This window comes from Paenibacillus favisporus (assembly GCF_040545415.1).
Taxonomy (GTDB): Bacteria; Bacillota; Bacilli; order Paenibacillales; family Paenibacillaceae; genus Paenibacillus_AQ; species Paenibacillus_AQ favisporus.
On sequence record NZ_JBEPLV010000001.1, the window covers coordinates 516,989 to 572,949 of the forward strand.

Here is a 55,961-nt window from a genome sequence, read left to right on the forward strand (position 1 = left end):
GTCATCAACGATCTGAACTTTACCGTGAAAGAACGCGATTTTGTCGGCATTATCGGCTCCAACGGGGCGGGCAAGACGACGCTGCTGCGGATGATTGTCGGCCTTCTGCCCAGCGGCCAAGGCAGCATCCGGCTGTTCGGCCAGCCGATCCGCAGGTTTAAAGACTGGGAGCGGGTGGGCTATGTCCCGCAGAAAAATTCGTTTAACCCGTTGTTCCCGGCTACGGTTCGCGAGGTGGTCCTTTCCGGGCTGTACAATAACAAAAACCTGTTCCGCCGGGTAAACAGACACATGCAGCAGCAGTGTGACGATGCGCTTGAAGTGATGCGGATTCAAGACATCGCAGGCAAACGGATCGGTGAGCTGTCCGGCGGTCAGCAGCAGCGCGCCTTCCTGGCGCGGGCGCTGATCAACAACCCGGATCTGCTCATACTGGACGAGCCTACGGTGGGCATTGACGCGGAGACGCAGGCCGGATTTTTCGAGCTGATTACCCACATGCACCGGCATCATCATATGACGCTGCTGATGGTGTCGCACGATATGGACATGATCGAGGGATATTTGGGAGAGAAGCCGAAGCAGAAGAACGGCAAGATCGAATTTTTCGTCAGACATTCCCATGAGATTCAGGACTGCGAGGTTCAGGACCTCCAGCACTCATTGTCATAAAAGCACTTTACAACATATTAAAAGCATCCGAAGGAGTCGTTATTGTTGGCTATAGAAATTATCCTCAGTGATTTTTTTCAAAGGGCGCTGGCCGGCGGTCTGCTGATCGGGATCACCGCACCGCTGATCGGCATTTTTCTCGTGCTGCGGCGCCTGTCCATGATCGGGGACACGCTTGCGCATGTCACGATCGCCGGGGTGGCGCTAGGTTTTCTGATTAATCTGTATCCCCTGGGGGCAGGTCTTGTATTTGCGGTTCTGGCTTCCTTTGCGATAGAAAAGCTAAGAAAAGCTTATAAAAGCTATGCCGAGCTGTCGATAGCGATCATTATGTCCGGCGGCGTTGCGCTGGCTTCTTTGTTTTTCACACTCGGGATGGGTTACAATACAGATGTGATGAGCTATTTGTTCGGCAGCATTTATACGCTGGATACCCAGGATCTGTACGTGGTAGGGGCTGTGACGCTGGTCGTTGTGGTCGTTATTACGCTCTTTTTCAAAGAGTTTTTCCTGCTGAGCTTTGAAGAAGACGCCGCAAGCGTAAGCGGTCTGCCTGTGCGCATGATGAACATGCTGATCACCGTCCTGACGGCCCTCGTCATCAGCACGGCCATCAAAATCGTCGGCGCTTTGCTCGTATCGGCACTGCTGACCATTCCTGTCGCTATCAGCCTCCTGATCGCCAGAAGCTTCAAATCTTCCGTCATCCTGTCGGTGGTCATTTCGGAGATTGCGGTTGTGGGGGGACTTGTGATTGCCGGCGTTTGGAACCTGGCTCCGGGAGCAACCATCGTGCTGCTGCTGATTGCGCTGCTGATCTTGACGATGGCGGGCAAGAAGGGATTATCAACGTAGGAGGTACTTGTCCTTGTCAAACTTGAATATATGGCTTGCCTTCTTCGCCGGACTGGCTTCCTTTATTTCTCCGTGCTGCCTGCCGCTGTATCCGTCCTACATTTCCTACATTACCGGGATGTCGGTACAGACGCTGAAGACGGAGCAGAACAAAAAAGAAGTCCGTTACCGGACGATGAGTCATACGCTGGCCTTTATTTTAGGTTTTTCCGCCGTATTCTATACGCTCGGGGTCGGAGCCGGCTTGTTCGGCAGCTTCTTTAACAACAACCGGGATCTGATCCGCCAGCTGTCGGCGCTGTTAATCATTTTGATGGGGCTGTTTCTGATCGGCATCTTTCAGCCGCGCTTTTTGATGCGCGAGTTTAAGATGGATCTGAAGTTCAAGCCCGCAGGCTACATAGGTTCTTTTATTTTCGGGATCGGCTTTTCTGCCGGATGGTCTCCTTGCGTTGGCCCGATCCTGGCGGCGATCATCGCTTTGGCAACGACCGAACCCGGTGCTTGGTTTCCGCTGATTACGGCCTATACCGTCGGATTCGCCATTCCATTTTTTGTACTTGCCTTCTTCATCGGGTCCACCAAGTGGATTGTGAAGTACTCGGGGATGATGATGAAAATCGGCGGGGCGCTCATGCTGTTTATGGGCGTACTGCTGTTCACGAACCAAATGACCAAAATTACGATTTGGCTGCAGGCCATCACGCCCGAATGGCTTAAGTTTTAGGTGAAGTAGTCGATGGTAGCTTCCGGAAAGTGCTCAAAAATCCGCTCTGTGATAAACTCGCGCAGGGCGTTTTGCTGTTCATCCGGGTACACGTATTTGAATTGGCCCCAGCGTCCCCATTTTTGCTTGCGCCTCGCAATATCCATCTCCAGCTTGGTTTTGGGATAGCGCTGCTCAATGACGTTTTTGGCGGTTTTCGTGAAGCGGTGCTGAATCATTTCAAACGTCAAATCCTTCGCTGCCTCGGCCGGGAGCGTATCCGCCAGACGCTTCAGAAGCTCGGCATAGCCGTCCTGCCAGCCGTCATACCAAATGATCGGGGCGATGATAAAACCGAGCGGATAGCCGGCCCTGGCGACCTTTCCCGCGGCCTCGATCCGTTCCTCGAAGTGCGACGTGGATGGCTCGAAGTTGCGGATGACGTAGTCCGAATTGATGCTGAACCGGATGCGGGTATGGCCGTTATGCTTCAGCGAGAGCAGCGGATCGACATGGTGATACTTGGTCACGAACCGGAGTCTGCCGAACTCTTCGCCAGCCATGAAGGTAATCAGCTCCGCGAGGGAGCCCGTAATATGCTCCAGTCCCACCGGGTCAGAAGTACAAGCGGCTTCAAACCGGGTGATTTCCGGCGCGCGTTCCTCGATGTATTGCTTGGCGGCGCCAATGATATCGGGTGTGTTCACATAGACACGGACATAGGGCTTGGCCCCGAGCGTCGTCTGCAGATAGCAGTAATGGCAGTGCCCCATGCACCCGGTTGAGATTGGGATGGCGTATTCAGCCGAAGGCTTGGACTGGTCGAACTTCAGCGTTTTCCGCACGCCGACGACGAGCGTTCGTTTGGCGTTCCTGTATTTTTCCTGATCGGTTTCGCCTGGTAAATTGGTGATCCGGTTATGAGAGCTGGTCATACGGTAAGGGATGTCTTTGGACTTGACCCATTCCATGATGTGCTGGCCTTTGGGATAGTTCAGCGCATCCGGTTCAAAATAAACAAGATCGGGGACAAACGGTTTGGTCGGCCGCAGCGTCCGCCTGGGCTTTTCTTTAACGCCAGTACCCATAGAACGGCTCCTTTCGAGGAAAATATGAGTGCTTCGGTTTAGTATGTGTGCGGGTAGCAGGGGCAACCCGTGGCAATTACTGACCAGGATGGGAAGCGCGGCAGGCGGCAGGACTTGCCAAGTCCTCTTGAGAACATGTATCATTACAAGAGCAGGTAATCGGGCCAGATGATTGACGTTTATTACAGAAAAGAGGGAATATAATGCCAACGCCCAGCATGGAGGATTATTTGGAGCGTATCTATAAATTGATTGACGAGAAGGGATACGCGCGTGTTTCGGACATTGCCGAAGGCTTGGAGGTTCATCCCTCATCCGTTACCAAAATGATCCAGAAATTGGACAAGGACGAATATTTGATTTATGAAAAATACCGAGGCCTTGTTCTGACTAGCAAAGGTAAGAAAATGGGCAAACGCCTGGTTGACCGGCATCAGCTTCTGGAGGAATTCCTGACGATGATCGGGGTTCAGCAGGAAAATATTTATGGAGATGTCGAAGGCATCGAGCATCACTTAAGCTGGGATTCCATAACGCGTATCGAGACGCTGGTGGAGTATTTCCGCCGGGATGTACAGCGTCTGGAGGAGCTGCGGAACATTCATAATGAATTGGTCAGCGATTCGTAAACAAGGCATCTGTCCGCACCCTCAAACGACAGGTGCCTCTTTCATTCCCAGCACGTAATCCGGTAATTTTTCGAGCCAAGACTGGCAAAACCCGGATTACACACGCAGCAAAGGTTACAGCTTTTCTGCCCGATCGGTCGTTTGCGCTTTATTCAGCAGATCATGATTTCAAGGTTGTCTGATGCCGGTTAGTGATCTCTAGATAGAGCGCGAATGACCGATTTTTTTACCCGCAAATCTATCAATAGTGGAGGATTAGTAGAATGGCGTTTCGGAAGTTTCATAGGTGGATCGTGGCATCGCTGCTGTTGGTGCTGCTGATTCCGTTTACGGGGCAGCAGGCGAAGGCTGCAAACAACATCACGATGGTCCTGGACGGGAAGCAGCTGGTCAGCGATATACCCCCGTACATCATGCCAAAAGTGAATGTGACGATGGTTCCGATCCGCGTGATCAGCGAAGGGCTGGGGGCGGCCGTCGCATGGAAACAAAGTGCGAAAACCGCTGATATTTCGGGCGGAGGTCATACGATTACGTTGACCAGCGGCAAAAAGACGGCTTTGGTGGATGGAGCCTCTGTCGCCCTTGATGCCTCCGTGCAGCTTCGGGGTGGCCGCGTGCTGGTCCCTCTCCGTTTTGTCGGCGAACAGCTCGGTCTGCAGGTAGACTGGGACCAGGTGGCAAGAACGATTACCTTAACATCAAGTGCTTACATACCTACCGAGCCGCCTGCTGAGGGCGGGGGAAGCAGCTCCGGCCAGCTCCGGGGAGCCTGGATCTCGACCGTGTACAACCTGGATTGGCCGACAACGTCCTCTTACGGCAAAATCGAGCAGCAGAAGCAGGAATATTCCGCTCTGCTCGACAAGCTGCAGGCCATGGGGCTGAACGCGGTGTTCGTCCAGGTTCGGACGGCCGGCGATGCGCTGTATCCGTCGGATCTGGTTCCGTGGTCGAAGGTGCTTACCGGCACCCAAGGCAAGGATCCGGGATATGATCCGCTCCAGTATATGATCGAAGAGACCCACAAACGTGGGATGCAGTTCCATGCCTGGTTCAATCCGTTCCGGGCGAATCTGGACACGACCACAAGCAAGCTGGCGGCCAATCATGTGGCGGTTCAGCATCCCGACTGGGTCGTATCCGTCAATAACCAGCTGATCATCAACCCGGGTATTCCGGAAGCGAGACAGCATATTATCGACGTCGTGATGGAAGTGGTAAGCAAGTACGATATCGACGGCGTCCATCTGGACGATTATTTCTATCCGTCGAGCGGAACGTTTAACGATGATGCTGCTTTCAAGGCATACAATACGCAGGGCTTGAGCAAAGCGGATTGGCGCCGCGATAACATTAACCAGTTCGTGCAGCAGCTGGGCCAGTCGATTCACGCGTCCAAGCCAGCCGTTCAGTTTGGCATCAGCCCGTTCGGCGTATGGCGCAACCAGTCCACCGATCCGACGGGTTCTGATACCAAAGCGGGCGTTACGGCGTACGACTCCATGTCCGCGGATGTGAGAACCTGGGTGAAGCAGCACTGGATCGATTACGTGGCACCGCAAATTTATTGGAGCATGTCCTTCAAGAACGCCCAGTACGACAAGCTCGTCGACTGGTGGGCGCAAGAAGTGCAGGGCACCGGCGTGGATCTCTATATCGGCCATGCCCCGTACAAGCTGGGAACTGCCGAAGCTGGGTGGCAGTCGGCGCAGGAGATCATCAACCAGCTTCAGTACAATACCAAATACGACGCAGTCAAAGGCAGCATTTTTTACAGCGCCAAGGATTTGATCAAAAATCCGCTTGGCATCGTTCAGGCACTGACCGCCTATTACCAGCAATGATAAATTCATAGAACATTGTCATGAATGAACCCCCGTGCTCATATCTTACTGTGGGATATTGAGACACGGGGGTTTTATTATGATCGTCAACGCGGTGTTCGAGGGCGGCGGAGTGAAAGGAATATCACTGGCGGGGGCCGTCAAGGCTGCGGAGCAAGCCGGCGTTGTGTTTAACCGGGTGGCGGGTACCTCGTCGGGTTCCATTGTGGCGGCGCTGCTGGCGGCAGGGTTTTCGGCCGACGAGATGAGCGAGATCGTGAAGACGACCCCTTTTGAGTCCTTTCTTCACCGTGCGCCCATATTCAATACCAAAGTGATCGGACCCGCCGCGCGTTTGTTTCTGAAGAAAGGGCTGTATTCCGGAGAAGCGCTCGAAGTCTGGATCCACCATATTTTGGCGGCCAAAGGGGTCAAGACGTTTGCGGATATCCCCCAAGGCAAGCTGATGATCATCGCCTCGGATATTACGAACGGGCGCATTCTGGTGCTCCCCGAAGACCTTGGCAAACTGGGCGCCAACCCGTCGAGGTTTGCGGTTTCCAAGGCCATCCGGATGAGTACGAGCATTCCGTACTTTTTTGATCCGGTCATGCTGAGAATGACAGGCGAAGCGGCCAGGGGAAAATCGTTCGTCGACCAGTTTGTCTATATTGTAGACGGAGGGCTGCTCAGCAACTTCCCGCTGTGGCTCTTTGACGACGCTGCGGAAGGGGCCGGGCAGAAGCCGGTTCCGACGATCGGATTTCAAATGGTCGGCAGGACGACAAACAAGCCGCATCTGATCCGCGGGCCGATCAGCATGCTGCAGGCGATGTTTGAAACGATGCTGTCCGCTCATGATGAACGGTACATCGAGCAGGAAAACCGTTTCCGGACGATCAAAATTCCGACTCTCGGCGTCGGAACGACGCAGTTTCATATTACACCGGAAGAAAGTCAGCAGCTGTATGAGTCCGGCATACAGGCAGGGAAAAAGTTTTTTGCGGGCTGGAAGCCGTGACATCGAAGAAAAATAAAAGGCATTCGCTGGTCCTCCTTTAGAAGGAGGGGCGAATGCCTTGTTTTTGATATGTTCAAACTGCGCTTAGTGGTATTTCGGTTGTTGATCGTCATTCTTACCCTTTGAGCCTTCAATCACCTGGAAAGGGTAATTTTTGCGCTTGGCTGAAGATTGACCGCGTTTGGACGCATTGTATTTCTCCATCGTCCGCTGGGACGGCTTAACCTTGGGCCGCTTGTTGTAACGGGCAGGCGGGAATTTGTACAGCAGGAAAACCACACCGAACACGATCAAGGGAACAAGCAAATTCATAAGCGATCCTGCACCGCCAAACAAAATGTTGCCGAGCAGTCCGATGGCTGCCAGTACAATGGCGATCCAGAAAATTACAGCCTGCCTTTTCATGTCATCTCATCCTTTCAGGGGATCCAAGACTCCGTTTCTCACAGGTTGTTCCGCCCCGGGAGCTTTCTCCATCTGGGCGTCAAGCTCAAGCATGCGGTTGAAGGAGGCGATGGACACCTCAACCTGGTCATCCTTCGGTTCCTTCGTCGTCAACAGCTGAAGCCAAAGGCCCGGGTAACCGAGATACCGCAGCACCGGTACGTCGCGAAGCGCGTTGGTCAGTTTCAGAAACTCAAACGAAATGGCGATGACGACCGGAAGCAGAATGATCCGCTGCAGCACCCGCTGCGTCATATTATCCCACGGAACGAGCGAATAAATCAGTACGCCCAGTACGATCGTCAGCATCATGAAGCTGCTGCCGCAGCGGTAATGCAGACGGCTGTGCTTTTGCACGTTGGCTACCGTCAGCTCTTCACCTGCTTCATAGGTGCTGATCACCTTATGCTCCGCACCATGGTACTGGAACAACCGCTTGATGACCGGGGTCTGGGAAATGCCCCATAGGTAAACGAGCAGCAGCAGCAGTTTAATGCCGCCTTCTATAAGGTTATGCAGGATATAGTTGTCAAACATCTTGCCGAAGATGAAATCCTCTAAAAATACAGGCACCAGCGTCAGCACCAGCTTGCCCACGAGAAACGAAAGTACGCCGACCGCGGCAACGCCGATAATCATCCCTAAGCTCCAGCCGGATTCTTCTTTCTGCTTTTGCTTGGCGCGCTCCTCCGGCTCCACTTCGTCATCCGCGTAGGATTCCGCCGAGTAATTCAGGTGCTTCGTACCTTTGGCGCTTGCATCTATAATACTGACAATACCGCGAAGGAAAGGGATTTTGCGCAATTTGCCGACCCAAGGCTTATCCTCGCGCGGCACCTCCAAAAATGTAATTTCCTGATTCTTCCGCCGCACAGCGGTGACATTGACGTGCTTACCGCCAAACATAACGCCTTCAATGACGGCTTGGCCACCGTAGCTGACCGTTTTGGATTGCTCCGACAAACAATTCACCTTCCCCGAATGATTAGTTGTGATGCCTTTATTGTAACGAATTTCCCGTGCGATTTCTAGTTGGATTAGCCCCGGCCCCAAATGAACATACTAAGAAAAACAAAAAGGGTGATATTCAAAGTGAGTTCACAGGGAGCTGCCATCCGGCAGCATACGAATACTGGCCATACGAATCCGCTCAGCTTCTCGCTGGAGCTCGGCTTTTTTGCCGGGTTGCTCTGGGGGGCGGTCCACTGGGTTTTCCATTGGCTGCGTTTCACGATCGTCATCCCGGCCTTTTTGGCCGAGCCTTTCTTCAAGCATTCTTTTTTGAAAAGCGGGTCAGGAGATCTGCTTGGCTGGCTCTTTTTTATTGCGTTTTCCATGGTCGCGGCGGTCATCTATACGCTGCTGTTCCGGAAGCTGGCCGGTCCGTGGCCGGGTATCGTATACGGTATCTGCTGGTGGGCCGTCCTGTTTGTGGCGGGTCCCCCACTCGGTATGATGAATCGTCTCAACCATTTGACCTGGAACACAATCATCACCGAATTTTGCTTGTACCTGCTGTGGGGACTGTTCATCGGATACACGGCGGCCTTTGAATTTACGGATGAGCGCAAACGGGAACCCGGCAGGGCAAAGGCGCACTAGAGCAAAAAAACTTCTCAAGAAGACATCCCCTATGTTAAAATAGCAGATGGTTATTTGACGACAAAGGGTGGGAATACCATTTTGAGAACCATTTGGGTGATCAACGGACCGAACCTGAATCTGCTCGGACTCCGGGAGCCTGGCGTGTACGGCTCTCAAAGTCTTGCGTCGATTGAAGAAGGCCTGCTTGAGAAAGCGGAGGCCCTGGGCGTGTCCGTCACATTTTATCAGTCCAATCATGAGGGAGATATCATTGACAGGATCCACGCCGCGCTGGGTCATGCCGACGGCATCGTTCTTAATCCGGGCGCGCTGACTCATTACAGCTATGCCGTCCGGGACGCTATCAGTTCCGTTAAAATTCCGACGGTGGAAGTTCATTTGTCGAACATTCACGCAAGGGAGACGTTCCGCCATACTTCCGTGATTGCTCCCGTGGCCGTAGGTCAAATTGCCGGATTCGGCGCTGTCAGCTATGAACTCGGCATGTTGGCACTGCTGCGCCACTTGGAAAGTCAGGGACAGTAGTCGCTGCCTCTTTCCCCGGGGAAAGCTGTACATGAGAGAGGAGTGTAACGATGAGCATCAATCGAGTGAACAAGCTGCGTGAAGCGATGCAGCAATCCAATGTGGAAGCCATGTTTGTAACCAGTTCCATTAACCGCCGTTATTTGACGGGATTTACCGGTTCATCGGGATACGTCCTCATCACTTTGCATGATGCGTACCTGCTGACCGACTTTCGTTATATGACCCAAGCACCGCAGCAAGCGAAGGGATTTACGATCGTCGAGCACGGGCCGAAGGTAACGGAAACGGTAAAGGAGCTGCTGATTTCCGCAAACATCGGCAAGCTTGGCTTCGAGCAGGATGACGTATCTTTTGCCGGATACACCGCTTACGCGGAGCAGCTTAAGCCAATCCAGCTCGTGCCGGTTTCCGGCCTTGTGGAGAAGCTTCGCATCTTCAAGGATGAAGAAGAGCTGAAGGTGATGCAGAGAGCGGCGGACTTGGCCGACGATACGTTCAAGCATATTCTCGGGTTTATCAAGACGGGAATGACGGAGCGGGAAGTCGACCTGGAGATGGAGTTTTATATGCGCCGCCACGGTGCCACTTCATCCTCCTTCGATACGATCGTCGCATCCGGAGAGCGTTCCGCCATGCCGCACGGCGTTGCCAGTGAACGGGTGATTGCCGGAAACGAGCTCATCACGTTCGATTTCGGCGCCTTGCTTGACGGATACTGCTCCGATTTGACGCGGACGATTGCGATCGGGGATCCGGATCCGAAGCTTAAAGAAATTTATGACATTGTGCTGGAAGCCCAGCTCCACACACTTCAGAACATCAAGCCGGGGATGACCGGCCGCGAAGCGGACGCGCTTGCACGCGATATTATCACGAAGTACGGCTACGGCGACAATTTCGGCCACAGCACGGGGCACGGCCTCGGCATGGAGGTTCATGAAATGCCTCGCCTGTCCAAGCTGAGCGACGATGTACTTAAGCCGGGTATGGTCGTGACCGTGGAACCGGGAATTTACCTGCCGGGTCTCGGCGGCGTACGCATTGAAGACGATATTGTGATCACGGAGACGGGAATTGTGATCTTGACGCATTCGTCTAAAGATTTCACCGTATTACCGGCGTGATAAATGCAATATATACTTAAACCTTTAGGAGGGCATTTCAGTGATTTCAGTTAACGATTTTAAAACAGGTCTGACGGTGGAAGTCGATGGCGACATCTTTACCGTTCTCGATTTTCAGCACGTTAAACCGGGTAAAGGGGCAGCCTTCGTACGTTCGAAGCTGAAAAACCTCCGTAACGGCAACACCGTTGAGCGCACATTCCGCGCAGGTGAAACGATCGGCCGTGCCATCATCGAAAACCGCGGCGTTTCTTATCTGTATGCAAGCGGTCAAGAGCATACGTTCATGGACAACGAAACCTACGACCAGTTCACGCTGGACAGCAAGCAGCTGGAGTGGGAACTGAACTTCCTCAAAGAGAACATGAACGTGAACATCGTCAGCTACCAGGGCGAAATTCTCGGGATCAACCTGCCGACCAGCGTCGAGCTGAAGGTTGTTGAAACCGAGCCGGGCATTAAAGGAAATACGGCTACAGGGGCGACGAAGAACGCGAAGCTGGAAACCGGCCTGAACGTTCAGGTGCCTTTGTTCATCAATGAAGGCGATGTGCTTCTGATCGACACCCGTGAAGGCAAATATATCTCCCGCGCGTAAAGCCGGCGATAGAATTGCTTAACACCCGACAGGGCTAAGCCGATCCTCCTTTCCTTCTGAAAGGAGGATTTTTTGTATAATCCCATGAAAAAACATTAACAATCGGGCGTACTTTCGTATTATACTAGTTTAAAGCGTAAAATTAGACAGTTGTCAGCATTTTGCAACATGAGATCCTGCTTTTTTCACCATGGCCAGTCTATTGGCGAAAAGGGTGCTGATCGCATATAGAAATAGGATCGGGCGGTTTTACCGGCGTGGGAAATGATTGCATAATGCCCAGTTGTACAATGAGTGGGGAGTGAATCGAAGTTGTCACTGTACGTCATGAAATTCGGAGGCAGTTCCGTCGGAGATATTGAGCGCATGCAGCGCGTGGCCCGGCGTATCGTCGAGAAACAGGACGAAGGACACCAGTGTGTAGTAGTCGTTTCCGCGATGGGGGATACGACGGATGATTTGATCGATCAGGCGATGCTGCTCAATCCAAATCCGCCTGCACGCGAGATGGATATGCTGATGACCACCGGGGAGCAGATTTCCATGTCGCTTCTGTCGATGGCCATTCATCAGCTCGGCCGCAGCGCCGTTTCGCTGACAGGCTGGCAGGCGGGATTCCGGACAGAGCCGGTGCACGGCAAAGCGAGAATCATGGATATCGTTCCGGACCGGGTGATTGGAGCCCTGCAGGAAGGAAACATCGTGATCGTGGCCGGATTCCAGGGCATGACCGAAGAAGGGGAAATCACGACGCTCGGCCGCGGGGGATCCGATACGACAGCCGTTGCGCTGGCTGCGGCGATTAGCGCCGATGTGTGCGAGATTTATACTGACGTGGACGGCATTTATTCGACCGATCCGCGAATCGTGAAATGCGCCCGCAAGCTTGAGGAAATTTCGTATGACGAAATGCTGGAGCTGGCCAACCTGGGGGCGGCCGTTCTTCATCCGCGCGCGGTGGAGTACGCAAAGCATCACCAGGTGAAGCTCGTCGTCAGATCCAGTTTTAACTATAATGAAGGCACGGTTGTGAAGGAGGAGACCAGCATGGAGCAGGGAGTAGTGGTAAGCGGCATCGCTTATGATAAAAATGTGGCCAGAATCAGTATTTTGGGAGTGGAAGACGTTCCCGGCGTTCTTGCCACGGTGTTCGGAGCGCTCGCCGGCGCTGGTATCAACGTGGACATCATCGTGCAGAGCGGCGTTCAGGACGGCAAGGCGGACTTTTCCTTTACCACCTCTCTGTCGGAGAGCGGCCAGGCACTTCAAGTTATCAAGGATTTGAGATCCACCCTTCCGTACCGTGAAGTCACCTCGGAAGACAATCTGGTCAAAGTATCGATCGTAGGTGCGGGCATGATCAGCCATCCCGGCGTTGCCGCCGAAATGTTCGATGTCATTTCCAAGCAGGGCGTCAGCATTAAAATGGTCAGCACGTCCGAGATTAAAACGTCTTGCGTCATCGAAGGCGGCAACCTGGAGCAGGTCGTCAGAGCGCTTCATACCGCCTACAACCTCGATACCGATGCGCAGGTGTTTGTGGGAGGCCCACAGGACCGCCGCTAGGTCAGGATGCAAATACTCATACAAAAAGCCGTCCCCACAACAGGGGGCGGCTTTGTTTATTTCAGCGCGGCTCGGATTATCCGCGGTTCGCAGCAATTGCGAACAATGGCGTCAGGATCATTTCCGACTTCGCATACGGCACGACAGGGACCGTGTCGATCCCTGTGCAGTATTCGACGTCATGCGTAAATCCCAGCTTGACCAGCTGCTTCGCTGCGCATCCTTCCATTACGGTTTCAAACAGGGATCCCTTGCACTGCCGGTACGCATGCTTCATCGCCAGGCCCAGATCATTCAGCTGAAGCGGCGCTTCCGAAATGGACTCCATCGCATCGATGATCATTCCCGCGCACAGGCCATCCTCCAGCGAAAAATCGTTGCGGCATCCCGAGCACAGCAGGATGGCATCTTTCCCGAACGATAACAGAGCTGACGCACAGGCCGTCCCATTCATAAATGAAGCGGCAAATATTCTGGCGGCTTTATGGGATTTGAGCAGCCCTCGGGTCCCGTTCGATGTGGTCAGCACCACCAGCTTTCCGGCAACCTCAGGGGTCATATAATCATGCGGCGAATTCCCGGCCTGAAACCCGGGGATTTTTTTATAATACCGTTCTCCACCGACAAACGTTTGGTCTCCCCGCATCTGCTGGGCTTGAGGAACCGTCTCCACGGGCATCAGCCCGGTAGCGCCTTGGGCCAGAGCCGTGATCATCGTACTGGTTGCCCGCAGCACGTCAATCACAACGGCGCTCTTGTGCACAAACTCCTCCGATCTTACTTCGTCCACATTGGCAATGACATCCACCCGCATGGATAAATCCTCCTTATGCATCTGTAAATAATACGACACCTCTTTCAGCTGCTTAGCCCTGAAGATGCCGATGGTTGAACGGTCCTCTCTTGGTTGGCCGGATACAGGCAGTTTGTCTGCAGACGGATCCAACCCAGGCAACTGACAAGCGGATAGGTATTTCACCAAACAATATATGCAAGCCCGGAGCATTTTGTTCCGAATATAGGAGTTATTAAATAGAGGCTTTGTCATGACTCTTTTGAGAATCAGTGAGGCAGCTCCATTTTGCCAAGTTATTTTCCGTATCTTTCTTGTAAAAGACAACTAAAAAGAGAGAGTCCCGCATATCTATGAGGTTAGAAGTACAATCTCGCAAAAGGGGGTCATTTTAGTGGACAAGTTCGTGCTCAGCATGGCTACGCTGCGTTTTATCTCCGGAAGTCTGGAAATCGCCGCCGCGCTGCTGATGCTAAAGCTCGCTCAGGTAGATAAGGCGCTGGCGGTCAATTCCCTGCTGGCATTCGTCGGGCCGACGGTGCTCATCCTGACGACTTCCATCGGGCTCATCGGCGTGGCCGATAAGCTCTCCTGGGGAAAGATGGCGTGGATCTTTTTCGGAGTGTCCTGTCTCTTAATCGGCATTCTCAAAAAATGATAGATTACAGTGGTCATAAATTTAGGGGCCAAGCATAGACATAAGTAAGAACACATCTAGTAGTTTATCCATCTGAAGTTGAACAAGCTTACAGGAGAAAGGCAGCACGGGGGTGGTCCTATTACAAATCCAAACTGGCTGGAGTTATTTCCGGAGCCGGTCAAATCGATCCTTCACCAGCTCCCTCACCATATTCTGAGTATCGTGGAGGAGGTACGCATCCGTGAAGGCAGGCCGCTGGAGATCAACGGCGCAGGCTCACACCACTATGTTACGGGACAAAGCACGCTGACGCTGGATGCGGACAAGGCGTACAAGCCGCAGCGGGAGGACAGCCGAAGGCTGCTCGATCTGATCAGCAACCATTCGCTGTACACGATGGAGGAAGAGCTTCGCAAAGGCTTTATCACCATTCCCGGCGGACACCGCATCGGCTTGGCAGGAAGAACGGTGCTTCACGCCGGGCATGTCGAGCATATCCGCGATATCAGCGGATTCAATGTGCGGATTGCCCGGGAAGTGAAGGGTGCCGCTGACGGCATCCTCCCCTTTCTGATCGATAGGGAAGGAAACAGGATTCGGCATACGCTTCTGCTCTCGGCACCGCAGCAGGGCAAGACGACCCTTCTGCGGGATTTGGCGAGACAGATCAGCAGCGGGCTCCCCGGGCAGGGCAAATCCAGCCTACCGGGGATGAAGGTGGGCATCGTCGACGAGCGTTCCGAGATCGCCGGCTGCCTCAAAGGCGTGCCGAGCTTTGACGTCGGACCCCGCACCGACGTGATGGATGCCTGTCCGAAAGCGGAAGGCATGATGATGATGATCCGGTCCATGTCGCCGGACGTTCTCATGGTGGATGAGATCGGACGGGGAGAAGACGCCGAATCGGTGACGGAGGCGCTGCATGCGGGCATTACGGTCGTCGCCACGGCGCATGCCGGCGGCATCGAAGAGCTGAAGCATCGGCCCGCCCTGGCCGGGCTCATGGAAACCGGAATGTTTGAGAGGTACGTTCTTTTAAAAAGGAAGACACAAGGGTTAAGCTGCCGGATCCTCGACCAGCAGCACCGGCCGCTGCAGCTTCAGACGGGCAGCCAGAGAGGGGTGAACTTCCTTGCTTAAGCTTTTTGGCGCCGTGCTGATTCTGCTGTCCGGCACACTGGCCGGATTCCATCAGGCCAGGCAGTTTGCCAGCCGGCCGAAGCAGATCCGGGAACTGATCCTGGCCCTGCAGCGGCTGTCGACCGAAATCACCTATGGATTTACCCCACTTCCGGAAGCACTTCGCAAAATAGCGGATCAAATGCGGGAGCCTCTCCATACCTTTTTTCTGAATGCAGCACGTGAGATGGGGCCGGCCACAGGATTAACCGCCCAGGAGAGCCTCCAGCGTTCTCTCCATGAGAACTGGAAGCGGACCTCCATGAAGGCACCTGAACGCGAGGTGCTGCATCAGCTCAGCTTCACGCTCGGGACAAGCGACCGGCAGGATCAAATCAAGCACATCCAGCTGGCCGTCGAGCAGTTGAAGCATGAAGAAGCAACAGCCAGGGACGACCAGGCCAAATACGAGAAGATCAGTAAAAGTCTCGGGCTGCTCATCGGAGCATTGATCGTTATTTTGATCTTTTAGCGAGGTGCCTAGGAATGAACTTTGAAGTGAACGCAATTTTCCAGATTGCGGGAATCGGCATCATCATTGCCATGATTCACACAGTGCTGAAGCAAATGGGAAAAGAGGATATGGCTCATTGGGTGACGGTCATTGGTTTTGTCGTGGTGCTGTTCATGGTCGTCCGGCTGCTCGATAACCTGCTGCAGGAGATCAAAACCATCTTTTTGTTCCAGTAGGGGTTGCTAACCATGGAAATTATTCAAGTGGTAGGCCTTGGGCTTCTGTCCACGATTCTGATCCTCGTCATCAAGGAGCACAAGCCGATGTTCGCTTTCGTCCTGGCCGCCGCGACCGGCGTGCTGATCTTCATGTTCCTGATCGGCAAAATCGGTATGGTGATCCAGGAGCTCCAGCGGCTTGCCGAGGCGTCGGGAGTCCAGATGATCTACCTGAAAACGATACTGAAAATTATAGGGATCGCTTATATCGCCGAGTTTGGGGCGCAGCTCGTCAGAGACGCCGGGCAGGAAAGCATCGCTTCCAAAATCGAACTCGCGGGCAAGGTGCTGATCATGGTGCTTGCCATCCCCATTATCGGCATTATCATCGAAACGGTGCTTAAGCTGCTGCCAGCCTGAAGAAGAGGGGTGAAGACATGCCGGAACTGCAGAGGCTGCCGGACAAGATGCACATCGTTATTTTGTTTGTCGTGTTCATGGTGGCAGGGATTACCCGGGTCTTTGCGGCTTCACCCACGGATCAGCTGATCCAGAGCCAGGCGGAGAATTTGCCGAAGGATCAGGTGGAGAAGTACTGGGACACCTTGATGAAGGAATACGGGGGATTTTTCCCGGACCAGAAAACACCATCCTTCATGGATATGCTCCTTCCCGGCGGCAGCGGCTTCAGCCTCAAATCGGTGCTGACCGCGGCAGGGACCTTTATGTGGCATGAGGTGCTGTACAACGGCAAGCTGCTCGTCACGATCGTCATCCTGAGCATCATGAGCATGATTCTGGAGACGCTTCAGGCGGCTTTTGAGAGGAAAACGGTGAGCAAAGTCGCATACGCCCTATGCTATATGGTCATCATCGTGCTGGCCATCAACAGCTTCAACGTCGCGATCGGTTATGCCAAAGAGGCGATCGACCGGATGATCGACTTCATGATGGCGATGGTACCGCTGCTGTTCGCGTTGCTGGCTTCGATGGGCAACATCGTCACCGTGTCCGTTACGCATCCGCTGATCATCTTCATGATCAATACGATCGGAACGCTGATCCACGTCATGGTGTTTCCGCTGCTCTTCTTCTCAGCCGTGCTTCATCTGGTCAGCTCGCTGTCGGATAAGTACAAGCTGACGCAGATGGCGAACTTGCTGCGCAACATCAGCGTGGGGCTGCTCGGGGTGCTGCTGACGATTTTTCTCGGCGTTATCTCCGTGCAGGGCATCACGGGATCCATTACCGACGGGGTGACGATCCGGGCCGCCAAATACGTCTCCGGAAGCTTCATTCCGGTCGTCGGCAAAATGTTTGCGGATGCGACGGACACGGTGATCTCGGCATCGCTGCTGGTGAAAAACTCTATCGGTCTGGCAGGCGTCATCATCATCCTGTTCCTTTGCGCCTTTCCGGCCATCAAAATCCTGACGCTTGCGCTGATCTACAAAGTATCGGCAGCCATCATGCAGCCGCTCGGGGATTCCCCGATCACCGCCTGCCTGGACACGATCGGCAAAAGCATGATATACGTCTTTGCCGCCCTGGCGGCGGTCGGACTGATGTTTTTCCTGGCGATCACCATCATGCTGACGGCTGGCAACGTGACCGTCATGATGCGGTGAAGGGAGGGGAAGCCCGTGGAATGGCTTGGAAACTGGCTGAAAGAAGTCATCATGGTTGTGCTGCTCGCCACCTTCGTTGATATGCTGCTGCCAAGCAGATCCATGGAACGCTACGTCAAGCTGGTCCTGAGCCTGCTCGTGCTGGTCACCCTGCTGAATCCCCTGATCCGGATCGTGACCGACGACCCGCTTGACAAGCTGAGCGCAGCGATCGGCCGGATGGACCGGCAGCCGGGAGGTAGCGGCTCCAAAACCAGCCTCGAGCAGATTATGGACGAAGCCGAACAGATCAAGCATCGGCAGCAGAAACAAACACTCCAGTGGGCGGGGGAGCAGGTCGCTTCCACCATGAAGGAACAGATCAAGCAGCAAACCGGCGAGGAACCCGCGAACGTGCAGGTTGTTCTCGGACTGCCGAAGTCTAATGACGATCCGAATGCCGGAGCCGGCCAGTCACAGCCGTACATTAGCGCAGTCACCGTTACAATGAGGAATTCGCAAGGCGATTCGGGCAGTTCGGGCGGCACCCAGGGGGAGAACGGCATCCAGATCGAGCCGGTGAAGCCGGTTCACGTGCAGGTCACGATCGAGCCGGATGAGAAGCAGGCTGGAACAGATCAAATGAATTCTGATCCGGATGAGGATCAAGCGCAGGAGGCCGCAGGCGCTGTGGATGACAAAAGCGCCGGCGAAGTCCGCAAGCTGCTGGCAAGCGAATGGAATATCGATCCGGAAGTGATCACGGTACGAAGCGGATCCGGGCAGGAGTCCCGGTTATGAAGGCGGAGGTGAAACGATGGGGAAGTGGCTGAAGAAGCTTGAGCAATGGCTGGGGGGCGGACAGGGAGGGACGAAGCGGGTACATACGTTCAGGTGGCTGATCATCGTCGGCTTGATCGGGGTGGCAATCGTGCTGTTCAACTCCTTTGTCAATGTGAAGAAACTCGATAACGAAAACATAGGGAGGGAGCCTCCGGCTGGGGCCGAGTCCCAGGAAACGTTCCAGAGCTCGGCAGGTCAGACTTCGGACTTTGCAGCGATTGAGGAAACGGCCGAAGGCAGGATGAAAGACATTTTGGAGAAAATCGTTGGCGTAGGCACGGTGGACGTCATGGTCACGGTGGATTCCACGGAGGAAATCGTCTATCAACGGAATGTGAAAGACTCCCAGCAGCAGTCGGAAGAAAACGACGCGAACGGCGGTCAGCGCCATACGACCCAGTATACCCGGGATGGCGAGATCGTCACCTACGAGCAGTCGGGAACGCAGACGCCGATCATTACGAAAAAGGTAAAGCCGCAAATTCGCGGGGTGCTGATCGTAGCCAAAGGTGCAGAGAACGAAGTGGTTCGCAACTTGATTGTGGACGCGGTGGAAAAAGGCCTGAACGTACCGGATTACCGGATCTCCGTCGTTCCGCGCAAGCAGGGGTAAGCCGATTTCCCCGATATAATCCAGTTGACTTATGAGGAGGATTTAACGAATGAACAGTAAAAGACAAACGATTTGGTTGGTGTCGATGCTCAGTTTGATGGTAGTCCTGTCTGCTTATTATCTGTTTACCGAGGACTCCGGGACGTCGAAGACGCCGGTCGCCGACAGCCAGCAGGTGGACAGCAAAACCGACAAAGACGCCAAGACGACGGCCTCGGCCGGCAGCAAAGACAACGGGGTTGTCGTAGACGAAGTCGTGACATCGGGCCAATCGGGTGACAAGACCGCGGATGCGGGTAAGGCCGACGGTTCCGCCACTAAGGATACAGCCCAGGATACGTCGAAGGAAGACGCGGCTAAGGATGCGACGAAGGATACCGCAGCTGCTGGCAGCACGGCCGATAAGGACGCCGCAGCCAAAGACACAGCCAAGGATACGGCTGACGCCGGACAAAAGAACGCAGCAACAACCGACAAAGCCGCGGACGATAAAACGGCATCCACAAGTAAAACGGACGCCGGCAAGACAACCGCAAGCACGGAAAAAACGGACGATGAGATCCTGAAGGAAGTGGCTTCCCAGGCTTCGACAGGCAGCAGCATGCTCGAATCTCTTCAATGGCAGCGGTCGCAGACGAATGCTCAAAAAACAAACGACCTGATGGCGGCGATCAATGACATGAGCAAGGACAGCGAAGCTTCGGCCAAGGCGAGCCAGGAACTGCAGGCACTCGAAAACAAAGAGACGATCATCGAAAGCATCGAGGAAGAGCTGGAGCAAAAATTCTCCTTTGCTAACGCATTCGTGAAGGAAAATGACGACAAGTACCAAGTGCTCGTCCTGAGCGACAAAATGGATGCCAAGCAGGCAGCGGGCATCGTTCAGCTGGTGATGAAAGAGCTGAAAGTGACCCAGGACAAAGTCAGCGTGAAAGTCGTCTCCGAGTAAAATGGCGGAAAAACAGAAATATCGTCGAAAGAGTCCGGGACAACCCAGGACTCTTTCCATTTCTTCCGATTATGTTATAATACTTATCGTTATGTGTATGAATTGTCCGAAGCCACGGCTTCCATGCAGCTGAAGGAGTGAATTGCGAATGTTTAAATTGAACGAGATAAAAGAATTGATTAAGCTGGTCGATGAGACCTCCGTACATGAACTTGAACTTGAATCAGAAGGAGCACGCCTTTCCATCCGCAAGCCGGGCAAAACCGAAGTGGTTAGCGTTCAGGCTGCGCCTCAATTTGTACAGGCCCCTGCCGCACAGCAGGCTCCGCAATACGTACAGGCACCCGCCGACAATGCGCAGGCCCCTGCAGCAGGACAGGCAGCAGCACCGGATGCGGCTTCTTCCTCACTACATAAAATCGTCTCCCCGATGGTAGGAACGTTCTACAAAGCCTCTTCTCCGGACGCCGCGCCGTTTGTCAGCGTCGGTGACCGCGTTGACGAGAAAACGACGGTTTGCATTATTGAAGCGATGAAGCTGATGAATGAGCTCGAAGCAGAAGTAAAAGGCACCATCGTCGAGATTCTTGCGGAGAACGGACAACTGGTGGAATTCGGGCAGCCTCTGTTTCTGGTGAAGTCGGAATAGGCACCGCACAATGGAGGAGGTTACTTGCATGAAATTTCAAAAAATTCTGATTGCCAACCGCGGTGAAATCGCAGTCCGGATTATCCGGGCCTGCCGCGAGCTCGGCATTTCCACCGTTGCGGTTTATTCGGAGGCCGACAAGGAGGCGCTGCACGTCCGTTTGGCGGACGAGGCATACTGTATCGGCCCTACGCTTTCGAAAGACAGTTACCTGAATTTCACCAACATTATGAGCGTCGCCACGTTGACGGAATGCGACGCCGTTCATCCGGGATACGGATTTCTCGCCGAGAATGCCGATTTCGCGGAAATCTGCGAGTCCTGCAACATTACCTTTATCGGACCTTCGGCCGACGCCATCAACAAGATGGGCGACAAAGCGGTTGCGAAGCAGACGATGAAGAGCGCCGGCGTACCGGTCATTCCGGGTTCTGACGGCCTGGTTGAGGATCTGGATGAGGCGGTAATGATCGGCCGGGACATCGGCTACCCATTGATCATCAAAGCGACGGCCGGCGGCGGCGGAAAAGGAATCCGTATCGCTGAGGACGAGCAGGCGCTGATTAAGCAAATCACGGCGGCACAGCAGGAAGCCCAAAAGGCGTTTGGCAATGCCGGCGTTTATCTGGAGAAATTTTTGACCGGCATGAAGCACGTTGAGATTCAAGTGATTGCCGACAACCACGGCAACGTCGTTCACCTGGGCGAACGCGACTGCTCCGTGCAGCGCCGCCGCCAGAAACTGATCGAAGAAGCGCCTTGTCCGGTGCTGTCCCCCGACATTCGTCAGCGGATGGGTGAAGCCGCAGTCCGCGCCGCCCTTGCCGTTAACTACTCGGGTGCGGGTACGCTCGAGTTTCTGCTCGGCAACGACGGCCAGTTCTACTTCATGGAAATGAATACCCGCATTCAGGTGGAGCATCCGGTTACGGAAATGGTCACCAATGTGGATTTGATCAAAGAAATGATTTCGGTCGCGGAAGGTCACCCATTGTCGTTTACGCAGAAAGACGTTCAAATTAACGGCTGGTCGATCGAATGCCGCGTCAACGCGGAAGATCCGGACCGCAACTTTATGCCGGCTCCGGGCAAAATCCAATTTTACCTGCCACCGGGCGGTCCTGGTGTACGGGTGGACAGCGCGGCCTATCCGGGCTACAGCATTCCTCCGTTCTACGATTCCATGATCGCGAAGCTGATCGTATGGGCGCCGACGCGTCAGGAGGCGATTGCCAAGATGAAGCGGGCACTGTCCGAATTCGTCATCGAGGGCGTGCACACCACCATTCCGTTCCATCAGAAGCTGATGGAGCATCCGGTGTTCAACCGCGGTGATTTTGACATCAAGTTTTTGGAGGAAAACGAAATCTGACGCCTGCTTCGGATTGTTTGTCATAAAGTTCCCCAAATGGTATAGTATGAATGATTAGGGGCAATCCTGCTTTCGTCTGAAGCGGTTTTATATATTATCTGAAAGGTGTGTTGATTCAGGGATGAGCACATTACCGAGTGAATTTGAACGTACGGACATCGGTGAAATTCAAATAGCACCTGAAGTGATTGAAGTGATCGCGGGTCTGGCTACGGTGGAAGTGAAGGGCGTCGCCGGCATGAGCGGCGGATTTGCCGGAGGCATCGCCGAGCTGCTTGGCCGCAAAAATTTGTCCAAAGGCGTGAAGGTGGAAGTCGGCCAGCGCGAAGCGGCTGTGGACGTCTCGGTTATTATCGAGTACGGAAACCGCCTGCCGGAAGTGGCGACGGAAATCCAGCGCAATGTCAAACGCTCCATCGAAATGATGACAGGCCTTACGGTCATTGAAGTCAATGTGCATATCCATGATGTTTACTTCAAAAACGCGGAAAGAGCCGAAGACGTTGATTACAGTCAGCGCGTAAAATAAAGGATTCAATTGGTCACCATAACCCCCGACAACCGAAATGTCGAGGGTTTACTCTAATTTAAGGAGGCTGTGCTGTTCGTGGCTAAGATACTGGACAGACTTCTGCTGTTTATTTACAGCTTGAGTATCGGAGTAATATGTGTATTTGCCATCCTCCTCATGAGTGATTTGGTTCCGTCTCCGGATGAACTGCTGAACACAGCCGAGCTTCAGCTGACGGTCATCGTGGCGGCGGTGATCCTCTTTTTACTCAGTATCCGCTTCTTCTATATCTCGATTCGCCCGGACAGAACGCATGTCCACTCCATTGATCAGAGGACCGAATTCGGCGACATTCAGATCTCGGTGGAGACGATCGAGAACCTGTGCCTCAAGGCGGCTTCGCGGGTGCGGGGCGTCAAGGACCTGAAGGCCAGGATCCATGTGACGGAAGCGGGCCTTGAAATCATGATTCGCGCCGTCGTTGACGGCGATGTGTCCATCCCGGCCATGACCACCGACGTGCAGAAGCAGGTTCATGATCACCTTCAGGAAACGACAGGCATTCCGGTCTCTAACGTGGCGGTATATATAGCGAATGTGGCCCATGCACCAGTGATCAAGAGTAGAGTGGAATAGAGGTGAATTCTCCGAGTGATCTGGAAAGAAATTTGGGAGAGTCACAAAGGACGGATTACCGGTATTGCCGGCGGTATTTTTTTCGGTTTTATTTATTTGTTTGCGGGTTTTTGGGATATGTTGTTCTTTGCATTGGTAGTGTTCATAGGATATTCTGCCGGCAAAAGGAAGGATCTTCGGATGGATTCCTTTTTCCGCTGGCGGGAAATGGGTCAGTGGCTCTCCGAGCGCTGGCGCCCGTTCAAATGAACCCGTGATATGCCTTTCTCCGGAAAAAGAGCTGCAGCTTCTTGAAGCCCATATTCTGGAGATTGACATGCTCACGGTTTTTTTTGTGTAAATTACGATGTTTTTATTCCCGCGGTGACCCATAATAAGGACAAGAGGAAATTTCAAGGTTCTAGGAGGAACATGATGAAAAGACGTGTAGCCAGGGAGCTGGTCGTTCAGTGCCTGTATCAGATGGAAATGAACGAAGCAACAAGCGAAGAAGCGCTGGAAATGCTGCTGGAGGATGCCGCCGAGGAAAATGATACCGAGCGGACCATCACCGATGAAGCGGAATTGAAGGAATTTGTGCTGGGGCTCGTAAACGGCATTTGGGGCAGCAAAAAAGCGGTGGACGACCTGCTGGAAAATTATTTGAAGGGCTGGCAAATGAGCCGCCTCTCCAAGGTGGACCGCCAAATCCTCCGCCTCGCCGCCTATGAAATGCTGTATCGCGACGATGTGCCGGCCAAGGTTGCCGTCAATGAGGCGATCGAGCTGGCCAAGCATTTCGGAACCGAGGATTCGGGCAAGTTTGTCAACGGAGTTCTGGGGAACATGATCCGCGAGCTGGATCAATTGAAGTCATAGTCTTGCATAAGGACGCTTCGCCGTCCGCTTTGCCAATCTAAAACATAGGGGAGAGAGAGCGACATGACAGCATCTATTATCAATGGAAAACAGGTTTCTGAGGATATCCGGACCGGAATTGCCGACGAAGTCAAGGAGCTGGCCGCCAAAGGCGTCACTCCAGGGCTTGCCGTCGTGCTGGTAGGAGAAGACCCGGCTTCCCAGGTTTATGTGCGAAACAAGGAAAAAGCGTGCCACGACCTTGGATACTATTCGGAGGTTCATCGGCTTCCGGCCTCGACGACTCAGGAAGATTTGCTTGCATTGGTGGACAAGCTGAACAAGCAGGACACCATTGACGGCATCCTCGTCCAGCTGCCGCTTCCCGGACATATTGACGAGAAGGCGGTCATTAACGCAATCGCGGTAGACAAGGACGTTGACGGATTCCATCCGGTAAACGTCGGCAACCTGGTCATCGGAGATGACAGCCTTCTTCCATGCACGCCGGCAGGCGTCATCGCGCTGATCAAGCGTGCGGGTGTAGAGCTGGCCGGTAAGCATGCCGTCGTCATCGGCCGCAGCAATATCGTAGGCAAGCCGGTTTCGCTGCTGCTTCAGCGCGAGAACGCGACCGTGACGATGTGCCACTCCCGGACGATCGGCATGGCGGACATTGCGCGTCAGGCCGACATCCTGGTCGTTGCGATCGGTCGGGCCAATTTCATCGATGCGAGCTTCGTCAAACCGGGTGCGGTCGTCATCGACGTGGGCATGAACCGGCTGGAGAACGGCAAGCTGGCCGGCGACGTGGATTTCGAAAGCGTTAAGGAAGTATCGGGCCCGATCACGCCAGTGCCTGGCGGCGTAGGACCGATGACGATTACGATGCTGATGCAGAACACCCTGATCGCGGCCAAACGCCACCACGGATTGGCATAACGGAGCGGATGCCATGGAGCCGCAGCGTATTTTTTCAATCAAGGACTTGAACCGTTATATCCGGATGAAGATGGACTCGGACAGCCTGCTGTCCGACGTCTGGATCCGGGGTGAAATATCGAATTTTACCCACCATTCCAGCGGGCATATGTATTTCACGCTCAAGGATGAAGGGAGCCGCATCAAAGCGATTATGTTTGCCTCCCACAACCAGCGGCTGCCGTTTCGACCTAAGGAAGGCTCAAGGGTCATCGCTAGAGGGAATGTTACGGTATACGAGCGGGATGGGCAGTACCAATTTTATGCCACCCAAATGCAGCCCGACGGGATCGGCAGCCTGTATTTGGCTTACGAGCAGCTTAAGGAAAAGCTGGAGAACGAAGGGCTGTTTGCTGCAGACCGCAAGCGGCCGATTCCGGAGTTTCCGGAGACGATCGGCGTCATCACGTCGCCGACCGGTGCGGCCGTACGCGATATTATGACGACGCTTGAGCGGCGTTACCCGCGGGCGCGGATCATTCTCGCCCCTGTCCTGGTCCAGGGAAAAGGGGCCGCTCCCTCGATCGTGAAGGCCATTCGCACGATGAACGAGCTGGATGAAGCGGACGTGCTGATCGTCGGCCGCGGCGGCGGCTCACTGGAGGAGCTGTGGGCCTTTAACGAAGAAATGGTCGCGCGGGCGATCCGCGCCTCGCATATTCCGGTCATTTCGGCCGTCGGGCATGAAACCGACTTTACGATCGCAGACTTCGCCGCAGACCTGAGAGCGGCGACTCCGACCGCGGCCGCGGAACTGGCCGTGCCGCATGCAGGCGAGCTGAAGGCGCGGCTGCAGCAGCGGGAACGGCTGCTGCTCCAGCTGCTTCAGCAGCGGGTGAAGCGCAGCCGCCAGCAGCTGGCGTCCCTGCAGCGCTCGCCCGTGCTGCTGCATCCGCGGCGCTACATGCTGCAGCATGCGGAGCGCCTGGACATGCTGCGCCAGCGGCTGAGCGGCAACCTGCGTTCCCGGGTTCAGCTGAACCGGGAAAAGAGAAGCCGCATGTACCATGCGCTGATGCGGTACAATCCGCAGGAGCAGCTGACAGGGGCCCGGAGCCGCAACGATGCGGCGCGCCGGCAGCTGCTTCAGTCGATGCAGAACATACTGAAAGACAAGAAATCCCAGCTTACTTCCGGCGTGCGCCATCTGGACGCCCTCAGTCCGCTGAAGGTTATGGCCCGCGGCTACAGCCTCGTTTATGACGAGCAGGAAAAGCGTTTAATTAAATCGATTCATGAGGTACAGCCTGGCGACGTGGTCCAGATCAAAGTGAACGACGGCCAGTTATCCTGCCAGGTATGGGAACTGAAGGAGGATGCACAGGAACATGGGGAATGAAAAAGAGCTCAGCTTTGAGGACGCAATGATTCAGCTTGAGGATATCGTCGGAGAACTGGAGCACGGCGACGTTCCGCTCGAAAAGGCGATCGAGCTGTTCCAGCAGGGAATGAAGCTCTCCCAGCTGTGCGGGCAGAAGCTCGAACAGGTGGAACGGAAAATCGAGATGATCGTTGAAGAGGATGGGGAGCTTCGCAAGAAGCCGTTCGGCGGCGGACAGCTCGATCAGAGCGGCGGTGAAGTTTTTGAGTGACCGGGTTTCGTTCCAGGAATACATGCAGCAGATTTCCGAGAAAGTAACCGCCTCGTTGGAGGACAGCCTGCCTCATCATTGGCAGGTTCCTTCTTCATTAAAGGAATCCATGACGTATTCCTTGATGGCCGGAGGAAAGCGGCTCCGTCCGCTGCTGGTGATTGCGGCCTGCGAAGCGCTCGGAGGCAATGGGGAGGCGGCCCTTGATGCGGCATGCGCCGTTGAAATGGTGCATACCTACTCGCTCATTCATGATGATTTGCCGGCTATGGATAATGATGACTACCGCCGGGGCAAACTGACCAATCATAAAGTATATGGCGAAGCTACCGCCATTCTGGCCGGAGACGCCCTGCTGACGCATGCCTTTTATACGATCGCCCGAATCTCGGCGAAGCATGGCATTGATGCGGCCCCGATTCTGGCCATTGTGCAGGACCTTGCGGAGATGGCCGGTCCAAGAGGCATGGTTGGCGGACAGGCGGCCGATATGGAAGGGGAGCAGGGAGTCACGGATCTGGAGCATCTTCAGTATATCCACCAGCACAAGACGGGCGATCTGATTATTTTTTCCCTCCTTGCCGGCGGACGGATTGCCGGAGGCTCAGAGCGCGAGCTGGAAGCGCTGCGTACGTTTGGCAGCCGCCTGGGGCTCGCCTTTCAAATTCAGGACGATATCCTGGACCTGGTTGGAGACGAGGCAAAACTGGGTAAGAAGACACAGAGCGACATCAAGCAGGAGAAGGTGACATATCCTTATTTTATCGGTCTGGAAGCTTCGCAGCAGCAGGTCGAGTCCTTGACCCGTGAAGCCAAAGCGGCTGTCTTGAACGCCGGTTTTCAGGATCCGGAGCGCCTGCTGGAGATTGCCGATTATTTAATGCACAGAGACCATTAGAGCATGATGCTTTATGTATGATGGGCATTTTATGATATAATGGCGAAAAGAATCTAATCATGGAAGAATGTCATGGATAAACATATCACTAATTACGAAGGAAAGCGGGGAGATTGCCGTGCTGCTTCCACAAATTAACGAGCCAGGACAATTGAAATCACTATCGGTTGACGAGCTCACTTCTCTGGCGGCCGAAATCCGTCAATTTCTGATTGAGAAGCTGTCGGTCACCGGGGGGCATCTCGCATCAAATCTGGGAGTGGTGGAACTCACGCTGGCCCTGCACTATTGCTACAACAGCCCGCGCGATAAATTTATTTTTGATGTAGGACATCAGGCCTACGTTCACAAGATGCTGACGGGCCGTATGGATCAGTTCGACACACTGCGGAAATACAAGGGGATGTGCGGCTTTGTCAAACGCAGCGAAAGCGAGCATGACGTCTGGGAAGCCGGGCACAGCAGCACCTCATTGTCCGCGGCGATCGGCATGGCCGTTGCCCGGGACTTAAAAGGGGAAAACAACAAAGTGATCGCCATGATCGGGGACGGTGCGCTTACCGGCGGCATGGCTTTCGAAGCTTTGAACCATATCGGACATGAACAGAAGGACCTGATGGTCATTCTGAACGACAACGAAATGTCGATTGCGCCGAACGTCGGCGCCATGCATAACTATTTGAGCAAAATCCGCTCGGACCGCCATTATTTGCGTGCAAAAGACGAGCTTGAGATGATGCTGAAGAAGATTCCTGCGATCGGGGGCATGCTGGCCAAGACCGGATCCAGGCTGAAGGAAAGCCTCAAATATATGATGGTACCCGGCGTGCTGTTCGAAGAGCTGGGCTTAACTTATCTCGGACCGGTGGACGGCCATGATATCCACAAGCTGATCGAAACGTTCAAGCAGGCCGACAACGTGCGCGGACCGGTATTCGTGCATGTGCTTACCACCAAAGGCAAAGGATATAAACCCGCAGAAGCGGATTCATATAAATGGCATGGGGCATCTCCATACAAAATCGAAACGGGCCAGGTGCTTAAATCGGTAGGAAATCCGATGTACACCGACGTATTCGGCAAGACGCTGATCGAGCTTGGCGAGCAGGATCCGCGTCTGATTGCGGTAACTCCTGCAATGCCAAGCGGTTCCGGTCTCATTCCGTTCAGCGAACGGTTTCCGGACCGCATGATCGACGTCGGCATTGCGGAGCAGCACGCGGCGACGATGTGCGCCGCGTTGGCGATGGAGGGCATGAAGCCGGTGTTCGCCGTCTATTCCACGTTCATGCAGCGTGCGTATGACCAGATCGTTCACGATATTTGCCGCCACAACGCCAACGTCATGTTCGCCATCGACCGGGCAGGTTTCGTTGGAGCCGACGGCGAGACGCATCAGGGTGTGTTTGACATCGCGTTTATGCGCCACATTCCGAACATGGTCATGATGATGCCGAAGGATGAAAACGAGCTGAGACATATGATGAAAACCGCCCTGGAGTATAACGACGGACCGATTGCTTACCGCTACCCGCGGATCAACGGCCTGGGGGTTCATCTGGACGAGGAGCTTGTGCCGATTCCGATCGGCAAATGGGAAACCGTCCGTGAAGGCGAAGGATACGCCGTGTTGGCCTGCGGCCCGATGGTTCAGGTTGCGCTTGAGGCAGCAGACCAGCTGAAACGGGAAGGCATTCACCTGCAGGTGGTCAACGCCCGGTTCATGAAGCCGCTGGATGAAGAAATGCTGCTGGAGCTTGCCGAGAATGGCACGAATATGGTGGTGCTCGAGGAAGCCAGCGAAGCGGGCAGCTTGGGCAGCGCCGTACTGGAGTTTTATGCTTCGAAGCATATATTTGACACGAAAGTGTCCTTGATGGGTGTACCCGACCGCTTTATCGAGCATGGCAGCGTGAAGGAGCAGCGGGAGGAGACCGGTCTTACGGCAGCAGGAGTAGTCGGCGAGATCAAGAAGCTGATGTCCCTGCATCCTTACGAGATCGGCAAAACCCAGTTTCCTTCCTAATGGACGCCGAAATCGCCGTGCAGTCAGGAGATAACGATGAATTTGCCTAAAGAACGAATCGATGTCCTGCTCGTTGAGCAGGGCTTTTACGAGAGCCGGGAAAAAGCCAAGGCGGCGATTATGGCCGGGCTGGTCTTAGCTGCAGACGAACCGGTCGAAAAGGCGGGGACGAAAATTCCGCGCGATACGCCGCTTAGGGTCAAGGGAGCGGTGCATCCGTATGTCAGCCGCGGCGGTTTGAAGCTGGAGAAGGCGCTCCGCACCTTCGGGATCGATCTGACCGGCAGAACGATGCTGGATATCGGGTCTTCGACCGGCGGCTTTACCGATTGCGCGCTTCAGAACGGAGCCGGCTATGTGTACGCCATTGATGTCGGGTACAATCAGCTGGATTGGTCGCTGCGAAACGACGAGCGGGTGTGCGTGATGGAACGGACCAACTTCCGTTACATGACGCCCGAGGATCTGAAAGGCCCTTCCCCGGATTTTGCCAGCATCGATGTATCCTTCATTTCGCTGCGCATCATCCTGCCCCCGCTGATGGCGCTCCTGAACAAACCGGCCGACGTGGCTGCGCTGATTAAGCCGCAGTTTGAAGCCGGCAGGGAGAAGGTCGGGAAGTCCGGCGTCGTCCGGGAACCTGAAGTTCACCGCGAGGTGCTGATGAACGTGCTGTCTTTTGCCGCGGAGTTAGGCTTCATTCTAAAAGGACTAACGTTTTCGCCGATCACCGGCGGTGAAGGAAATATCGAATTTCTCGCTCATTGGCATGTGCCCGCGAGCCCATCGGATACAGCGGGACAACCTGTAGCCGAAGAAGAACTGCAGGCTTTGGTTTCTGATGTAGTTGCGCAGGCACGCCATACGTTTACAGGGAACTCATCCAAGGGATGAGTTCTTTTTGTAGGGACGGTCATCATTCTGCTGAAACAAAAACTTTGGAATAACGATTGATGAGAACGTTTGTTTGGGTTATAATGAGCTTGTTTATATGCGTTTATACATTCGAAAAACGGATTTTTATACATTTAAAAAAGGGATTCTTCCGCATTTCCGCGAATACCAAGGCGAGGTGATGAGGATGGAGGGACGTGCAGACTTGCTGGTCATGGTGCTGATCGGCGTGCTCTTGATCATTTGGATCGCGTACGGTCTGAGATCATGGCTGTTTAACCCTCTGCCTGCCCGCGTACCGGAAATGCCGATTAACGAACAGATACATGACCATCCCGCGGTAGATCTGCTGGAGGAGGCAGGCTATGAAGTGATCGGCGGCAAAATCAAGATCCCGCTGCTGTTTGAGGCGGACGGGGAGGAATATCACAGCCGCCTGTTTATCGATTATGTCGTGAAGGACGATGACGAGGTATTGTACCTTGTAAAAGTCGCCAGAAGGCGTCTGCCCCTGGAATGGACCGGATCCGGTCTGCGCGACCGTCTGCTGCCCTATTTTTTGCTGTATCCGGGCTCAGGCGGCGTGCTCTTCGTCGATGCCGACGAAGGGGAAATCCGGCGTATTCATTTTGATTGGGATGAAGAGGACTGGAATGGTTATGATGATTAAATATGAGCAACTAACATTTGGGAGGCCACTATGAAAGGACAACGCCATATCAAAATACGCGAGATTATCACCCAGCAGGAGATCGAGACACAGGACGAGCTGGTGGAGGCTCTGCGTGAAGCGGGTTTTCAGGTGACACAGGCAACCGTGTCCAGGGACATCAAAGAACTGCTGCTGATCAAGGTGCCGATGGATGACGGCAGGTATAAATATTCACTGCCGACGGATCAGCGCTACAATCCGGTTCAGAAGCTTAAGCGCGCGCTGGTGGACAATTTCGTGCACATCGATTACACGAACAACCTGGTCGTCATGAAGTGCCTGCCGGGAACGGCCAATGCCGTTGCCGTCTTACTGGATAACATGGAATGGAACGAAATCATGGGAACGATCTGCGGCGATGACACGGCGCTGATCATTTGCCGGACGAATGAGGACAGCGAGCGGCTGGTCCAGATGATCAACAGCTTTATTTCATAGTATAAATTATAGATTTGCCTTAGCGGAGGTGCGCTTTTTATCATGCTTTTAACATTGAGTATCCGAAACTTGGCGGTCGTCGAATCCGTCGACGTCCATTTTCATCCCGGCTTTCACGTGCTGACCGGGGAGACTGGTGCCGGGAAATCCATCATTATCGATGCTTTGGGGCTGATTGCCGGAGGAAGAGGCTCGGCGGACTTGATCCGCTACGGCTGCGACAAGGCGGAGATTGAAGCGATGTTCGAGCTGCAGGAAGGCCATCCCGTGTGGGAAGCCTTGGCCAAGATCGGTGTCGGAGGAAGTCATGAAGAGCATTTAATCATCCGCAGGGAGCTGACGTCCCAGGGCAAGAGCACGTCAAGAATCAACGGGCAGCTCGTTAATTTGACGATGCTGCGGGAAGTCGGCGAGCAGCTGGTCAACATACATGGCCAGCATGAGCATCAGAACCTGTTGCGCGCAGACAGGCATCTCAACTTGCTGGATACTTACGGGGATACGCTAATCGGACCGATCAAACGGGAATATCAGGAACGGTATACGGCGTTCTCCAAAGTGGAGAAGGAGCTCCGGGAGCTGATGGAGTCCAGCCAGAAAGCGTATCAGATGCTCGATCTCTATCGTTTCCAGCTGGAAGAAATCTCAGCCGCTTCATTAAAATCCGGAGAAGATGAATGGCTGGGCGAAGAAAGGGTCAAGCTATCCCATAGCGAGAAAATGATGGATGCGGTATCGGGATCCTATGAGCTGCTGAACGGGCATCAGGGAATCAGTGTGATCAGCACGGCTATTTCCCGTCTGGAAGACGTTATGAAGTATGATGAGAAGGGTCTGAGGCCGGTCATCGAGCAGCTGCAGTCCGCCTTTTATCAGCTGGAGGACGCTGCCTTTCAGCTCCGGGATTACCGGGATCAGGTGGAGTTTAACCCTGAGCGGCTCGAAGAGGTGGAGCAGCGTTTGGATCTCATCTCCACACTCCGCCGTAAATACGGGGACAGCGTGGAGCAGATTCTGGCCTATTACGAGTCGATCCTGCAGGAAACGAGCCTGCTGGAGAACAAGGATGAGCGTCTGGAGCAGCTGAAATCCCAAAGGGAAGGACTGCTGAACGGACTGGTTGAATCCGCGCTGGAGCTAAGCGAAGCAAGGCAGCAGTGTGCTGCAGATCTCGCCCGACAGGTCGAGGCCGAGCTCAAGGACCTTCACATGGAACGAACGTCGCTGGAAGTCCGTCTGGAGCGGCTTGATGATCCGCGGGGGATCGAGGTCGACGGCCGGAAAATCCGGCTCACCAGACAGGGGCTTGATACCGCTGAGTTTATGATATCCCCGAATCCGGGCGAGCCGCTGCGGCCGCTCAGTAAGATCGCGTCAGGCGGTGAGTTATCCCGGATGATGCTGGCGATGAAGAGCATCTTTGCCCGCCATGACCGCATTCCGGTCCTGATCTTTGACGAAGTGGACACGGGGGTCAGCGGAAGAGCGGCACAATCCATCGCCGAGAAGCTGAACAAGCTGGCTGAGACCTGCCAGGTGTTTTCGATTACCCATCTTCCGCAAGTGGCCTGCATGGCGGATCATCAGTATTTAATCGAAAAGAATGTGGATGAAGGACGTACAATGACGCGTGTGGAAGAGCTCTCGACGAAGGGCCGGGTTGAAGAACTGGCCCGGATGCTCGGCGGGGTGGAAATTACGAAGAAAACGCTCCATCATGCCCAAGAAATGCTGAAGCTGGCGGACGAGCGGAAAGCCGTCAAATCCGCACCAGAGTAATGATTGACAGTAATAAAAGCCTAGGGGCGGGGTAATCTTAAAGGTACGCAATTGGCGACCACCTTTCGTCAAGCGAAAGAAGCAAAAGGGAGCGTGACAGCCATTGAACTCCAGCCTCAGGAATAAAATGCTCGGTCTTTTCATTGTCTTCTTTCTTTGTTTTTTAGGAACAACAGAGCCGGTACAAAGCCTGGCCGCCATCCCGAATGAAATCAGGATGTTTGCGGGAACGGCACAAGCGCTCTCCATGCCGGTGACGGCCCAAGCTACCGTCGACCGTCCGGGCGTTCTGCATCTCAACGGTTCCGCCGTCACCGCCAAGGTGACTCCAGGACGTCCATTGCAGCTGACGCCGCAGCACAGCGGAATGGCGAAAGTAACCTTGAAATTATTCGGAACCATCCCTTTTAAAACCGTTCAGATCCATGTCGTACCCGGACTCAAGGTTATACCGGGAGGACAAACCATTGGAGTGAAGGTGAAATCGGCGGGCATTTTGGTCGTTGGGCATCACCTGGTCAGCGTAGATGCCGATACAAAGGTGTCCCCTGGTGAGAATGCCGGAATCCAGCTGGGTGATTTAATGACCCACATGAACGGGATTCCGATGGACGATGTCGCAAAAGTTGCCAAAGTAGTCGAAGAGGCGGGCAAAAGCAAGCGACCGGTCGAAATCAAATTCAAACGCGGAAACAAAGAGATGAGCACGAAGCTGTCCCCCGCCTATGACCTGGAAGACAGGGTGTGGCGATTAGGACTGTATATTCGCGACTCAGCCGCAGGCGTCGGAACGTTAACCTTCTATGCTCCCGATCAAGGCGTTTATGGGGCACTGGGCCATGTTATTACGGATATGAACACGCAAACGCCGATTTCCGTCGGCAGCGGTGAAATTTTGCAGTCCAGCGTAACCTCGATATCCAAGAGCCAAGATGGCGAACCTGGCGAGAAGAGAGCGCATTTTCTCAAGGAAAGTAAAATCCTCGGTAATATTGAGCGCAACACGCATTTCGGAATCTTCGGCAAGATGAATCAGAATCCGGATCACAGCTTGTATAAAGAAGGCATCCCGGTAGCATTCGCCCAGGAGGTTAAAGAAGGCCCGGCCGAAATTTTGACTGTGGTGGATGGGCAGCAGGTCGAACGGTTCAAGGTCAATATTGTCCATGTGGCGAAGCAGGAATCACCGGCCACCAAAGGGCTGGTCATCCGAATTACCGATCCGCGGCTGCTGGAGAAGACCGGGGGCATCGTCCAAGGGATGAGTGGAAGCCCAATCGTGCAGGACGGCAAATTGGTCGGAGCGGTGACCCACGTGTTCGTTAACGATCCGCGGTCAGGTTACGGTTGCTTCATCGAGTGGATGCTTCAGGATTCCGGAGTTCTCCCTCAATCGAAAAGTACTCAAAAAAGTCTTAAGGCCGTGTAGCCTTAAGACTTTTTGTCGTTTCATCGCGAAATAGTTAGAATAATGGATGAAAATATTAATTATAATTCAACAAGGTAAAAAAATAAACAAAAATAATTTTCGACAGAAGGAATTTAATGTTGGGTGTCGAAAACTTATCTCTGCAGAAAAATAAGGGAAAACGATTCTAAGGAGGAAGCAGCCAGTGCAAAAAATAGAGGTATTGTTGGCGGATGACAACCGGGAATTCACGAATTTGCTTGCGGAATATATTACCGAGCAAGACGATATGATGGTTACGGGAATCGCCTATAATGGCGAGGAAGTGCTAAATATGATCAGTGAATCGAGAAAAATACCGGACGTACTGATTTTGGACATTATTATGCCGCACCTGGACGGATTGGGCGTTCTCGAAAGACTACGCGAGATGAATCTGTCCTCGCAGCCTAAAATCATTATGCTGACTGCTTTCGGCCAGGAGAACATCACCCAAAGAGCGGTACAACTCGGTGCTTCATACTACATTCTTAAGCCGTTTGACATGGAGGTTCTAGCCAGCCGTATTCGTCAGCTCGTGGGGCAGCAGCATATCACGACAGGCAATATGACGGTATCAACGACCAAGTCCAATGTGGTTCCGATGGCGAAAGGGAAAAACCTTGACGCCAATATTACGTCCATCATTCATGAGATCGGCGTTCCGGCCCATATCAAAGGTTACCAATATTTGCGCGAAGCGATCACGATGGTGTACAACAACATCGAAATCCTCGGTGCCATTACCAAAACGCTGTATCCGGCGATCGCCGAAAAATTCAAAACGACGCCATCCCGGGTCGAGCGGGCGATCCGTCATGCGATCGAAGTGGCCTGGACGCGCGGCAACATCGATTCGATCAGCCATCTGTTCGGTTACACCATCAACATCAGCAAATCGAAGCCGACCAACAGCGAGTTTATCGCGATGGTGGCCGACAAGCTGCGCATTGAGCATAAGGTGTCTTGAAAGGAATAGCATGACCCTAAAGAATACGCCATACTATGACGATGATCATAGTATGGCGTTTTTTTATTTGATGTAGATCCATCTTTTCCTGAAAAATCCGATATCCATTATTTTCATGGTGAAAAGGGTAATAATATATGGATTGAACTAAAACTATGCAGTTTCTTCGTTCATTCCATATAGTTACAAAGTTTTATCTGGATATCAAGCCTGATTAAATTTACACTTATATTATTATCAAAAATTGGAAACCTTGTTGGGCGAATACGGGAAGGAGTTTAACATTGAAAGTAAAAGGATGGATCATTGCCACCACGGCTGCGATGGTGTTGTCGGCAACGTCAATTATGGTCATGGCGAAACCGGACCCCATCAAAGTGATGCTCAACGGAACCGAGTGGGTGACTGAAGCGGCACCCGTTCACATAGATGATGAAATTATGATACCTTTGCAAACCTTCGGAAAGCTTTTTGGCAAACAAGTCACCTATGACAGCCAAAGCAACACGGTTCGTATTGATGACAAGAAACAGGTCCCCTTCGCACAATCCGACGACCAGACGATACAGATCAGCGGAGATGCCAGCGAATCGGGAACCTATGAACACTTAACGCTGAAGACTCAGACTTTCAGCCGTCACATCCCTGGGTACAATGTGGACAATCCAAGCTATGCTCCAATCATCGATAGGGCCGATTTGACGGGTGACGGCAAGAAGGATATTGTTATCATTTTAACGACAGGATATGGAACCGGCGTTTATACATCCAATCCGCTCGTGTATGCCGAAACAGCGGAACCCATACCTGTAGAGGATGCATATACGGCATTTTTAAAACAGTTCGACAGTAAAGTGACGGACAAGCAAATCGAGCTGAATATTCGCGGCGAGCGGACGGTCATCCCTATATCCAAACTGCAGTCCGGCCCTGTAAAGTACCCGCCGGGGATCGGAAGCGTTATGACGTATACCCTTGAGGGGAATACCCTGAAAGCGACTACGGCCGTGCAGGTGTCCCCCGCCGAATTTATCGGCGATTTAACCTTAAGCTACACATTTAAAAACGGTCTTCTTCAAGCAGGTGATGCTCAGTTAGCCTTGTACCCCGAGTACGGTTCGTGATAAGATAACGTTCTGGCAGTTATTACTAACTTGTTAAGGCTACAGCCGTGAAAGGAACGATGATGAAGACATCCAAGATAGCCACTTTACTGCTGACAGGCGTCATCACGGCGTTGCTGATCCTGAGCGGATGCAGTCTGGAGATCAACCCGGCGGCACCGGAGAACAACAGCACCCCAGCGAGCACCAGCGGGGGGAACCTTCGGGTCGTTTTTCTTGATGTAGGGCAGGGAGCTTCTCAGCTTATTATTTCCCCTTCCGGTAAAACGATGCTGATTGATGCGGGGAACAATGACAAAGAAGAGCTGATGCTGCAATATATGGAGCAATTCGGCATCACCAAGCTCGATACGGTTATCGGAACTCATCCGGATGCCGACCATATCGGCGGGCTGGATGCGGTCATTAACCACATTCCGGTGGGCCGCATTTATATGCCGAAAGCACAGGCCAATACGAAAACGTTTGAATCCGTTCTGCGTGCCGTAAAAAATGCCAAACTGAAGGTACAAACGGCGAAGGCCGGGATCTCTTGGGATATGGACGATGAGGTTCATGTCGATATGCTGGCGCCCCGCAAAAGTTATGACGACTCGAATAACATGAGCGCTGTGGTGAAAATAACGTACGGCCGCACTTCTTTTCTGTTGACCGGTGACGCGGAGGCGGACAGTGAACGGGATATGCTTGACGCCGGAACGGATCTGCAGGCGGATGTCATGCTGGTGGGGCATCACGGCTCCAAATCGTCGACCACGCTCGCATTTCTCAAACGGGTTCATCCGAAGTATGCGGTCATACAGGTAGGTGCAGACAATACATACGGCCATCCGAAAAGCGTCATTCTAAACCGGCTGAAGCAGCAGGACGTCAAGGTATACCGTAACGATCTTCAGGGAACGATTGAAGCGGAGTCGAATGGGCAGAAGGTAACATTCCGAACGGAAAGGTGAGAACGATGACGGGATATGTCGAAGGCTATGAAGGACCGTATTGCCGCATTGAAGTGGATGGTAACATCCAGGCCGTACCCCGTGAACAAGTGGATCCTCAAGTGAAGGCAGGAGACGCTGTGGAACTGAAGGACGGAAAATGGGTGACCGATCCGGCTGCAACCAAACGGCGCACGGACGAAATCAAAAAACTGATGGACGATGTTTGGGAATCATAAGAAAAACGTCTATCGATGTACCTTCAAAGAAGACAGACCGCGTTTAGAGGAAGTTTTTCTTGCAATATCAGGAAGGAATGGCTCTGCAATTTATGCTTTCTGATATTATAAAAAAACTCTTCGCCGGATGATGTGCTGATCGATCTTGCTCATCATCCCGAAGAGTTTTTTTGTATGATCAGGCGCTTCCTTTGGCACTGACCTTATGCGGTGGAACAAAACAGCACCGGCACCGCGGCTCGTAATCATCGGAATCCCCGATCATGATTACCGAGCCCAGCGGAGCGGGATGGCCGTTGACAATCCGCTGTGTGAACACGGCTTCCGGGCTGCCGCATACCGCACAAAAGGCGGTCAGCAGCTGGATGTCGTCGGCCATGGCCAACAGCCCGCCTATGTAGCCGAATTCTTTTCCACGATAGTCCAGATTCAGTCCGTCCACGATGACATGCTTCCCGCTGTATGCCAGCTCTTCCACCAGGCCAAGGATCGGCTTGCTGAAGAACTGAACCTCGTCAAAAGCGACCACATCCGCGTCAGCGGTTTCCGCCAAAATTTTGGCGGTGATGTCAGCGGTCAACTGCCGCGGAATGGAGATGGCTGGCAGCCGGTATCCGATCCGGCTTACGATTTCGTCCTTCGCGTAGCGCTGATCCTCCTCGGGCTTGTAAGCCACCAGCTTTTTCCGCCCGTATTGGATCAGTTTTTGGCACCGGCGGATAAGTTCACCCGATTTTTCGCTAAACATGGGTCCCGTAATTACGGTAATCCGTCCTTTATTCACGTTCAGCCTGCTCCTTTCCCGTTAGCATAACCCGTTCATGTTCTATATGATGACAAAACACGAAAAATTGCGACTTTTATAGAGTACCACAATTAAAACGGACATGGCTACAAAAATAACCGAAAGTGGCGTGCAGGCGTTTGGCCGTGGTATGGTTAATTATAAGAAGGATCGAATGAGCATTTGGAGGAGACGGCATCATGCAGGAAAAAATAGAAGCTTATAAAGCAAGGATCGCTGAACTGACAGCAGAGCTCGGCAAGGATCCGCAAGTGGAAGATCTGGTCAGCAGTCTGCTCGCGGACCTCGAAGAAGCGGTTCAGCAAAACCATAAACTGCGGCTCACGCTGCTGAAGTCTTCATCGAAGGAATCACGGATGTCCACCAAGCTGAGAGAGGCGCTGTACGAATAATTTATCCGGTCCGGTTCATGTCTAGTCGCTTGCTGCAGCTTTTGCGGCAAATTGGGATACACCAATTCACACGATCCGCTATATCCTAAAGTGAGCAGGAATACATTGAAGCGGGGTGATTGGGTGAACCGGTCCATGGATAACAAGAAACGGCGCAAGCCGGCAAAACCGGTTGTAAAGTATGCCAAAGCCGGCGTGCCCCCGCCGAAATTGAGCCCGCAGCAAATCGCCATCATTGCGGGATTACTGAACAATTTCTTTGTGGTCGAATCTGTGCTTTACAACCGCGATAACGAGCTGAAGGTCGTCTTAACGAGCAGAACGCTGACGAATCTTCCGGTGCTGGGGAATCCGGAGTACGGATTGGTGAAGGAGGACATCGTTCTAGACATTATCGCCAGCGAAACCGATCAAGATTCGGACCAACAACAAAACCCCGTTCTGAGATAAATCTGCAGTCCGGGGTTCTTTGTTCGATTCCTGGTCTTGGAATCCGGCATTATGATGATTGTACGGGTGGTTTGGGCTTGCGCTTCTCCTTGAAACGTGGCCCTACATAGTTTCGTTTGCGGTCCCGGAACAGAATCCAGCCGCCGAGAAAGCTCATCCCTGCCACGAACAGGAGCAGGCCGAGCACAAAATGTCCCCACGCAAACGACGGATGGGCGACGCTCGCATCGCCGTGGAGCGAATAATATTCGAATACCGCATCTTTCATAAACAAAAATCCGGTCATTGCCGCCAGTCCCGGAATGACGAGGATCAGGATGGCGATAAAGCGGGAAATAATCAGTTTCATGAAAAATCCCTTCCTGTTGGCCTGTTTTAGTCCACTATATCATAACTCGTCCGGCGAATCTTTGTCTATTTCCGGACATGTGATAACATTTTGTAATGCGGTGAAAACCGAGTACAATATAAAAGCGATGGAGTGCTTCTTACTCCGGGCACAACTTGTCATAAGTTATGCGCCAAATGGTTTCAATATAAACATGTTAAGATGGGGGATGGACAATGACAATATCATGTGACGTAGCCGTTCTGGGCGGCGGTACCGGCGGTTATGTGGCTGCAATCCGCGCAGCTCAGCTGGGCAAGGAAGTCGTTATTATCGAAGCGGACAAGCTGGGAGGAACATGCCTGCACCGCGGCTGTATTCCAAGTAAGTCTTTGCTGCGGAGCGCGGAAGTATACGCAGAGATTAAAGAAAGCGAGAGCTACGGCATCGAAACAGCAGGGGCCGCACTCAAATTTCCGAAGGTTCAGGCGCGGAAGGAAGCGATCGTAGATCAGCTGCACCAAGGTGTTCAATACCTGATGCGTAAAAATAAAATTCAGGTGGTTCATGGAAAAGGGCGGGTCATCGGTCCTTCCATTTTTTCGCCGAAAAGCGGTGCCGTTGCTGTGGAGCTTGCGGATGGGGAGATGGAGACGGTTGTTCCGACGCATTTGATTATCGCCACAGGCTCCCGTCCAAGAGTGCTCCCTGGACTTGAACCCGACGGAATACATATTTTGACCAGCGACGAGGCACTACAAATGGATGAACTTCCGAAGTCCATCATCATCGTCGGCGGCGGCGTGATCGGTGTCGAATGGGCTTCGATGCTGAACGATTTCGGCGTGGAGGTCACCGTCGTGGAGGCGGCGGGCCAGCTGCTGCCTGCAGAAGATGAGGAGGTGGCCCGTGAGCTTCAGAAGTCGTTTTCGCGCCGGGGCATCAAAATGTTTACCGGGGCCCAGCTGCAGACGGAGACATACGAAGCAGCGGATCACCAGGTGCACATCGATGTGCGTGTTGGGGAAAAAACCGAACGGCTTCAAGCGGACAAGCTGCTTGTGTCGATCGGCCGCCAGGCGAATGTGGAGAACATCGGTCTGGAGAACACGGATGTCCGGGTGGAGCGCGGTTTTATCGCTGTCAATAAACATTATCAAACCGGCGAATCCCATATTTATGCCATCGGCGACGTCATTGGCGGACTACAGCTCGCGCATGCGGCAAGCCATGAAGGAATTGCGGCCGTCAACCATTTGGCAGGAGAAGAAGTTCACCCGGGGGATGCGGATCTGATTCCAAGGTGCGTGTACACCAGACCCGAAGTGGCCAGCGTCGGCATCACCGAGAAGGAAGCCCGCAGCCGCGGATTCGAGGTCAAGGTCGGCAAATTCCCGTTCCAGGCCATCGGGAAGGCATTGGTACAGGGGAGCAAGGAAGGATTCGTAAAAGTAGTAGCTGATCCTAAGACAAACGACATTTTAGGCGTGCAAATGATCGGAGCCCATGCGACCGACCTGATCAGCGAGGCGGCATTGGCCCAATTTTTGAATGCAACTCCTTGGGAGATCGGACAGATGGTGCATCCGCATCCGACGCTCTCGGAAATTTTGGGCGAGGCGATGCTGGCGGTAGACGGCAAATCCATCGGAATGTAAGACCAAAATTTACAATCGGTTCTTTTCTTTTCGCCGTGGTTATGATTATAATAGGGTTAAGCCAAGTCTTAGTACCAGGTTTTAATAGTAGATCAGGGACAGACTGCAGGCTCTAAAATAAGGAGGTACCTCCCATGAATGATCAAGGTACTGTTCACACGCCACATGAGCATGAGCAGCTTGGACTCACCAATGGCCAAGTCATCGACATGTACAGATATATGCTGCTCGGGCGCAAATTTGACGAGCGTAACCTGCTGCTGCAGCGGGCTGGCAAGATTAACTTTCACGTATCGGGAATCGGCCAGGAAGCGGCCCAGGCCGCTGCGGCGTTTGCGCTGGATCGGGAAAAGGATTACTTTTTGCCTTATTATCGCGACTATTCATTTGTGTTATCGGTAGGAATGACTCCGTACGAGCTGATGCTGTCGGCCTTTGCGAAGGCTGACGATCCGAACAGCGGCGGGCGGCAAATGCCTGGACACTTTGGCAGCAAGCGGCTGCGGATCGTAACGGGCTCAAGCCCCGTCACGACCCAAGTGCCCCACGCCGTAGGCGTAGCCTTGTCCGCCAAGATGAGAAAACAGGATTTCGTTTCGTTTGTCACTTTTGGCGAAGGCTCGAGCAATCAGGGGGACTTTCACGAGGGAGCCAACTTTGCGGGCGTTCATAAGCTGCCTGTGATTTTTATGTGCGAAAACAACCAGTATGCCATTTCGGTACCGCTTCATAAGCAAATCAGCGGCAAAGTTAGCGACCGTGCGCTTGGCTATGGGTTTCCGGGCATCCGGGTGGACGGCAACGATGCGCTTGCGGTCTACAAAGCCGTGAAGGAAGCGCGTGAACGTGCTATCCGCGGTGAAGGACCTACGCTGATTGAAGCCATGATGTACCGCCTGTCTCCGCACTCCACCTCGGATAACGACTTGGCGTACCGGACCAAAGAAGAAGTGGAAGAGAACTGGAAAAAAGACGGCATTGTCCGTTTTAAACAATATTTGATCAGCTGCGGCATTTGGGATGAAGAAAAGGATGCGGACTTGCAAGCACAGTTGGCTCTTGAGATCAAGGAAGCAACCGACTTGGCCGACAATGCTCCGTTCCCGAAACCCGAGGATACGCTGAAGCATGTGTATGCGGGCGATAGCGAAGAGGGGGTATACTAATGGCCGAAATGGAATATATCGATGCGATTCGTCTGGCAATGAAAGAAGAAATGGAAAAAGACGAAAACGTGTTTGTCCTCGGTGAGGATGTCGGCGTTAAAGGCGGCGTGTTCACGACGACCAAAGGCCTGCAGGACCAGTTCGGCGAGGAGCGGGTCCTCGACACGCCGCTGGCGGAATCCGCCATCGCCGGCGTTGCGATCGGCGCGGCCATGGTCGGCATGAAGCCGATCGCGGAAATGCAGTACTCCGACTTCATGCTGCCGGCAACGAACCAAATTATCAGTGAAGCCGCGAAAATCCGCTATCGTTCCAACAACGACTGGAGCTGTCCGGTCGTCGTTCGTGCGCCGATCGGCGGAGGCATTTTCGGGGGATTATACCATTCCCAATGCCCGGAATCGATCTTCTTCGGCACCCCCGGTTTGAAAATCGTAGCGCCTTTTACCGCCTATGACGCGAAAGGACTGCTGAAGGCTGCGATCAACGATCCGGACCCGGTGCTGTTTTTTGAAAATAAAAAATGCTACCGCATGATCAAGGGCGACGTGCCTTTGGACGACTATACTGTACCGATCGGCAAAGCTAACGTGCTGCGCGAGGGAACCGACATCACGGTCATCGGCTACAGCATGCCGCTGCACTTCTGCCTTCAAGCCGCCGAAGAGCTGGAGAAAGAAGAAGGCATCTCGGCCCATATTCTGGATCTGCGCTCCCTGCAGCCGCTGGACCGTGACGCCATCATTGAGGCCGTCCGCAAAACCGGAAAGGTGCTGATCGTACACGAGGACAACAAAACGGGCGGTGTGGGCGCCGAAGTGTCCGCCATTATTTCGGAAGAATGCCTGTTCGACCTCGATGCGCCGATCAAGCGGCTGTGTGGTCCGGACGTACCGGCCATGCCGATCAGTCCGCCGATGGAGAAGTTCTTTATGCTGAGCAAGGATAAGGTCAAGCAAGCCATGCACGAACTGGCGGTTTATTGAGAATTGCCGTATGAAGGAGTGAAAATATGTCAAATCAAAAGTTTACCGATATGGTGATGCCGCAGCTGGCAGAATCGCTCGTGTCCGCCACCATCGCCAAATGGCTGAAGCAGCCTGGCGATAAGGTGGAACAGTATGAGCCGATCTGTGAGGTCATCACCGATAAGGTCAACGCGGAAATCCCGTCCACCGTGGACGGGATTATGGGGGAATGGGTCGCCGAGGAAGGCCAGACTGTCGCCGTCGGTGAGGTCATCTGCCGCATTGCGGCGGCAGGCGCTGCGGGGTCTCCGGCGGAGGAACGGCCGCAGGCGGAGCCGCGTACTACACCGGCCCTAGTACAGGCTGAAGCCTCTGGAGACCAGTCCATGCGCGGCCGGTATTCTCCAGCGGTGCAAAGCCTGGCAGCCGAGCATGGCGTGAATTTGAGCGCCGTCCAAGGAACCGGCATGGGTGGACGGATTACCCGCAAGGATGTCCTTGCTTATATCGAAAACGGCGGTGCGGCAGCGGAAGCCGGCCGGGCTGCCGAAGCTCCGGCGAAGAAAGAGGTTCATTCTCCGTTCGTAGGGCTGCCGCATGCCAATCCTGCGGTCCGTCCGGAACAGTACATCCCGGTTCCGCCGGCATCCAGCCGGCAGTCAGGTTTGCATATGACCGAGTCGCCGCGTATTCCGGCCGTGGAACTCGAGGACCAGAACGGGCGCGCCGAGACGATGATCGACGTCACCCCGATCCGCAACGCCATTGCGACGAACATGCGCCAAAGTGTGTCGGAAATTCCGCATGCCTGGACGATGATCGAGGTCGACGTAACCAACCTGGTGCTGCTGCGCAACAAATTGAAGGATGAATTTAAGCGCAGAGAGGGCTATAATTTAACCTATCTGGCGTTTCTTCTGAAGGCTGTGGTCAATGCGATCAAGGATTACCCGATCATGAACTCGGTCTGGGCGGTCAACAAGATCATTGTGAAACGGGACATCAACATTTCCCTCGCCGTCGGGACGGAAGACTCCGTCATGACGCCGGTTATTCAACGGGCCGACCAGAAAAACATTGCCGGTCTCGCCCGTGAAATCGAAGAACTGGCGACCAAAACGCGGCAGGGCAAGCTCAAGCTGGAGGATATGCAGGGCGGCACCTTTACGGTGAATAATACCGGGTCGTTCGGTTCGATCCTGTCTTACCCGATTATCAACTATCCGCAGGCGGCCATCCTGACCTTCGAATCGATCGTGAAGCGGCCTGTCGTGATCAACGACATGATCGCCGTCCGTTCGATGGCGAATATCTGCTTGTCGCTGGACCACCGGATTTTGGACGGAGTCATCTGCGGACGCTTCCTGCAGCGCGTGAAGGAAAACGTGGAGGGCTATACGCTGGATACCAAAGTTTACTAATGAAAAGTCTTTGAAAGCTTGGTCATCATCTGAAAGGGCGTGAAGCAGTCATGACAACCAAACTTGAAGTATCCTATACGCCGATGATGGATTATGGTGCGGCCTGGGATTTGCAGAAAAGCATCGTCAGCCGCATAGACCTTGGAGAGCAGCAGGAAACCCTGCTGCTCTTGCAGCATCCACCGACGTATACGATCGGATCGCAGCGGCATCCGGAGCATCTCTTGCTCAGCAAGGAACAGCTGGAGCAGCAGGGCATCGGGCTGTTTGAAATCGACCGCGGCGGCGATATTACCTATCACGGTCCGGGGCAGCTGGTCGGGTATCCGCTGCTGCTGCTGGCGGGCAAGGAAGGACTGGATCTGCACGGCTATTTGCGCAATCTGGAGCAGGTCATCATCAATTACCTTGCGCATTACGGGATCGAGGCAGGCCGCAAGCCCGAATATACGGGTGTCTGGGTAGGCGATCTGAAAATTTGCGCTATCGGGGTCAAATTCAACAAGTGCAAACACCAAAGAGGGTTCGTGACCAGCCACGGGTTTGCCTTCAACATAACGTCCGGCATTCAAAACGAAGGCTTTCAGGGCATTATACCGTGCGGAATTCAGGAGTATGGCGTCACGTCGCTTGAGGACTGCATTGGAAAGCCGATCGCGGTCGAGCAGGTGGCGGAGGAGATTGTTCCGTTCTTTACCGAGATATTCGGATTTGAGGCCGTTTCAGCCCGAGGGGCAGAGGAAAGCCCGCTGAAATCAGCGGGCTATTAAGGACTCGACGAGCCCAAAGACGACGGATCCGACCATGGCAATGAGCATGAGGTATACAAAAACGCGAAACCATTTTTTTCGTTGCATAAATAGCTCCTTTATTCATCATTAATGAAGGCTCGATGCCGAGCCGGGACAACCTATGTACTATTGTAACTTAACGCCGAAGGAGAGGAAAGTCCATTGATTAAACAAGACCGTTTGATACAGGAGTTTATGGAATTGGTTCAGGTGGACAGCGAAACAGGCCATGAAGCGGAGATCGCCGCGCTGCTCAAGCAGAAATTTACACAGCTTGGACTGGAGGTCGTTGAAGACGACTCCCAGGCCAAAACCGGACATGGCGCCGGCAACCTGATCGTGACCTGGAAGGGGGAAGGCAGCGCGGAAGCTCCGAAGCTATTGTTCACCTGCCACATGGATACCGTAGCCCCGGGTAAAGGGATCAAGCCAATTCTGGGAGAAGACGGTTGGATCCGCAGTGACGGGACGACGATTCTGGGGTCGGACGATAAAGCGGGCCTGGCGGTTCTGCTTGAGACGATCCGCGTGATCCAGGAGCAGCAGCTTCCCCATGGACAGATCCAATTCGTAATTACTGTCGGTGAGGAGTCCGGACTGCTGGGAGCACGTTCGATGAATCCGCAGCATTTGGATGCTGAGCTTGGATTTGCTCTCGATTCCAATGGAGAGGTCGGATCGATTGCCGTTGCGGCACCAACCCAGGCTAAAATTCAAATGAAGATTTTTGGCAAATCGGCGCATGCGGGCGTGAATCCGGAAGACGGAATCAGCGCCATTCAGGTCGCCTCCAAAGCGGTGTCGCGAATGAAGCTGGGCCGGCTCGACCAGGAGACGACGGCCAACATCGGTAAATTTTCCGGCGGTGGAGCGACCAATGTGGTGTGCGATTTTGTCCAGCTTGATGCGGAAGCGCGCAGCATCGTTCAGGAAAAGGTCGATCAACAGATCGCCCACATGCGGGAAGCGCTCGAAACGACCGTCCGCGAGTTCGGCGCCCAGTGTGAGTTCCGGAGTGAAATCGTGTATCCAGCGTTTAATTTCAACGAAAACGATCCTGTGGTGAGCCTGGCCAAACGTGCAATAGAGCGCCTTGGACTGAGCGGAAGAGTGTTCCGTTCGGGCGGCGGCAGCGACGCCAACATTTTCAACGGGCTTGGAGTTCCTACGGTGAATCTGGCCATCGGCTATGAGGATATACATACGACGAAGGAACGGATCCGCGCGGAGGATATGGTCAAAGCGGCTGAAATGGTGCTCAGCATCATTCAGGAAACCGTCAAATAAAGCTTTAACCCTATACAGCAGAATGAACCTGCACAAACAGGCTGTTCCATGCATGCGGCAAACCGCGCTGGAACAGCTTTTTTGCTGGGCTCATCCTTCTTCGCGGGCCAACTACAACGGGTAAGCTTACAAGTTAGTGAACATAACGCCGGCGATCCGCGGCAGGATGATTTCTGCGCTGTGCCGGGGTCCATACCGTATGCCAGCTGGTGGATTGGATAATTTGCAGGGCCAGGGTGATATTCGTCAAATATTCGTCAATTTGAAAATACAGATCACTTCCGATCACTTGACGTTCCTGTCTGTGATCCAAAGAGGTACGGGTCTCCTCCAGGAAGCAGGAGGCTGCCGCAAACCGTGCCATGGAGTGGGACGGATCCGTTGCATAGATCGACTCGAACAGCTGCGCTGCTTTGGCGAAGTCACCTTGATCGTACAGCATTTCAGCGGCGATAAAGCAAAGTTCGAGCGAGCTCTGGCTTCTCTCGTGCGTCGGAATTCCTTCCAGTTGGTTCAGGAGCGTTTTGGCCTGTTCCACATAGCCCTCCCGGTAAAGGGTATAAATCAATTCGCTGGATTCATGGAACGAGGGTTCGGGCTGAAGGGACATCCCCATGTCCACCATGCCGAGCACGATCGCGGACTTGGCTGTTTCCAGCCGGTTAAACCTGGACAATTCGGGCAATCCCCCGCCCTCCTGAAGCGCACGGCAGCACAAATACGCCGCATGGGATGCGGTAACAGAATGGGAAGCTGATTTGACCACGACCTTGTCCGGATCCATCGTGCGCTGCGTCAGCCGCGCGTGCGCTTCCTTGAATTGATGGGTGTGAATAAGGCACAAAATATAAATGAGTTGAAGAGATTCATTGAACCGTACGTCATCCGTATAACGGCTTAGGATGCCAAAGGCTTCCTCATACGCGCCCAGATCCGCCAGCGTTTGGCCGACCTGCAGTTCGGTCGTGTCTGAGGGCGGGACCATTTCCAGAAGTCGCCGGCATATTTCCGCATCTGTCTTTCCGGCGTCGTAGAGCAGTGCTCCCCATTCCGCGAGCGTTTTCCGATGATGCTGTCCTAGATTGACCGCCCGGCGGAAAGCTTCTTCGGCTTCCTCGGTACGGCTGCATGCATATAAGAGCCTTCCGTACTCGAGCCATCCCTGCGCTTCGTCAAAGCTTTCAGCATGGGGCAAACTTCCGGAGTCATCATGTGCATGCGTCAGAGCCGTTCGAATGTGCGTCATCGCCTCACTGTTGTGTCCGCGCGATTTATACCATAATCCCAGCTTAAAATGCAGGGACGGGGAATTCGGGTAAGCTTGCAGCAGCGTCATCAATTCATCTTTGGTCATAATTGTACCCTCCAATATATAGAACAACCTGGTGAGTGAATAGTTGGCGGGAATGCTAAAAAAATGTTTAAAAAGTTAAATCGCATATCGTTTTCAGATCATATCCGAAAAACCTGGGGATTTCGGGTGATATTAAAGGACAAAGATTCATCCGTCCCTTAATGATCCCGCCGGGAGGACGCGAGCGATTGCAAAATGTGCTGCAGCGGCGTGTCGGGGTTCCATTCCTTTTGCAATTGGCGGAGCATGATTTTAATCTGCCAGGCCCGTCCTACCATATGGACCGAGTTCGCTGTACGGTAACTTTTCATGAAGGGATCCCTCTTTCCTTGGGGTGAAGTTTGTTATAATAAGACCATATGTGTCAGCATGGCCAAAAATGCTAGGTTTTAAATATAAGAGGTTGTTGAGCACGTACTATAAGGAGGATCATAGAATGAAAGAGTCTTTGCCACATATGAAGAAACCGTCCAAACATCTCGAGGAAGAGACCCTGTCCACCGAATCTATTTTTCAGGGAAAGGTCGTATCGTTGCAGATTGACAAGGTCCGGCTTCCCGACGGCAAGACGGCTACACGGGAAATCATTCGCCACCCCGGTGCGGTAGCTGTTCTGGCCATCAAGGATGACCGGATCATTCTGGTCGACCAGTATCGCCAGGCCATGGGACGGTGCGAGCTTGAAATTCCGGCAGGGAAGCTGGAGCCAGGGGAGGACCCGATGGAAGCGGCTAAGCGCGAGCTTGTGGAGGAAACGGGGTATACATGCGGCCGCCTGGAGCTGCTGCATTCCTTCTATACTTCGCCCGGGTTTGCTGATGAGGTGATCCACCTCTACGTGGCTCATGAGCTTCAAGAGGGCGATGCGGCGCCGGATGAAGACGAGTTCGTGGAGCTGCTGGAATTGACGATGGAAGAGGCGCTTGAGGCGATTTCGCAAGGCCGGATCAGCGATGCCAAGACACTTATGGCAGTGTACGCCTGGAAGCTGAACAAGCTGACGGGTGAATTCCGCGTATGAGCAGTCCGGAACGTGTCAGTCACCAAGAGCTTGCATACGAGTCGGATATGTTGAGCGAATACTTTGCGGATCTGCACATCCATATCGGCAGGACGAACGACGGGCATGCGGTCAAAATCAGCGGCAGCTCCAATCTGACGTTCGCGAACATCGCCAAGGAAGCGTCGGAGCGCAAAGGGATCGAGCTGGTGGGCATTATCGACTGCCACTCGCCGGTCGTCCAGAAGGACATTATCGACTGCCTGGAATCCGGTGAAATGAATCAAGTGCATGGCGGTGGGATCGCCTACCGGGGAACCACGATTCTTCTTGGTTCCGAAATTGAAATCTATGAACAGGGAAGAGGCGCTGCGCATCTGCTCGTTTACTTTGCGGACCTGTCGACGATGCAGCGCTTTACGGCCTGGATGTCAGGCCATATGAAGAACGTAAACCTCAGCTCACAGCGCATTTACGTTTCCGGACGGGAGCTGCAGGCTAAGGTGTACGGCATGGGAGGCATCATGATTCCCGCCCACGTGTTCACTCCGCATAAAGGCCTGTACGGCAGCATGACGCCGCGAATGGAGCATGTGCTCGACCCGGGGCTTGTGAGCGGAATCGAGCTTGGGCTGAGCTCCGATTCGGAAATGGCCGGACTGATATCGGAGCTCGATCCGTATACGTTTGTAACCAACTCCGACGCCCATTCCCTGGGTAAAATCGCCCGCGAGTACAACCGGATCCGTTTGGCGGAGCCGACCTTTGCCGAGTTCCGCAAGGCGATGGAGAGGGCGGACGGCAGGTGCGTGACAGGTAACTACGGCCTCAATCCGCGCCTGGGCAAGTACCACCGTACCTATTGCCATGGTTGCAGCCGCGTGTTGGACATCGAACATGGGGGCGCAGGCTGCCCGTTCTGCGGCAGCACCAAGCGGGTACAGGGGGTGCTCGACCGGATCCTCGATATCGCCGACCGCAAGGAGCCGTACATGCCTGCCTTCCGGCCTGCATATCATTACCAGGTCCCGCTTGAGTTCATTCCGGGCCTCGGCAAGGCCAAAATGAAGCTGCTGCTGGAGCGGTTCGGTACGGAAATGTCGATTCTCCATCATGCGGCTGAAACAGAAATTGCCGAGGTTGTGGGCACCGATTTGGCGCGGATGATCGTCATGGCCAGAAACGGTACCCTGAAGCTGACCTCGGGCGGAGGGGGAACTTACGGGAAAGTGGAAGGGACGTCCGTGTCCAAGACATAGTTTGGGACTTGCCTTCATACAGTAAGGGTATGCGAATGGAAAGGGGAGAAACTGCATGCGAGCTTTCCGCCATGCCCTGAAAGAACAAAACATCCTGTATATTTTTGTCGCCGTACTGTTTCTGGTTGGAGTCATCTTCGGCGCGCTCATGGTCAATGCTCTTTCCCTTGAACAGCAGCAGGACTTGGGACGGTATTTGGGCAATTTTTTCGTAACCGTGAATCAGGGAGCGGAGGCCGGCCAGCCTGCGCACTCCTACTGGGACATCGCCGGGCTGCATTTGAAATGGGTTGGTCTGATTTGGATTCTCGGCCTGTCGGTCATCGGCCTGCCGGGCATTCTGATCCTCGATTTTTTGAAAGGCGTTCTGGTCGGCTTTACGGTTGGCTACCTGGTTGGCCAGTTTTCGTGGCACGGTCTGCTGTTTGCGCTGGTGTCGGTAGCTCCGCCGAACCTGCTTATCATTCCGGTTCTGATCGTTTGCAGCGTATCGGCGATCGCCTTTTCGCTTCATATTATTAAAAACCGGGTGATGCTCCAGCGTCCGGGCAACATTACCCGCCCATTTGCATCGTATGTCGGGATGACGCTCGTCATGGGCCTGATCATGCTCGGCATCTCCTCATTTGAAACCTGGGTGACTCCCACGATGATGAGATGGGTGACGCCCATGCTGATCCACGCTCCGGCCATCACTGGCATGTGAGGCAAAAGCGTTTGACTTTGTTTGGCAACTCCCCATATAATGAGAGAAGCGGTTATAGATAGGTGCAGAGATTTTCCTGTGGGGAGGGAGACAATGGAAGCACGGATCGATAAAATCAAACAACAATTACAATCCCAGGGCTATAAGCTGACACCCCAGCGGGAAGCTACCCTCAGAGTACTATTGGAGAATGAAGAAGACCATCTGAGTGCGGAAGACGTATTTATGCTTGTGAAAGAAAAGGCTCCGGAAATCGGTCTGGCAACCGTGTACCGTACCTTGGAGCTGCTGAGCGAGCTGCATGTCGTCGAGAAGATCAACTTTGGCGACGGTGTGGCCAGATACGATCTACGCACCGATACGGCCAAGCATCACCATCATCATATGATCTGCGTGAAATGCGGGAGCATGGATGAGATCCGCGAGGACTGGCTTGGACCGCTGGAAGAGCGGGTTGAACGGGAATTCAATTTCACCGTTTCGGACCACCGTCTTGATTTCCACGGGGTATGCTACCGCTGTAAGGCGAAGGAAGACAACGGCGGCAGCGATGACAAGTAATCATACAACGATTTTATAATATGATCTTGACGATCAAAGCTCTCTGCCCGGCATGCTGCCGGAAGGGGGCTTTTTTGGTCGGGGCGTCCTGGGGCATACATAAGGACAAACGTTCATATGCTGGATATAGCAAGGATGAACGGGAAGGAGAGGCGTCTCCTTCAAGAATGTGAGGTGCTTCCGGGATGATCATTCCGCTGCGAAAATGGCTGTCCGTGCTAAAGTTTCTGATCGTGTTCGTTTCTTTAGCCTATATGTTCTACCATGTGCTGACCCTGTTCACTGCTTGGATCACGCCGGTGGACCATTACCGCATTCCGGAGGGTCATGCCGTCAAGGCGTTCCAGTCCGGTGACGGGAAGCAGGACGGTGAGCGGATGGGGGACAGGCTCCGTTTTTATTTTTGGTATGGTGAATAATGCCTCCGGCAGGGGACGTCCTCCCTGCTGTCGAAGTAGAACAGGACGAAGATACGTCAATCCAAAATGAACCCGAAGGAGCTGTTTCACAACATGATGCAGTATGTACAGCCCTTCATTCGGTACATCCGTGAGGAGAAAGGGCTGTCCAGTAACACACTTGAATCGTACACCCGTGATGTCCGTCAGTTTGTGGAATTTGTAGAGGAACGGGGGCTGAACTCAGCGGATCAGGTCAAACGGACGCATATCCAAATGTATTTGAACCTGAAGAAGCAGGAGCGCATGGCCCCGGCGACGCTCGCACGCAAGCTGGTTTCCGTACGGTCTTTTATCCATTATTTGATCCGGGAATCCGTCATCCGGCAGGATCCGAGTCTTGGACTCGACGCTCCCCGGCTGGAGAAGAAGCCTCCAAGAGTTCTGTCCATCGGGGAAGTGAACCGGCTGCTGGAAGCCCCCGATGTTTCCGCGCCGCAGGGGCTTCGGGACAAAGCCATGCTGGAGCTGCTCTACGGTACCGGCTTGAAAGTATCTGAGCTTATCTCCCTGAACGTGGACGATGTCAATTTGGACATGCATTTCCTCCGCTGCACAAGCAGCGCTGGCAAGGAACGGGTGCTTCCGATCAATGGGATTTCGGCCGGGGCGGTCAAGGAGTATATAACCGGAATGCGGGATCCGCTCGTACGGGAAACCTCCTCGGACGACAGAGCCCTGTTCCTGAACCTGACCGGCAGCCGCCTGACGCGCCAAGGATTCTGGAAGGTGTTGAAAAAATACGCCGCCGATGCGGAGATTGAAGGCGAGATTACGCCGCATACGCTCAGGCATTCTTTTGCCGCGCACCTGCTGGAGAACGGAGCCGATCTGCGCTCCGTACAGGAGATGCTGGGGCATGCCGATATGGCGACGACCCAAATGTACACCACAAGTACGAAAAGAACGATGAAGGACGTTTATGAAGAGCACCATCCCCGTGGACGGGATCATTCCAATACCGATTAGGAGAGATTATACGCATGTCAACGACACAGCTGAAGCAGATTCAAGAGGCAGCCGCCTTTATCCAGAGCAAGGGAGGCGTTCAACCGGAAGTGGGCCTCATACTCGGGTCCGGTCTCGGAATACTGGCTGACCTGATCCAGGACGGCATATCCATTGCCTACGAGGATATCCCTCATTTTCCGGTGTCGACGGTGGAAGGCCATGCGGGAGAGCTTCTGCTCGGTACGATTGAAGGACGTAGCGTCGTCTTAATGAAGGGGCGCTTCCACATGTATGAGGGTTACGGCCCGGAAGTGACGGCTTTCCCGGTAAGGGTCATGAAAGAGCTCGGCGTGAAGAGCCTGCTGGTGACCAATGCAGCCGGCGGCATCAACACGGATTTCGAGCCGGGAGACCTGATGGTCCTGACCGACCATCTGAACCTGACCGGCCGGAATCCGCTCATCGGCGCGAACGAACCGGCGCTTGGCGTCCGCTTTCCCGATATGTCCGAGGCGTACAGCCGGCGGCTCCGCCAGCTCTTGAAGGACACGGCCGCGTCGAAGAACATTCCGATTCGCGAAGGCGTATATGCCGGCCTGCTTGGACCGACGTACGAAACGCCGGCCGAAATCCGCATGCTGCGCACGCTCGGTGCAGACGCTGTCGGCATGTCGACGGTATCGGAGACGATCGTGGCCCGGCACGCCGGCCTGGAAGTGCTCGGCATTTCCTGCATCAGCAACATGGCGGCAGGCATTCTGGACCAGCCTTTGTCCCATGAAGAGGTCATGGAAACGACCGAGAGAGTCCGCGAGAAGTTCCTCGGCCTGGTGCTTGCGGTTATCCCTCATATGTAATATGCAAGGCCGTTTATTCAAGCAGCCCCCGCAGGAGAAATCCTGCGGGGGTTTTTGCGTGTATCAAAAATAATTCGGCGTAAGCAGCCCCTGGCATGGAATATTTTCCTGTGATCCTGACGAAACTGAAAGACAGTAACCATTTCAATTGAACCATATAGAAATGAACTAAAGAAATGAAAGTTATAGGCCGTATCAGGCCTTCATAACAGGAAGTTCAATGAAAAAGCTTTAGTTCAATCTATACAATAGGTCAGGAGGGGACTTATTTTGAAAAAAACGATACTGGCGCTCGCGCTGTCCTTCGGACTGTCCACGGTGGCGCTGCCTTATCTGGGGTATGCCGAAGAAGCGCCAAAAGGCGGTCAGGCTCCGGGCGTGGAGCTGGCGGCGAATGCTAGGTCAGCCATCCTTATGGATGCGGATACGGGAACGGTCATTTATGAGAAGAACAGCCATGATAAACTTCCGCCGGCAAGCATTACGAAAATTATGACCATGCTGCTGACCATGGAAGCCATCGACGAGGGCAAGCTGAAAATGACCGATATGGTCCGGACGAGCGAATATGCGGCGTCGATGGGCGGTTCGCAAATATTCCTTGAGCCGGGAGAAGAGATGACGGTCAACGAAATGCTCAAGGGCATTGCTATGGCTTCCGGCAACGATGCCTCGGTGGCGATGGCCGAAAAAATCGCCGGCACGGAGCAGGCCTTTGTCCAAATGATGAACGACAAGGCACAGGAGCTGGGGCTGAAGGATACCCATTTCGTGAACTGTAACGGGCTTCCTGCCGAGAACCATTACTCTTCGGCGCACGATATCGCGGTGATCAGCCGTGAACTGTTGAAGCATTCGGAAATTACGAAATACACTGGTTCCTATCAGGACTATTTGCGAAAAGATTCCGAAAAGCCCTTCTGGCTCGTGAATACGAACAAGCTGGTCCGCTTCTATACAGGGGCCGACGGTCTCAAAACGGGGTATACCTCCGAGGCGAAGTTCTGCCTCTCGGCTACGGCCAAGAACGGCAACCTGAGAGCGATCGCCGTGGTGCTGGGCGAGCCTAACACCAAGACGCGGAACGAAGAAGTGTCCAAAATGTTCGATTATATGTTTGCCCAGTACAGCACGCATACCATTTTCAATCCGGGTGACGTGATGGGTACGGTAAAAGTGAACAAGGGCAATACGAAGGAACTGACCTTGAAGGCCGGACAAACCTACAGCGTTCTGACAAAGAAAAACGCCAAGGCAGCGGACATCCGCCACGAAATGGTCGTTCCGAAGGAGATCAAGGCTCCGGTCCAGCAGGGACAGGTTCTCGGTAAACTGGTCGTCTACGAGGGCGGCAAGGTGCTGAAGGAATTTGAGCTGAAGTCGCCGGAGACGGTGGGCAAGGCCGGATGGTGGAAGCTGTTCAAACGGACGACATCAAAATTGTTTCTTGTAGATTGATAGCGGTTTTCTTCTAGTTTTGTCGTGATGCAGGAATCCGGTTTTACTCCGTAGAAATCGTTGTTCATGACAGGGAGGAGAGTGAGCAAACGTGAA

At 53.7% G+C, this 55,961-nt stretch carries 66 protein-coding genes (2 of these 66 running past the window's edge); 57 read left to right on the forward strand and 9 right to left on the reverse strand.

All coding sequences use genetic code 11. The annotated features are described in order from the left end of the window. The 3 genes in view from ABID47_RS02415 to ABID47_RS02425 are tightly spaced (at most 51 nt apart) and all read left to right on the forward strand, a layout consistent with a single transcriptional unit that may run on beyond the window. Positions 1-672, forward strand: partial view of a metal ABC transporter ATP-binding protein gene (locus ABID47_RS02415; RefSeq protein ID WP_411829678.1) — the 3' portion only. The gene continues 36 nt to the left of window position 1, outside the view; the window shows 672 of its 708 coding nt (coding positions 37-708); the start codon falls outside the window, past its left edge; its stop codon occupies positions 670-672. 51 nt (positions 673-723) lie between these two features. Next, positions 724-1,527, forward strand: a complete 804-nt coding sequence (locus ABID47_RS02420) for a metal ABC transporter permease (RefSeq protein ID WP_076170170.1) — start codon at positions 724-726, stop codon at positions 1,525-1,527. Between the two features lie 13 nt (positions 1,528-1,540). Then, a complete protein-coding gene (locus tag ABID47_RS02425) occupies positions 1,541-2,254 on the forward strand; it encodes a cytochrome c biogenesis CcdA family protein (protein WP_076169995.1) in 714 nt (237 codons plus the stop codon). Here the strand turns inward: ABID47_RS02425 and splB are convergent. Then, entirely contained in the window at positions 2,251-3,321 is a 1,071-nt protein-coding gene (gene splB / locus ABID47_RS02430; RefSeq protein WP_116229632.1) for a spore photoproduct lyase, read from the reverse strand. The two genes, ABID47_RS02425 and splB, sit on opposite strands and share 4 nt — an antisense overlap. 203 nt (positions 3,322-3,524) lie before the next feature. On the opposite strand from splB, the gene mntR reads away from it, so the two are divergent. From mntR to ABID47_RS02445, 3 genes are all read left to right on the forward strand, one after another. Further along, on the forward strand, positions 3,525-3,950 hold the full coding sequence (gene mntR, locus ABID47_RS02435) for a transcriptional regulator MntR (protein WP_354494814.1): 426 nt from the start codon (positions 3,525-3,527) through the stop codon (positions 3,948-3,950). 263 nt (positions 3,951-4,213) lie between these two features. Then, positions 4,214-5,797, forward strand: coding sequence for a family 10 glycosylhydrolase (locus ABID47_RS02440; RefSeq protein ID WP_163879393.1), 1,584 nt, complete (start codon positions 4,214-4,216; stop codon positions 5,795-5,797). A 79-nt stretch (positions 5,798-5,876) separates the two neighbouring features. Further along, positions 5,877-6,797: a patatin-like phospholipase family protein gene (locus ABID47_RS02445; protein WP_354494815.1), complete on the forward strand. Its 921-nt coding sequence runs from the start codon at positions 5,877-5,879 to the stop codon at positions 6,795-6,797. Between the two features lie 84 nt (positions 6,798-6,881). Here the strand turns inward: ABID47_RS02445 and ABID47_RS02450 are convergent, their stop codons facing one another. Both ABID47_RS02450 and ABID47_RS02455 read right to left on the reverse strand, forming a co-directional pair. Next, positions 6,882-7,202 (reverse strand): MFS transporter, encoded by a 321-nt coding sequence (locus ABID47_RS02450; RefSeq protein ID WP_076170000.1) that lies wholly within the window; start codon positions 7,200-7,202, stop codon positions 6,882-6,884. 6 nt (positions 7,203-7,208) lie between these two features. Next, positions 7,209-8,204: a DUF1385 domain-containing protein gene (locus ABID47_RS02455; protein ID WP_116229635.1), complete on the reverse strand. Its 996-nt coding sequence runs from the start codon at positions 8,202-8,204 to the stop codon at positions 7,209-7,211. A 129-nt stretch (positions 8,205-8,333) separates the two neighbouring features. Here ABID47_RS02455 and ABID47_RS02460 point away from each other — a divergent pair, with 129 nt between their 5' ends. The 5 genes from ABID47_RS02460 to ABID47_RS02480 all read left to right on the forward strand — a co-directional run bounded on the left by ABID47_RS02460 (position 8,334) and on the right by ABID47_RS02480 (position 12,662). After that, a complete protein-coding gene (locus tag ABID47_RS02460; protein ID WP_354494817.1) occupies positions 8,334-8,843 on the forward strand; it encodes a YqhR family membrane protein in 510 nt (169 codons plus the stop codon). Positions 8,844-8,924: 81 nt separating this feature from the next. Then, positions 8,925-9,371: a type II 3-dehydroquinate dehydratase gene (gene aroQ, locus ABID47_RS02465; RefSeq protein WP_263878181.1), complete on the forward strand. Its 447-nt coding sequence runs from the start codon at positions 8,925-8,927 to the stop codon at positions 9,369-9,371. 50 nt (positions 9,372-9,421) lie between these two features. Next, complete coding sequence (locus ABID47_RS02470) at positions 9,422-10,498, forward strand: M24 family metallopeptidase (RefSeq protein WP_076170003.1); 1,077 nt, start codon at positions 9,422-9,424, stop codon at positions 10,496-10,498. A gap of 40 nt (positions 10,499-10,538) precedes the next feature. Beyond that, on the forward strand, positions 10,539-11,096 hold the full coding sequence (gene efp, locus ABID47_RS02475) for an elongation factor P (RefSeq protein WP_076170004.1): 558 nt from the start codon (positions 10,539-10,541) through the stop codon (positions 11,094-11,096). 312 nt (positions 11,097-11,408) lie between these two features. After that, positions 11,409-12,662 carry an aspartate kinase gene (locus ABID47_RS02480; protein ID WP_116229638.1) on the forward strand — a complete coding sequence of 418 codons (1,254 nt, stop codon included), beginning with the start codon at positions 11,409-11,411 and terminating at the stop codon, positions 12,660-12,662. Between the two features lie 76 nt (positions 12,663-12,738). On the opposite strand, the gene ABID47_RS02485 is transcribed toward ABID47_RS02480, so the two are convergent. Further along, positions 12,739-13,476, reverse strand: coding sequence for a 2-phosphosulfolactate phosphatase (locus tag ABID47_RS02485; protein ID WP_076170006.1), 738 nt, complete (start codon positions 13,474-13,476; stop codon positions 12,739-12,741). A 367-nt stretch (positions 13,477-13,843) separates the two neighbouring features. On the opposite strand from ABID47_RS02485, the gene ABID47_RS02490 reads away from it, so the two are divergent. The 29 genes from ABID47_RS02490 (at position 13,844) to ABID47_RS02630 (ending at position 37,995) form a co-directional block, all read left to right on the forward strand. After that, entirely contained in the window at positions 13,844-14,113 is a 270-nt protein-coding gene (locus tag ABID47_RS02490; RefSeq protein WP_373309594.1) for a YqhV family protein, read from the forward strand. Between the two features lie 78 nt (positions 14,114-14,191). Continuing rightward, positions 14,192-15,235: a stage III sporulation protein AA gene (gene spoIIIAA / locus ABID47_RS02495; protein ID WP_435530582.1), complete on the forward strand. Its 1,044-nt coding sequence runs from the start codon at positions 14,192-14,194 to the stop codon at positions 15,233-15,235. Continuing rightward, on the forward strand, positions 15,228-15,746 hold the full coding sequence (gene spoIIIAB, locus ABID47_RS02500) for a stage III sporulation protein SpoIIIAB (RefSeq protein WP_076170007.1): 519 nt from the start codon (positions 15,228-15,230) through the stop codon (positions 15,744-15,746). The genes spoIIIAA and spoIIIAB overlap by 8 nt, the downstream gene beginning before the upstream one ends. Positions 15,747-15,760: 14 nt before the next feature. After that, positions 15,761-15,964, forward strand: a complete 204-nt coding sequence (gene spoIIIAC / locus ABID47_RS02505; RefSeq protein WP_076170008.1) for a stage III sporulation protein AC — start codon at positions 15,761-15,763, stop codon at positions 15,962-15,964. 12 nt (positions 15,965-15,976) lie between these two features. Beyond that, positions 15,977-16,366: a stage III sporulation protein AD gene (spoIIIAD, locus tag ABID47_RS02510; protein WP_076170009.1), complete on the forward strand. Its 390-nt coding sequence runs from the start codon at positions 15,977-15,979 to the stop codon at positions 16,364-16,366. Positions 16,367-16,383: 17 nt separating this feature from the next. After that, entirely contained in the window at positions 16,384-17,574 is a 1,191-nt protein-coding gene (spoIIIAE, locus tag ABID47_RS02515; RefSeq protein ID WP_354494820.1) for a stage III sporulation protein AE, read from the forward strand. A gap of 15 nt (positions 17,575-17,589) precedes the next feature. Further along, positions 17,590-18,354, forward strand: a complete 765-nt coding sequence (gene spoIIIAF, locus ABID47_RS02520) for a stage III sporulation protein AF (protein ID WP_354494821.1) — start codon at positions 17,590-17,592, stop codon at positions 18,352-18,354. A 16-nt stretch (positions 18,355-18,370) separates the two neighbouring features. Further along, positions 18,371-19,009: a stage III sporulation protein AG gene (gene spoIIIAG, locus ABID47_RS02525; RefSeq protein WP_076170012.1), complete on the forward strand. Its 639-nt coding sequence runs from the start codon at positions 18,371-18,373 to the stop codon at positions 19,007-19,009. 49 nt (positions 19,010-19,058) lie between these two features. Beyond that, on the forward strand, positions 19,059-19,958 hold the full coding sequence (locus tag ABID47_RS02530; RefSeq protein ID WP_354494822.1) for a SpoIIIAH-like family protein: 900 nt from the start codon (positions 19,059-19,061) through the stop codon (positions 19,956-19,958). A gap of 148 nt (positions 19,959-20,106) precedes the next feature. Then, positions 20,107-20,607: an acetyl-CoA carboxylase biotin carboxyl carrier protein gene (gene accB, locus ABID47_RS02535; RefSeq protein WP_145023806.1), complete on the forward strand. Its 501-nt coding sequence runs from the start codon at positions 20,107-20,109 to the stop codon at positions 20,605-20,607. Between the two features lie 28 nt (positions 20,608-20,635). Further along, positions 20,636-21,979 carry an acetyl-CoA carboxylase biotin carboxylase subunit gene (accC, locus tag ABID47_RS02540; RefSeq protein WP_354494824.1) on the forward strand — a complete coding sequence of 448 codons (1,344 nt, stop codon included), beginning with the start codon at positions 20,636-20,638 and terminating at the stop codon, positions 21,977-21,979. A 121-nt stretch (positions 21,980-22,100) separates the two neighbouring features. After that, the gene (locus ABID47_RS02545) at positions 22,101-22,508 is read left to right on the forward strand and encodes an Asp23/Gls24 family envelope stress response protein (RefSeq protein ID WP_076170016.1); all 408 of its coding nucleotides are present in this window, start codon (positions 22,101-22,103) and stop codon (positions 22,506-22,508) included. A 78-nt stretch (positions 22,509-22,586) separates the two neighbouring features. Continuing rightward, on the forward strand, positions 22,587-23,126 hold the full coding sequence (gene amaP, locus ABID47_RS02550) for an alkaline shock response membrane anchor protein AmaP (protein WP_076170174.1): 540 nt from the start codon (positions 22,587-22,589) through the stop codon (positions 23,124-23,126). Between the two features lie 15 nt (positions 23,127-23,141). Then, entirely contained in the window at positions 23,142-23,375 is a 234-nt protein-coding gene (locus ABID47_RS02555; RefSeq protein ID WP_076170017.1) for a DUF2273 domain-containing protein, read from the forward strand. 165 nt (positions 23,376-23,540) lie between these two features. Next, positions 23,541-23,984, forward strand: coding sequence for a transcription antitermination factor NusB (gene nusB, locus ABID47_RS02560; RefSeq protein WP_076170018.1), 444 nt, complete (start codon positions 23,541-23,543; stop codon positions 23,982-23,984). Between the two features lie 63 nt (positions 23,985-24,047). Further along, positions 24,048-24,905 carry a bifunctional methylenetetrahydrofolate dehydrogenase/methenyltetrahydrofolate cyclohydrolase FolD gene (folD, locus tag ABID47_RS02565; protein WP_354494825.1) on the forward strand — a complete coding sequence of 286 codons (858 nt, stop codon included), beginning with the start codon at positions 24,048-24,050 and terminating at the stop codon, positions 24,903-24,905. 13 nt (positions 24,906-24,918) lie between these two features. Further along, positions 24,919-26,283: an exodeoxyribonuclease VII large subunit gene (gene xseA, locus ABID47_RS02570; RefSeq protein WP_354494827.1), complete on the forward strand. Its 1,365-nt coding sequence runs from the start codon at positions 24,919-24,921 to the stop codon at positions 26,281-26,283. After that, entirely contained in the window at positions 26,273-26,536 is a 264-nt protein-coding gene (xseB, locus tag ABID47_RS02575) for an exodeoxyribonuclease VII small subunit (RefSeq protein WP_076170021.1), read from the forward strand. The genes xseA and xseB overlap by 11 nt, the downstream gene beginning before the upstream one ends. Further along, positions 26,508-27,434 carry a polyprenyl synthetase family protein gene (locus ABID47_RS02580; protein ID WP_181153020.1) on the forward strand — a complete coding sequence of 309 codons (927 nt, stop codon included), beginning with the start codon at positions 26,508-26,510 and terminating at the stop codon, positions 27,432-27,434. The genes xseB and ABID47_RS02580 overlap by 29 nt, the downstream gene beginning before the upstream one ends. A gap of 118 nt (positions 27,435-27,552) precedes the next feature. Beyond that, positions 27,553-29,460: a 1-deoxy-D-xylulose-5-phosphate synthase gene (gene dxs / locus ABID47_RS02585; protein WP_076170175.1), complete on the forward strand. Its 1,908-nt coding sequence runs from the start codon at positions 27,553-27,555 to the stop codon at positions 29,458-29,460. A gap of 36 nt (positions 29,461-29,496) precedes the next feature. Then, complete coding sequence (locus ABID47_RS02590) at positions 29,497-30,354, forward strand: TlyA family RNA methyltransferase (protein WP_354494828.1); 858 nt, start codon at positions 29,497-29,499, stop codon at positions 30,352-30,354. A 187-nt stretch (positions 30,355-30,541) separates the two neighbouring features. Beyond that, on the forward strand, positions 30,542-31,024 hold the full coding sequence (locus ABID47_RS02595) for a hypothetical protein (RefSeq protein ID WP_212984379.1): 483 nt from the start codon (positions 30,542-30,544) through the stop codon (positions 31,022-31,024). A 30-nt stretch (positions 31,025-31,054) separates the two neighbouring features. Then, the gene (ahrC, locus tag ABID47_RS02600; protein WP_076170024.1) at positions 31,055-31,504 is read left to right on the forward strand and encodes a transcriptional regulator AhrC/ArgR; all 450 of its coding nucleotides are present in this window, start codon (positions 31,055-31,057) and stop codon (positions 31,502-31,504) included. A 42-nt stretch (positions 31,505-31,546) separates the two neighbouring features. Further along, entirely contained in the window at positions 31,547-33,283 is a 1,737-nt protein-coding gene (gene recN / locus ABID47_RS02605; RefSeq protein ID WP_354494829.1) for a DNA repair protein RecN, read from the forward strand. Positions 33,284-33,386: 103 nt separating this feature from the next. Beyond that, the gene (gene spoIVB, locus ABID47_RS02610) at positions 33,387-34,712 is read left to right on the forward strand and encodes a SpoIVB peptidase (protein ID WP_354494830.1); all 1,326 of its coding nucleotides are present in this window, start codon (positions 33,387-33,389) and stop codon (positions 34,710-34,712) included. Between the two features lie 184 nt (positions 34,713-34,896). Next, positions 34,897-35,700, forward strand: a complete 804-nt coding sequence (spo0A, locus tag ABID47_RS02615) for a sporulation transcription factor Spo0A (protein ID WP_354494832.1) — start codon at positions 34,897-34,899, stop codon at positions 35,698-35,700. Positions 35,701-35,984: 284 nt separating this feature from the next. Beyond that, positions 35,985-36,824, forward strand: a complete 840-nt coding sequence (locus tag ABID47_RS02620) for a stalk domain-containing protein (RefSeq protein WP_354494833.1) — start codon at positions 35,985-35,987, stop codon at positions 36,822-36,824. A 59-nt stretch (positions 36,825-36,883) separates the two neighbouring features. After that, positions 36,884-37,777 (forward strand): ComEC/Rec2 family competence protein, encoded by an 894-nt coding sequence (locus tag ABID47_RS02625; protein ID WP_354494835.1) that lies wholly within the window; start codon positions 36,884-36,886, stop codon positions 37,775-37,777. 5 nt (positions 37,778-37,782) lie between these two features. Continuing rightward, a complete protein-coding gene (locus tag ABID47_RS02630) occupies positions 37,783-37,995 on the forward strand; it encodes a DUF3006 domain-containing protein (RefSeq protein ID WP_152398329.1) in 213 nt (70 codons plus the stop codon). Positions 37,996-38,173: 178 nt separating this feature from the next. Here ABID47_RS02630 and ABID47_RS02635 read toward each other — a convergent pair whose 3' ends face one another. Continuing rightward, a complete protein-coding gene (locus ABID47_RS02635) occupies positions 38,174-38,779 on the reverse strand; it encodes a thymidine kinase (protein WP_084203876.1) in 606 nt (201 codons plus the stop codon). 200 nt (positions 38,780-38,979) lie between these two features. On the opposite strand from ABID47_RS02635, the gene ABID47_RS02640 reads away from it, so the two are divergent. Then, a complete protein-coding gene (locus ABID47_RS02640) occupies positions 38,980-39,192 on the forward strand; it encodes a hypothetical protein (RefSeq protein ID WP_076170030.1) in 213 nt (70 codons plus the stop codon). Positions 39,193-39,327: 135 nt separating this feature from the next. Beyond that, entirely contained in the window at positions 39,328-39,642 is a 315-nt protein-coding gene (locus ABID47_RS02645) for a hypothetical protein (RefSeq protein ID WP_116229654.1), read from the forward strand. Positions 39,643-39,691: 49 nt separating this feature from the next. On the opposite strand, the gene ABID47_RS02650 is transcribed toward ABID47_RS02645, so the two are convergent. Beyond that, a complete protein-coding gene (locus ABID47_RS02650; RefSeq protein WP_076170032.1) occupies positions 39,692-39,991 on the reverse strand; it encodes a DUF2627 domain-containing protein in 300 nt (99 codons plus the stop codon). Between the two features lie 215 nt (positions 39,992-40,206). On the opposite strand from ABID47_RS02650, the gene lpdA reads away from it, so the two are divergent. From lpdA to lipB, 5 genes are all read left to right on the forward strand, one after another. After that, positions 40,207-41,628 (forward strand): dihydrolipoyl dehydrogenase, encoded by a 1,422-nt coding sequence (lpdA, locus tag ABID47_RS02655; RefSeq protein WP_354494837.1) that lies wholly within the window; start codon positions 40,207-40,209, stop codon positions 41,626-41,628. Positions 41,629-41,762: 134 nt separating this feature from the next. Beyond that, entirely contained in the window at positions 41,763-42,794 is a 1,032-nt protein-coding gene (locus tag ABID47_RS02660; protein ID WP_116229656.1) for a thiamine pyrophosphate-dependent dehydrogenase E1 component subunit alpha, read from the forward strand. Continuing rightward, the gene (locus ABID47_RS02665) at positions 42,794-43,780 is read left to right on the forward strand and encodes an alpha-ketoacid dehydrogenase subunit beta (protein WP_354494839.1); all 987 of its coding nucleotides are present in this window, start codon (positions 42,794-42,796) and stop codon (positions 43,778-43,780) included. Before ABID47_RS02660 ends, ABID47_RS02665 begins: the two co-directional genes overlap by 1 nt. Positions 43,781-43,806: 26 nt before the next feature. Beyond that, on the forward strand, positions 43,807-45,183 hold the full coding sequence (locus ABID47_RS02670; protein WP_354494841.1) for a dihydrolipoamide acetyltransferase family protein: 1,377 nt from the start codon (positions 43,807-43,809) through the stop codon (positions 45,181-45,183). A 50-nt stretch (positions 45,184-45,233) separates the two neighbouring features. Further along, a complete protein-coding gene (gene lipB / locus ABID47_RS02675; protein ID WP_354494843.1) occupies positions 45,234-45,953 on the forward strand; it encodes a lipoyl(octanoyl) transferase LipB in 720 nt (239 codons plus the stop codon). On the opposite strand, the gene prli42 is transcribed toward lipB, so the two are convergent. After that, complete coding sequence (gene prli42 / locus ABID47_RS02680) at positions 45,939-46,040, reverse strand: stressosome-associated protein Prli42 (protein ID WP_105444651.1); 102 nt, start codon at positions 46,038-46,040, stop codon at positions 45,939-45,941. The two genes, lipB and prli42, sit on opposite strands and share 15 nt — an antisense overlap. 96 nt (positions 46,041-46,136) lie before the next feature. Between prli42 and ABID47_RS02685 the strand changes: the two genes are divergently transcribed. Further along, entirely contained in the window at positions 46,137-47,261 is a 1,125-nt protein-coding gene (locus ABID47_RS02685; protein ID WP_354494845.1) for a tripeptidase T, read from the forward strand. Positions 47,262-47,394: 133 nt separating this feature from the next. Here ABID47_RS02685 and ABID47_RS02690 read toward each other — a convergent pair whose 3' ends face one another. Both ABID47_RS02690 and mciZ read right to left on the reverse strand, forming a co-directional pair. Continuing rightward, positions 47,395-48,615 carry a tetratricopeptide repeat protein gene (locus ABID47_RS02690; protein WP_354494846.1) on the reverse strand — a complete coding sequence of 407 codons (1,221 nt, stop codon included), beginning with the start codon at positions 48,613-48,615 and terminating at the stop codon, positions 47,395-47,397. Positions 48,616-48,773: 158 nt separating this feature from the next. Beyond that, positions 48,774-48,926: a Z-ring formation inhibitor MciZ gene (gene mciZ / locus ABID47_RS02695; RefSeq protein WP_076170040.1), complete on the reverse strand. Its 153-nt coding sequence runs from the start codon at positions 48,924-48,926 to the stop codon at positions 48,774-48,776. Between the two features lie 125 nt (positions 48,927-49,051). On the opposite strand from mciZ, the gene ABID47_RS02700 reads away from it, so the two are divergent. From ABID47_RS02700 to spoIIAA, 9 genes are all read left to right on the forward strand, one after another. Beyond that, complete coding sequence (locus ABID47_RS02700) at positions 49,052-49,636, forward strand: NUDIX hydrolase (RefSeq protein WP_354494848.1); 585 nt, start codon at positions 49,052-49,054, stop codon at positions 49,634-49,636. 47 nt (positions 49,637-49,683) lie between these two features. Next, complete coding sequence (locus ABID47_RS02705) at positions 49,684-50,874, forward strand: endonuclease Q family protein (RefSeq protein ID WP_354495692.1); 1,191 nt, start codon at positions 49,684-49,686, stop codon at positions 50,872-50,874. 55 nt (positions 50,875-50,929) lie between these two features. Beyond that, on the forward strand, positions 50,930-51,580 hold the full coding sequence (gene spoIIM / locus ABID47_RS02710; protein ID WP_105444654.1) for a stage II sporulation protein M: 651 nt from the start codon (positions 50,930-50,932) through the stop codon (positions 51,578-51,580). Between the two features lie 93 nt (positions 51,581-51,673). Then, positions 51,674-52,141 carry a ferric iron uptake transcriptional regulator gene (fur, locus tag ABID47_RS02715; RefSeq protein ID WP_076170043.1) on the forward strand — a complete coding sequence of 156 codons (468 nt, stop codon included), beginning with the start codon at positions 51,674-51,676 and terminating at the stop codon, positions 52,139-52,141. Between the two features lie 185 nt (positions 52,142-52,326). Next, positions 52,327-52,560: a DUF4227 family protein gene (locus ABID47_RS02720; RefSeq protein ID WP_089548078.1), complete on the forward strand. Its 234-nt coding sequence runs from the start codon at positions 52,327-52,329 to the stop codon at positions 52,558-52,560. Between the two features lie 93 nt (positions 52,561-52,653). Next, positions 52,654-53,568 carry a site-specific tyrosine recombinase XerD gene (gene xerD, locus ABID47_RS02725; protein ID WP_212967835.1) on the forward strand — a complete coding sequence of 305 codons (915 nt, stop codon included), beginning with the start codon at positions 52,654-52,656 and terminating at the stop codon, positions 53,566-53,568. 14 nt (positions 53,569-53,582) lie between these two features. Continuing rightward, entirely contained in the window at positions 53,583-54,407 is an 825-nt protein-coding gene (locus ABID47_RS02730; RefSeq protein ID WP_354494852.1) for a purine-nucleoside phosphorylase, read from the forward strand. 270 nt (positions 54,408-54,677) lie between these two features. Further along, positions 54,678-55,865: a D-alanyl-D-alanine carboxypeptidase family protein gene (locus ABID47_RS02735; protein WP_116229665.1), complete on the forward strand. Its 1,188-nt coding sequence runs from the start codon at positions 54,678-54,680 to the stop codon at positions 55,863-55,865. A 91-nt stretch (positions 55,866-55,956) separates the two neighbouring features. Next, a protein-coding gene (gene spoIIAA / locus ABID47_RS02740) for an anti-sigma F factor antagonist (protein ID WP_076170047.1) crosses the window boundary here: on the forward strand, positions 55,957-55,961 show its 5' portion. Its footprint extends 349 nt past the window's final position; the window shows 5 of its 354 coding nt (coding positions 1-5); its start codon is at positions 55,957-55,959; the stop codon falls past the right edge of the window.

Excerpts from the sequence above, each read along its gene's own strand:
- ABID47_RS02700 (WP_354494848.1), top strand. The coding sequence starts at position 49,052 with ATGAAAGAGTCTTTGCCACATATGAAGAAACCGTCCAAACATCTCGAG.
- ABID47_RS02440 (WP_163879393.1), top strand. The coding sequence starts at position 4,214 with ATGGCGTTTCGGAAGTTTCATAGGTGGATCGTGGCATCGCTGCTGTTG.
- ABID47_RS02625 (WP_354494835.1), top strand. The coding sequence starts at position 36,884 with ATGATGAAGACATCCAAGATAGCCACTTTACTGCTGACAGGCGTCATC.
- ABID47_RS02470 (WP_076170003.1), top strand. The coding sequence starts at position 9,422 with ATGAGCATCAATCGAGTGAACAAGCTGCGTGAAGCGATGCAGCAATCC.
- spoIIIAD (WP_076170009.1), top strand. The coding sequence starts at position 15,977 with ATGGAAATTATTCAAGTGGTAGGCCTTGGGCTTCTGTCCACGATTCTG.
- nusB (WP_076170018.1), top strand. The coding sequence starts at position 23,541 with ATGAAAAGACGTGTAGCCAGGGAGCTGGTCGTTCAGTGCCTGTATCAG.
- ABID47_RS02645 (WP_116229654.1), top strand. The coding sequence starts at position 39,328 with ATGGATAACAAGAAACGGCGCAAGCCGGCAAAACCGGTTGTAAAGTAT.
- xerD (WP_212967835.1), top strand. The coding sequence starts at position 52,654 with ATGATGCAGTATGTACAGCCCTTCATTCGGTACATCCGTGAGGAGAAA.
- ABID47_RS02665 (WP_354494839.1), top strand. The coding sequence starts at position 42,794 with ATGGCCGAAATGGAATATATCGATGCGATTCGTCTGGCAATGAAAGAA.
- spoIIM (WP_105444654.1), top strand. The coding sequence starts at position 50,930 with ATGCGAGCTTTCCGCCATGCCCTGAAAGAACAAAACATCCTGTATATT.
- ABID47_RS02730 (WP_354494852.1), top strand. The coding sequence starts at position 53,583 with ATGTCAACGACACAGCTGAAGCAGATTCAAGAGGCAGCCGCCTTTATC.
- fur (WP_076170043.1), top strand. The coding sequence starts at position 51,674 with ATGGAAGCACGGATCGATAAAATCAAACAACAATTACAATCCCAGGGC.
- ABID47_RS02450 (WP_076170000.1), bottom strand. The coding sequence starts at position 7,202 with ATGAAAAGGCAGGCTGTAATTTTCTGGATCGCCATTGTACTGGCAGCC.
- ABID47_RS02530 (WP_354494822.1), top strand. The coding sequence starts at position 19,059 with ATGAACAGTAAAAGACAAACGATTTGGTTGGTGTCGATGCTCAGTTTG.
- ABID47_RS02485 (WP_076170006.1), bottom strand. The coding sequence starts at position 13,476 with ATGCGGGTGGATGTCATTGCCAATGTGGACGAAGTAAGATCGGAGGAG.
- ABID47_RS02690 (WP_354494846.1), bottom strand. The coding sequence starts at position 48,615 with ATGACCAAAGATGAATTGATGACGCTGCTGCAAGCTTACCCGAATTCC.
- ABID47_RS02630 (WP_152398329.1), top strand. The coding sequence starts at position 37,783 with ATGACGGGATATGTCGAAGGCTATGAAGGACCGTATTGCCGCATTGAA.
- lpdA (WP_354494837.1), top strand. The coding sequence starts at position 40,207 with ATGACAATATCATGTGACGTAGCCGTTCTGGGCGGCGGTACCGGCGGT.
- ABID47_RS02545 (WP_076170016.1), top strand. The coding sequence starts at position 22,101 with ATGAGCACATTACCGAGTGAATTTGAACGTACGGACATCGGTGAAATT.
- spoIIIAE (WP_354494820.1), top strand. The coding sequence starts at position 16,384 with ATGCCGGAACTGCAGAGGCTGCCGGACAAGATGCACATCGTTATTTTG.
- lipB (WP_354494843.1), top strand. The coding sequence starts at position 45,234 with ATGACAACCAAACTTGAAGTATCCTATACGCCGATGATGGATTATGGT.
- ahrC (WP_076170024.1), top strand. The coding sequence starts at position 31,055 with ATGAAAGGACAACGCCATATCAAAATACGCGAGATTATCACCCAGCAG.
- ABID47_RS02660 (WP_116229656.1), top strand. The coding sequence starts at position 41,763 with ATGAATGATCAAGGTACTGTTCACACGCCACATGAGCATGAGCAGCTT.
- accC (WP_354494824.1), top strand. The coding sequence starts at position 20,636 with ATGAAATTTCAAAAAATTCTGATTGCCAACCGCGGTGAAATCGCAGTC.
- ABID47_RS02650 (WP_076170032.1), bottom strand. The coding sequence starts at position 39,991 with ATGAAACTGATTATTTCCCGCTTTATCGCCATCCTGATCCTCGTCATT.
- mntR (WP_354494814.1), top strand. The coding sequence starts at position 3,525 with ATGCCAACGCCCAGCATGGAGGATTATTTGGAGCGTATCTATAAATTG.
- ABID47_RS02705 (WP_354495692.1), top strand. The coding sequence starts at position 49,684 with ATGTTGAGCGAATACTTTGCGGATCTGCACATCCATATCGGCAGGACG.
- splB (WP_116229632.1), bottom strand. The coding sequence starts at position 3,321 with ATGGGTACTGGCGTTAAAGAAAAGCCCAGGCGGACGCTGCGGCCGACC.
- folD (WP_354494825.1), top strand. The coding sequence starts at position 24,048 with ATGACAGCATCTATTATCAATGGAAAACAGGTTTCTGAGGATATCCGG.
- ABID47_RS02720 (WP_089548078.1), top strand. The coding sequence starts at position 52,327 with ATGATCATTCCGCTGCGAAAATGGCTGTCCGTGCTAAAGTTTCTGATC.
- prli42 (WP_105444651.1), bottom strand. The coding sequence starts at position 46,040 with ATGCAACGAAAAAAATGGTTTCGCGTTTTTGTATACCTCATGCTCATT.
- recN (WP_354494829.1), top strand. The coding sequence starts at position 31,547 with ATGCTTTTAACATTGAGTATCCGAAACTTGGCGGTCGTCGAATCCGTC.
- ABID47_RS02640 (WP_076170030.1), top strand. The coding sequence starts at position 38,980 with ATGCAGGAAAAAATAGAAGCTTATAAAGCAAGGATCGCTGAACTGACA.
- ABID47_RS02590 (WP_354494828.1), top strand. The coding sequence starts at position 29,497 with ATGAATTTGCCTAAAGAACGAATCGATGTCCTGCTCGTTGAGCAGGGC.
- spoIIIAG (WP_076170012.1), top strand. The coding sequence starts at position 18,371 with ATGGGGAAGTGGCTGAAGAAGCTTGAGCAATGGCTGGGGGGCGGACAG.
- ABID47_RS02595 (WP_212984379.1), top strand. The coding sequence starts at position 30,542 with ATGGAGGGACGTGCAGACTTGCTGGTCATGGTGCTGATCGGCGTGCTC.
- ABID47_RS02670 (WP_354494841.1), top strand. The coding sequence starts at position 43,807 with ATGTCAAATCAAAAGTTTACCGATATGGTGATGCCGCAGCTGGCAGAA.
- spoIIIAC (WP_076170008.1), top strand. The coding sequence starts at position 15,761 with ATGAACTTTGAAGTGAACGCAATTTTCCAGATTGCGGGAATCGGCATC.
- mciZ (WP_076170040.1), bottom strand. The coding sequence starts at position 48,926 with ATGAAAAGTTACCGTACAGCGAACTCGGTCCATATGGTAGGACGGGCC.
- xseB (WP_076170021.1), top strand. The coding sequence starts at position 26,273 with ATGGGGAATGAAAAAGAGCTCAGCTTTGAGGACGCAATGATTCAGCTT.
- xseA (WP_354494827.1), top strand. The coding sequence starts at position 24,919 with ATGGAGCCGCAGCGTATTTTTTCAATCAAGGACTTGAACCGTTATATC.
- accB (WP_145023806.1), top strand. The coding sequence starts at position 20,107 with ATGTTTAAATTGAACGAGATAAAAGAATTGATTAAGCTGGTCGATGAG.
- ABID47_RS02445 (WP_354494815.1), top strand. The coding sequence starts at position 5,877 with ATGATCGTCAACGCGGTGTTCGAGGGCGGCGGAGTGAAAGGAATATCA.